At 59.6% G+C, this 52,957-nt stretch carries 49 protein-coding genes, 3 pseudogenes and 1 riboswitch; of the genes and pseudogenes, 20 read left to right on the top strand and 32 right to left on the bottom strand.

All coding sequences use genetic code 11. The annotated features are described in order from the left end of the window. Window positions 1-803: 803 nt before the first annotated feature. Complete coding sequence (locus tag EH240_RS29145; protein WP_125005056.1) at window positions 804-1,031, bottom strand: hypothetical protein; 228 nt, start codon at window positions 1,029-1,031, stop codon at window positions 804-806. 1,038 nt (window positions 1,032-2,069) lie between these two features. Here EH240_RS29145 and EH240_RS29140 point away from each other — a divergent pair. After that, window positions 2,070-2,351: a helix-turn-helix transcriptional regulator gene (locus tag EH240_RS29140; protein ID WP_245436465.1), complete on the top strand. Its 282-nt coding sequence runs from the start codon at window positions 2,070-2,072 to the stop codon at window positions 2,349-2,351. Window positions 2,352-2,731: 380 nt separating this feature from the next. Here the strand turns inward: EH240_RS29140 and EH240_RS29135 are convergent, their stop codons facing one another. From EH240_RS29135 to EH240_RS29115, 5 genes are all read right to left on the bottom strand, one after another. Further along, window positions 2,732-3,694 carry an alpha/beta fold hydrolase gene (locus EH240_RS29135; RefSeq protein ID WP_125005054.1) on the bottom strand — a complete coding sequence of 321 codons (963 nt, stop codon included), beginning with the start codon at window positions 3,692-3,694 and terminating at the stop codon, window positions 2,732-2,734. Between the two features lie 390 nt (window positions 3,695-4,084). After that, window positions 4,085-4,657 (bottom strand): hypothetical protein, encoded by a 573-nt coding sequence (locus EH240_RS29130; RefSeq protein WP_125005053.1) that lies wholly within the window; start codon window positions 4,655-4,657, stop codon window positions 4,085-4,087. 37 nt (window positions 4,658-4,694) lie between these two features. Further along, a riboswitch (SAM-I-IV-variant riboswitch) is annotated at window positions 4,695-4,793 on the bottom strand. Window positions 4,794-4,880: 87 nt separating this feature from the next. Further along, entirely contained in the window at window positions 4,881-5,756 is an 876-nt protein-coding gene (locus EH240_RS29125) for a hypothetical protein (RefSeq protein WP_125005051.1), read from the bottom strand. 42 nt (window positions 5,757-5,798) lie between these two features. Beyond that, entirely contained in the window at window positions 5,799-6,071 is a 273-nt protein-coding gene (locus EH240_RS29120; protein WP_125005049.1) for a hypothetical protein, read from the bottom strand. 101 nt (window positions 6,072-6,172) lie between these two features. Continuing rightward, window positions 6,173-6,694, bottom strand: a complete 522-nt coding sequence (locus tag EH240_RS29115) for a hypothetical protein (protein ID WP_125005047.1) — start codon at window positions 6,692-6,694, stop codon at window positions 6,173-6,175. Window positions 6,695-7,185: 491 nt separating this feature from the next. Here EH240_RS29115 and EH240_RS29110 point away from each other — a divergent pair, with 491 nt between their 5' ends. After that, a complete protein-coding gene (locus tag EH240_RS29110; protein ID WP_125005045.1) occupies window positions 7,186-8,136 on the top strand; it encodes a 2-hydroxyacid dehydrogenase in 951 nt (316 codons plus the stop codon). A 77-nt stretch (window positions 8,137-8,213) separates the two neighbouring features. On the opposite strand, the gene EH240_RS38210 is transcribed toward EH240_RS29110, so the two are convergent. The 9 genes and pseudogenes from EH240_RS38210 to EH240_RS29070 all read right to left on the bottom strand — a co-directional run bounded on the left by EH240_RS38210 (window position 8,214) and on the right by EH240_RS29070 (window position 16,259). Beyond that, the gene (locus EH240_RS38210; RefSeq protein WP_167484205.1) at window positions 8,214-8,366 is read right to left on the bottom strand and encodes a hypothetical protein; all 153 of its coding nucleotides are present in this window, start codon (window positions 8,364-8,366) and stop codon (window positions 8,214-8,216) included. A 128-nt stretch (window positions 8,367-8,494) separates the two neighbouring features. Beyond that, window positions 8,495-8,635 carry a hypothetical protein gene (locus tag EH240_RS38205; protein ID WP_167484204.1) on the bottom strand — a complete coding sequence of 47 codons (141 nt, stop codon included), beginning with the start codon at window positions 8,633-8,635 and terminating at the stop codon, window positions 8,495-8,497. Between the two features lie 413 nt (window positions 8,636-9,048). Then, window positions 9,049-9,579 carry a UPF0149 family protein gene (locus tag EH240_RS29100; protein WP_245436463.1) on the bottom strand — a complete coding sequence of 177 codons (531 nt, stop codon included), beginning with the start codon at window positions 9,577-9,579 and terminating at the stop codon, window positions 9,049-9,051. A gap of 71 nt (window positions 9,580-9,650) precedes the next feature. Then, window positions 9,651-11,226: pseudogene (gene tnpC, locus EH240_RS29095) on the bottom strand (IS66 family transposase). Between the two features lie 48 nt (window positions 11,227-11,274). Next, a complete protein-coding gene (gene tnpB, locus EH240_RS29090; RefSeq protein ID WP_125005041.1) occupies window positions 11,275-11,628 on the bottom strand; it encodes an IS66 family insertion sequence element accessory protein TnpB in 354 nt (117 codons plus the stop codon). Beyond that, the gene (gene tnpA, locus EH240_RS29085) at window positions 11,625-12,092 is read right to left on the bottom strand and encodes an IS66-like element accessory protein TnpA (RefSeq protein WP_125005039.1); all 468 of its coding nucleotides are present in this window, start codon (window positions 12,090-12,092) and stop codon (window positions 11,625-11,627) included. Before tnpA ends, tnpB begins: the two co-directional genes overlap by 4 nt. Window positions 12,093-12,592: 500 nt before the next feature. Then, on the bottom strand, window positions 12,593-14,344 hold the full coding sequence (locus EH240_RS29080) for a TRAP transporter large permease (RefSeq protein ID WP_125005037.1): 1,752 nt from the start codon (window positions 14,342-14,344) through the stop codon (window positions 12,593-12,595). Continuing rightward, window positions 14,341-15,009 carry a TRAP transporter small permease subunit gene (locus tag EH240_RS29075; protein WP_125005035.1) on the bottom strand — a complete coding sequence of 223 codons (669 nt, stop codon included), beginning with the start codon at window positions 15,007-15,009 and terminating at the stop codon, window positions 14,341-14,343. The genes EH240_RS29080 and EH240_RS29075 overlap by 4 nt, the downstream gene beginning before the upstream one ends. 107 nt (window positions 15,010-15,116) lie before the next feature. Beyond that, complete coding sequence (locus EH240_RS29070; protein WP_125005033.1) at window positions 15,117-16,259, bottom strand: TRAP transporter substrate-binding protein; 1,143 nt, start codon at window positions 16,257-16,259, stop codon at window positions 15,117-15,119. A gap of 494 nt (window positions 16,260-16,753) precedes the next feature. On the opposite strand from EH240_RS29070, the gene EH240_RS29065 reads away from it, so the two are divergent. Together EH240_RS29065 and EH240_RS29060 are read left to right on the top strand one after the other, a co-directional pair. Further along, window positions 16,754-19,816 carry an MFS transporter gene (locus EH240_RS29065; protein WP_125005031.1) on the top strand — a complete coding sequence of 1,021 codons (3,063 nt, stop codon included), beginning with the start codon at window positions 16,754-16,756 and terminating at the stop codon, window positions 19,814-19,816. Between the two features lie 208 nt (window positions 19,817-20,024). Further along, window positions 20,025-20,489, top strand: a complete 465-nt coding sequence (locus tag EH240_RS29060; protein ID WP_125005029.1) for an SET domain-containing protein-lysine N-methyltransferase — start codon at window positions 20,025-20,027, stop codon at window positions 20,487-20,489. Between the two features lie 296 nt (window positions 20,490-20,785). On the opposite strand, the gene EH240_RS29055 is transcribed toward EH240_RS29060, so the two are convergent. From EH240_RS29055 to EH240_RS29005, 11 genes are all read right to left on the bottom strand, one after another. After that, complete coding sequence (locus EH240_RS29055) at window positions 20,786-21,847, bottom strand: ABC transporter ATP-binding protein (protein ID WP_125005027.1); 1,062 nt, start codon at window positions 21,845-21,847, stop codon at window positions 20,786-20,788. A gap of 2 nt (window positions 21,848-21,849) precedes the next feature. Then, window positions 21,850-22,662 carry a carbohydrate ABC transporter permease gene (locus EH240_RS29050; RefSeq protein WP_125005025.1) on the bottom strand — a complete coding sequence of 271 codons (813 nt, stop codon included), beginning with the start codon at window positions 22,660-22,662 and terminating at the stop codon, window positions 21,850-21,852. Next, complete coding sequence (locus EH240_RS29045; RefSeq protein ID WP_125005023.1) at window positions 22,662-23,543, bottom strand: carbohydrate ABC transporter permease; 882 nt, start codon at window positions 23,541-23,543, stop codon at window positions 22,662-22,664. Before EH240_RS29045 ends, EH240_RS29050 begins: the two co-directional genes overlap by 1 nt. A 68-nt stretch (window positions 23,544-23,611) precedes the next feature. Beyond that, window positions 23,612-24,904, bottom strand: coding sequence for an ABC transporter substrate-binding protein (locus tag EH240_RS29040; RefSeq protein WP_125005021.1), 1,293 nt, complete (start codon window positions 24,902-24,904; stop codon window positions 23,612-23,614). Between the two features lie 48 nt (window positions 24,905-24,952). Further along, a complete protein-coding gene (locus tag EH240_RS29035) occupies window positions 24,953-25,969 on the bottom strand; it encodes a Gfo/Idh/MocA family protein (protein ID WP_125005019.1) in 1,017 nt (338 codons plus the stop codon). Next, window positions 25,966-26,691: an N-acetylmannosamine-6-phosphate 2-epimerase gene (locus tag EH240_RS29030; RefSeq protein WP_125005062.1), complete on the bottom strand. Its 726-nt coding sequence runs from the start codon at window positions 26,689-26,691 to the stop codon at window positions 25,966-25,968. The genes EH240_RS29035 and EH240_RS29030 overlap by 4 nt, the downstream gene beginning before the upstream one ends. Window positions 26,692-26,770: 79 nt before the next feature. Next, complete coding sequence (locus tag EH240_RS29025; RefSeq protein ID WP_125005017.1) at window positions 26,771-27,658, bottom strand: N-acetylmannosamine kinase; 888 nt, start codon at window positions 27,656-27,658, stop codon at window positions 26,771-26,773. Further along, on the bottom strand, window positions 27,642-28,469 hold the full coding sequence (locus EH240_RS29020) for a MurR/RpiR family transcriptional regulator (RefSeq protein ID WP_125005015.1): 828 nt from the start codon (window positions 28,467-28,469) through the stop codon (window positions 27,642-27,644). Before EH240_RS29020 ends, EH240_RS29025 begins: the two co-directional genes overlap by 17 nt. A 27-nt stretch (window positions 28,470-28,496) precedes the next feature. Beyond that, window positions 28,497-29,630, bottom strand: coding sequence for a GNAT family N-acetyltransferase (locus tag EH240_RS29015; protein ID WP_125005013.1), 1,134 nt, complete (start codon window positions 29,628-29,630; stop codon window positions 28,497-28,499). A gap of 730 nt (window positions 29,631-30,360) precedes the next feature. Then, complete coding sequence (locus tag EH240_RS29010) at window positions 30,361-31,860, bottom strand: nuclear transport factor 2 family protein (RefSeq protein ID WP_125005011.1); 1,500 nt, start codon at window positions 31,858-31,860, stop codon at window positions 30,361-30,363. A gap of 44 nt (window positions 31,861-31,904) precedes the next feature. After that, window positions 31,905-32,381: a hypothetical protein gene (locus tag EH240_RS29005; RefSeq protein WP_125005009.1), complete on the bottom strand. Its 477-nt coding sequence runs from the start codon at window positions 32,379-32,381 to the stop codon at window positions 31,905-31,907. A gap of 114 nt (window positions 32,382-32,495) precedes the next feature. Here EH240_RS29005 and EH240_RS29000 point away from each other — a divergent pair, with 114 nt between their 5' ends. Further along, window positions 32,496-33,431, top strand: a complete 936-nt coding sequence (locus EH240_RS29000; protein WP_008878302.1) for a LysR substrate-binding domain-containing protein — start codon at window positions 32,496-32,498, stop codon at window positions 33,429-33,431. 438 nt (window positions 33,432-33,869) lie between these two features. On the opposite strand, the pseudogene EH240_RS28995 reads toward EH240_RS29000, so the two are convergent. Continuing rightward, a pseudogene (locus EH240_RS28995) lies at window positions 33,870-34,080 on the bottom strand (transposase); the annotation flags it as partial. A 398-nt stretch (window positions 34,081-34,478) separates the two neighbouring features. Here EH240_RS28995 and EH240_RS28990 point away from each other — a divergent pair. The 5 genes from EH240_RS28990 to EH240_RS39930 all read left to right on the top strand — a co-directional run bounded on the left by EH240_RS28990 (window position 34,479) and on the right by EH240_RS39930 (window position 40,696). After that, window positions 34,479-35,396, top strand: a complete 918-nt coding sequence (locus EH240_RS28990; protein WP_245436462.1) for an ABC transporter substrate-binding protein — start codon at window positions 34,479-34,481, stop codon at window positions 35,394-35,396. Between the two features lie 92 nt (window positions 35,397-35,488). Further along, on the top strand, window positions 35,489-36,568 hold the full coding sequence (locus EH240_RS28985) for a quaternary amine ABC transporter ATP-binding protein (protein WP_245436456.1): 1,080 nt from the start codon (window positions 35,489-35,491) through the stop codon (window positions 36,566-36,568). A 197-nt stretch (window positions 36,569-36,765) separates the two neighbouring features. Further along, window positions 36,766-38,688, top strand: coding sequence for an ABC transporter permease (locus EH240_RS28980; RefSeq protein ID WP_245436454.1), 1,923 nt, complete (start codon window positions 36,766-36,768; stop codon window positions 38,686-38,688). Between the two features lie 41 nt (window positions 38,689-38,729). Further along, complete coding sequence (locus EH240_RS28975; protein WP_125005001.1) at window positions 38,730-39,749, top strand: PDR/VanB family oxidoreductase; 1,020 nt, start codon at window positions 38,730-38,732, stop codon at window positions 39,747-39,749. A 416-nt stretch (window positions 39,750-40,165) separates the two neighbouring features. After that, window positions 40,166-40,696: a TRAP transporter small permease subunit gene (locus EH240_RS39930; RefSeq protein ID WP_206075342.1), complete on the top strand. Its 531-nt coding sequence runs from the start codon at window positions 40,166-40,168 to the stop codon at window positions 40,694-40,696. Between the two features lie 216 nt (window positions 40,697-40,912). Here the strand turns inward: EH240_RS39930 and EH240_RS28965 are convergent, their stop codons facing one another. Together EH240_RS28965 and EH240_RS28960 are read right to left on the bottom strand one after the other, a co-directional pair. Next, window positions 40,913-41,833: a DMT family transporter gene (locus tag EH240_RS28965; protein ID WP_245436453.1), complete on the bottom strand. Its 921-nt coding sequence runs from the start codon at window positions 41,831-41,833 to the stop codon at window positions 40,913-40,915. A gap of 376 nt (window positions 41,834-42,209) precedes the next feature. Then, complete coding sequence (locus EH240_RS28960; RefSeq protein ID WP_008878291.1) at window positions 42,210-43,358, bottom strand: aromatic ring-hydroxylating oxygenase subunit alpha; 1,149 nt, start codon at window positions 43,356-43,358, stop codon at window positions 42,210-42,212. A gap of 202 nt (window positions 43,359-43,560) precedes the next feature. On the opposite strand from EH240_RS28960, the pseudogene EH240_RS28955 reads away from it, so the two are divergent. The 3 genes and pseudogenes from EH240_RS28955 to EH240_RS28945 form a co-directional block, all read left to right on the top strand. Continuing rightward, a pseudogene (locus EH240_RS28955) lies at window positions 43,561-43,732 on the top strand (Tn3 family transposase); the annotation flags it as partial. Further along, entirely contained in the window at window positions 43,666-43,821 is a 156-nt protein-coding gene (locus tag EH240_RS40200) for a DAK2 domain-containing protein (RefSeq protein WP_125005058.1), read from the top strand. The pseudogene EH240_RS28955 and the gene EH240_RS40200, both read left to right, overlap by 67 nt. A 346-nt stretch (window positions 43,822-44,167) precedes the next feature. Next, on the top strand, window positions 44,168-45,220 hold the full coding sequence (locus EH240_RS28945) for a flavin reductase family protein (RefSeq protein WP_125004997.1): 1,053 nt from the start codon (window positions 44,168-44,170) through the stop codon (window positions 45,218-45,220). Between the two features lie 3 nt (window positions 45,221-45,223). Here EH240_RS28945 and EH240_RS28940 read toward each other — a convergent pair whose 3' ends face one another. Continuing rightward, window positions 45,224-46,069, bottom strand: coding sequence for a LysR family transcriptional regulator (locus tag EH240_RS28940; protein WP_006339682.1), 846 nt, complete (start codon window positions 46,067-46,069; stop codon window positions 45,224-45,226). Window positions 46,070-46,240: 171 nt separating this feature from the next. On the opposite strand from EH240_RS28940, the gene EH240_RS28935 reads away from it, so the two are divergent. The 4 genes from EH240_RS28935 to EH240_RS28920 all read left to right on the top strand — a co-directional run bounded on the left by EH240_RS28935 (window position 46,241) and on the right by EH240_RS28920 (window position 48,738). Beyond that, the gene (locus EH240_RS28935) at window positions 46,241-47,326 is read left to right on the top strand and encodes an amidohydrolase family protein (protein ID WP_125004995.1); all 1,086 of its coding nucleotides are present in this window, start codon (window positions 46,241-46,243) and stop codon (window positions 47,324-47,326) included. Continuing rightward, window positions 47,326-47,703 (top strand): Rieske (2Fe-2S) protein, encoded by a 378-nt coding sequence (locus tag EH240_RS28930; protein ID WP_006339675.1) that lies wholly within the window; start codon window positions 47,326-47,328, stop codon window positions 47,701-47,703. Before EH240_RS28935 ends, EH240_RS28930 begins: the two co-directional genes overlap by 1 nt. A gap of 26 nt (window positions 47,704-47,729) precedes the next feature. Beyond that, complete coding sequence (locus EH240_RS28925; RefSeq protein ID WP_125004994.1) at window positions 47,730-48,407, top strand: HD domain-containing protein; 678 nt, start codon at window positions 47,730-47,732, stop codon at window positions 48,405-48,407. A 124-nt stretch (window positions 48,408-48,531) separates the two neighbouring features. Next, the gene (locus EH240_RS28920; RefSeq protein ID WP_125004992.1) at window positions 48,532-48,738 is read left to right on the top strand and encodes a hypothetical protein; all 207 of its coding nucleotides are present in this window, start codon (window positions 48,532-48,534) and stop codon (window positions 48,736-48,738) included. Window positions 48,739-49,227: 489 nt separating this feature from the next. Here EH240_RS28920 and EH240_RS28915 read toward each other — a convergent pair whose 3' ends face one another. Both EH240_RS28915 and EH240_RS38200 read right to left on the bottom strand, forming a co-directional pair. Beyond that, the gene (locus EH240_RS28915; RefSeq protein ID WP_167484203.1) at window positions 49,228-50,385 is read right to left on the bottom strand and encodes an ImmA/IrrE family metallo-endopeptidase; all 1,158 of its coding nucleotides are present in this window, start codon (window positions 50,383-50,385) and stop codon (window positions 49,228-49,230) included. Then, on the bottom strand, window positions 50,382-50,678 hold the full coding sequence (locus tag EH240_RS38200; RefSeq protein WP_167484202.1) for a hypothetical protein: 297 nt from the start codon (window positions 50,676-50,678) through the stop codon (window positions 50,382-50,384). Before EH240_RS38200 ends, EH240_RS28915 begins: the two co-directional genes overlap by 4 nt. A gap of 177 nt (window positions 50,679-50,855) precedes the next feature. Here EH240_RS38200 and EH240_RS28910 point away from each other — a divergent pair, with 177 nt between their 5' ends. The 3 genes from EH240_RS28910 to EH240_RS28900 are packed head-to-tail and all read left to right on the top strand — an operon-like array spanning window position 50,856 to window position 52,676. Further along, window positions 50,856-51,107, top strand: coding sequence for a multiubiquitin domain-containing protein (locus EH240_RS28910; protein ID WP_125004988.1), 252 nt, complete (start codon window positions 50,856-50,858; stop codon window positions 51,105-51,107). After that, window positions 51,067-52,272, top strand: a complete 1,206-nt coding sequence (locus EH240_RS28905; RefSeq protein WP_125004986.1) for a ThiF family adenylyltransferase — start codon at window positions 51,067-51,069, stop codon at window positions 52,270-52,272. The genes EH240_RS28910 and EH240_RS28905 overlap by 41 nt, the downstream gene beginning before the upstream one ends. Continuing rightward, the gene (locus tag EH240_RS28900) at window positions 52,269-52,676 is read left to right on the top strand and encodes a ubiquitination-like system serine protease family protein (RefSeq protein WP_125004984.1); all 408 of its coding nucleotides are present in this window, start codon (window positions 52,269-52,271) and stop codon (window positions 52,674-52,676) included. Before EH240_RS28905 ends, EH240_RS28900 begins: the two co-directional genes overlap by 4 nt. Window positions 52,677-52,957: the final 281 nt, after the last annotated feature.

Raw genomic sequence — 52,957 nt, 5'->3', positions numbered from 1 at the left:
GTTCGGGTCTCCACCTCACTCAACGACGCGCCGCTTAGGTTACGTGGGCGACGGCCTCCCTGCCCGGTTTCTAGGGCTCGGCGCGATAAGCTTCGACGCTGACAGTCGACTTCTGCCGTTTGCATCGTCGTCCTGCAGCAGGGATGGCGTGACTTCGTCACCTGACCTACGGCAGCGGCGCACCCAGCCGAGCCCGGGCCACGCTGGCCAACAGCACAGGCCGATGCTCGGCGCTGTGAGTTCGCACAGCCAAAGTCCATTTACCCCTATCCATTGGTTGATGATCCCGCGAGCACGAACGGACATGCCGTGGCGGTCCCCGTTGCCTGGTTCGATGGCGTTCGGATCGATGAATCGCTGGAACAAAACACCGGATCGGACCGGGCTGCGGTATGAAGTCCCCAGACGACGAGCAAGAGATGAGCCGCCCATAGAGCCGGCGCAAGCAACGATGACAGAACCGTTGCGAACCGCATAGTTAATCCCTCTCGTATGAACTTAGGGCGACAGCGCCTTTCTAAATTAGGCATCAGCCGCCTTTGACGTGAGGCGAAGCCCCGATGGTCTAGGAATAGCTCGATCTCGTAACCGACAAACGCCACCGGCCGCCGGAGCCTGTTTCCAGCTTGTTTCAATCGCGGCGCCACGCTGACGGAAGTCTTGCCCAGCACGTAAAGCGCATGCTTTGCAGGGTCTCCACAAGGCGCCCCCGCCCCCCGCCTTTGCGCCAAATCCGGATTCACCATCAACAGTCGAACGTGCGCCTTGAACCTCGCGTCAGATACTCCGCTGCCACCGCGCCTCTAACGACTCCTGATGTGAATGTTGAATTTGCCTAAGGGAAGCAGGCGGTGGGTGCAGTCCAGCTCACCGATGTCATGGCGCAGGTGTGGCGGAAGTTTCGCAATGACACCCTCGTATCGGGCAGCCGCGCGACTGTCGCTGACGCGCTTGATCACGTGCCGCAGCGAGTTTGAGATCGCCTCCAGCAGTGGCCTTAACGGATCGACAAGTTGGGGGTCACGCTCCATTTGAACTCTCCAAAAACGCAGCCGATCATGCTGCGACTGGCGTCCTAAAACTCGGTCATCTGTTACTTGCGTCACAGCCGAACAATACTGGCAGCTGGCCGCCACTAGCGCGTCGGACGTTTGTCCTATATTTTTCTCAGCTGCGTCCAATCGGGACCGCGCGGGGTTTGGTCCGTGGCAAACTTAGATGTGATTCTGGCCGCAGTGCAGCGCATTCACAGTGCGCCGATCACCGCCGACGGATGGACATCGGCGCTGTCATCTGTTGCCACTGCTACCTGCAGCGAAAACACTTTCCTGGTCAGCGGCCGCCCCTCCAAGGCGGACGCAGCCGTAATTGGCTTCGGAACCGAACCTGAGAATCTAGCCCGCTTTGCAGCGGTTGTCCGCGAGGGGAGATTGCCTCGCTGGATGAACCGCGTGCCAACCCTTGTGCCTCAAACCAGTTCGGCAATAGTGCCGGACCGCGAGTTCGCTCGGTCGGATTTCTATAATCTGGTGCCTCGGCCTGGAGCGCGCCCCTGAGGGTGGATTCTATGGCGTGGTGACGCCCCTCCAACGCTCCAGCCGTCTGCAGGTTTTCTTTGTAGCAGGGCGCAGATTAGGTCGGGAGGACTACGAAGAAACGGACATTTCAGTCGTCCGCATTCTTTCCCAGCATCTCACAGCTGCGTTGCAGGTGGCCGAACGGATTGCCGACGCTGAACTGCTTGTCTCAGGGATATGCTCGGCACTGGACCGACCCAACGCCGGGGTCATTCTGGTCGATGCCACCGGCAAAATTCTCTTCGCGAACCGCAGGGCGGACGCCACATTGACGGCATGTGACGGATTGCTGTGCGAAGGACCCGTGCTTGCCCATCCAATCCGCGCGCTTCAGGTGACTTGCGACGCCGGATCGCCGCGTGCGCCGATAGTGCACATATGGCCCGTGACTGGGGCGGAAGCTTGGAGGTCCCGCGGAAAGAAGGCCGCGGATCGCTTCGCGTGTACGTTGCACCTCTTCGGTTCGAGGAAATCCATCGGGACATCGACCCGTTGGCCAATGTCTACCCAAGGGTAATCGTCATTGCGTTTGACCCCGATGATGAGGTGCAAGCCAGGCGGGACAATTTCCGTCGTAAGTTCGGCTTCACCCGACCAGAAGCCGCTGTGGCCATGGAAATTCTCAAAGGCGACGGCCGCGAGGCAGCAGCGGAACGGCTTGGCGTAACGGCCGTGACCGTGCGGACACATCTCACGCACATTTTCGAAAAGGCTGGGGTTCACCGCCAAGCCGAACTTGTTCGCCGACTGCTGGAGTGCGCGAGCGCTGACTAAAGTAGTGTCGTCTTGCCATGCTTCAGATTTCTCGAGGGTTCGGCACGGTCGCGCGCCCAGCCTGCCGCACCACGCTCGACGGCCGGCCATGAGGAGGTCCCGACCTGTGAACTAGGTTGTCGGTCGGGCGCGCCCGAAACGGGTCCCACAAAGCCACCCCCACCCCCGCTACCGACAAACGCCGGGGGCGTGCCCGGGGGGCCACGATGGCAGATTGCCAATGCGCTCCTATCGGCGCTTCTCTGAACCGGACACTCGCACCACGGCCGGATGGCCTTCAGGTGGCCCTGACAACAACTGAACAGCCGCGGAATGCGACCTTTCCTTTTTGGCGGACGCGAGGGCTCTCAGGAGCGTACGCGACGTCGCATGGCATCGGTTCACGGGATCAGGCCCGCGCCAGCTAGAAAGGTGCGGACTGCTATGCGAATCTCCTTCACCCGTCCGACCAAAAGATGTCCGCCTGTGTCGTAGACGACCAGCTTGGCACCGGGGATCCTGGCCGCTGCGAACTCAGCTGCCGGCAGCGTGTTGAACAGGTCGTCACGCGCGGAGATGAATATTGTCGGCGCAGTTATTTGTTCCAGCGGCAGCTCATGTAGCTCGGGAGCGCTGTCGATATTGACACCGGGCAAGCGCAGCGACAGCGGTTCAACGCCCCTGACGAAGCTCATGACGCGGCTCCTCTCGGCCTGGGGCGCAGCCGCTACCAGCGCCGGTCGAACGCCTAGAAAGCGAATGAGTATCGACGGTGCGATATTCTCGGCGGCCCACCAAGCGAAATCGCCTCCAGCACTGACGGCCCAGAATGCGAACTTGTTGCCGCGGCTCACATCGATCGCAACCGGACTGGTGGGCGAATAAAGAGCTGGGACGATCAGAATGAGGGCGGCGACCTTGTCAGGGTGCCGGAGTGTCAGCTCGACCGCTGAACGGGCGCCGGCCGAAACACCGACAACCACCGCTTTGGGAACATTCAGTTTAGAAAGCAATGCCGCGTGCGCGTCGCCCTGCGCGGCTGGAGAGGAGTCTCGCGGAATGGGTGTGCGCAGATAGCCGAAGCGCGACGGCGCGATGACCCGAAAACCCCCACCCACAAGATCGGCAGCAAGGGCAAGGCCTTGGTCAAAGCCGCCGCCGGCGCCGTGGATCGACAGCAGCGGAATGCCCGCACCGCTGTCGGCGTATTCGATCGGGCCGATGTCGAGGGTGGCGACCAGACTGCCTCGGCTGACGGCGTCACGGAGCCGACCAAGCTCGTTCGTGTAAAGGAAGAAAGCCAAACCGATCGTGGTCGCTATGGCGATGAACATGACCAGCAGGAAACCGCCAATTCGGGCCATTGCGAAAGCTCCTCCAAGGGATGAGCGAATATTGACCTGCCTGACTTGGGGCCGCCCCCCTTCCCCGCGCTTGGGTAAACCGCCCACGGGCGATCAGCTTACGCTCTGCAGAATACAGGATCCCCCGCCTCAGTCCCATTTCTTGATCGTGCCCATGATGCGGGCATTGTGTGCCCCAATCCGCGCTGCGGTCATTGCCGGATGCACATCACCCTCGAAACGTTCACACCGTATGCAGAGACGTGCCTCGGCCTCGCCCGGCACCGTGTCACCCAGCCGCAACAGCGGCAAGCGTAAGGCTCGATTGGCCCGCCCGGGCTATGCCTTGTCATCTCGGGGCTCGGCCGCCGGCGGTCGGCGTCATACCATTTTCCGTCATGTCGGGAACCCTCAAACCCCCTGTGCGATCCGGATGGGGAGCTTCAGATCTATCAGCCGGGCCTGCACGAGGGAGAGCGTGAGTTGATCTCTTGCATCGACCCACCGGCTGTCGTCGTTGGCGACGTCACCCTCGCAGAATACCAGATGGGGCTCATCGCTCCCGCACCTGAGTTTTGGGCCAAGATCCAACTTCTGCAGCAGGCGGTAGGCTCTGGCGCACGGACCGGTCTCGAGATCGAAGCGGGTTTCCCAGAACCATCCTCCGACCGGATCGTCGTAGTTTTCCGGGCCGATCCCGTGCTCTTCCCAGATGGCGTGAATTTCGGGTTCGGTGCGGTGTCCGACGTCCTCGCTGGTGAAGAACTCGCGCCAGGTTGGCGGCGGTGGACAGAAGGCCCAAGGGCCGATTGTGAGAAGGTAGCCCTGGTCTCCCCCTTCATACCAGTACATGGTCTGCGCCACCTCCGCAGGTGAGGCAAGCAGGCGCTGCCCAGTCCTGCGAATGAAGGATTGCGCATCCTTTGTGAATGCCGCCGTGAGCAGACCGCCCGCGCCGATCAGAAAACCTCGTCTTGTCAGCATGAAAATGCCCTCCGTCGTTTCGCACACATCTGGAGGGCTGCCGACCTACTGTTGCCCATTGAGGGCCACATCGTCTTCACCACCGTTGCCGGTCAAGGCTGGTTGGCGGGGCCGGAGCCCTCTCTGGATGCAGCGCGGTATCTAGCAGTGCGGCTGCCGTCCGGCAAGGTAGAACAGCACGCCAGTAGGGCCGCTGAAATCGAGGAGATCGGCCTTCACGTTTCTAATGTGTATGCGAGGTGTCAGTCGGCGGCGTCCTTGGTTTCAGGCCGAAAGCTCGGATTACGTGCGGCATGACTTTGGGAGCCCGTTCTCGCCGCTCCAGATCGTACAGCCTGCCAGAGATCGAACTCGCGAATTCTTCCGGTTCGATCCTCGTCATGCTGGACCAACCTCCGGTAATTTCGTCGCTGGGAACCGGAAACGGGCGTAGGCCGTCATTTATGAACGGCGTTGCTCGATGCACAGCCGCGAGGCGATAGAGACCCGCAGCCACGTGGCCGAATACGCTCAAGCCTTCATCGTCTTGCCGGTCGATAAGTTCCCTGAGCCAGTCGAGATAGAACTCCACAGCACTCTTGGTGGTGAAGCCAGAGTGGCAATTTGAGACGATCTCAGCGTCATTGGCATCGAATCCGTGACGCAGTGGCATGATGAGCAAGCAAACTCTTGGATCGCCGAGCGCGAGCAGCCCGCCAAACAACGCCGCCGGATTGCGCGGAATGGCTTTCGTGATCATGGTCACCACATCTTTGGGCCGGCTCATCGGGTCGCCATCGATTAACGGCGCAAGGCTGACGTAGTCTATGGTCGCGGTCGAAACGATCCCGATATCATCGTCGAGGATCATGAACGGCGTGAACGCCGCCGCAGTCCAGCCGCCAAGTCCCGTCACTATTACCTTGACGTGCTCAAAAACTTCCTTTCGTCTGGATGTTGGTGCAGGCAAGAAGAATTCATTGTAGAGGCGCGTGAGGCTTGGCAATTCTGAGCCATCACTAAAGATGCCGTGGCGCATGATTTCGCATGTCACGATATCGTCAAAAGTTTGCAGGCTCTTGAACCGCGTTTCGGCGTCATGGTTTTTGATAATCTCCATGAACGCTTGAGGGTCTTCTTGGAGAAGCATTGAGCGGTGGGCTTAGTAGGTGAAGGTCTTGCCGGCCCGCTGCATTGCAGTGACCGTGTTCCAGTAAGCCTGCTGGGATGCAATTTGCCGTTGCGCTGAAGCCTGCTCCTTCATGACCCGCGTCTGGTCCTGCCCAACCCGGCAATTGACAAAGGCGTCTGTGCCGGGCCGAGCGCCGTAGCTGCGGCAGGTTTGATCATCGCGAGCGGCGAGTTCTTCCGTTGACATGCAGCCGGTGATTGCAAGGCTTGCGGCAAGTCCGGCGATAGTCAGGCGAAATTTCATTTAGATTGTCCCGGTTTTTTGAGCAGCCATCGTCCGGAATTGGGAGGCCCTACAATCTACTCCGCCCCCTTTAATTCATTGAAAATAACTGCCGATGAAACTCAGTATGAGACGGATTGATCGGCTGAGCCAATACGAGCCTCGTCCATGCTCTGCTGGCAGGCAATTAGCGAGCCGACGGCCCGTTTAGTGTAAGCAAGACTGTACCGTCCCATTGAGTTTCCATAGAATGAAATTCCGAAAGCATCCTTAAGGGCGAAGTCGACAATGAATGCTTGAGTTAAGCTGAAGAAAAGAGACCCATCGTCTGTGGCATAGCCAGTCAAGGTCGCTGCACGTCCATCAAGCTCTAGGGTGACGGCGTACTTCCCGCCTTTGAAGAAGTCATCCTTCCAGAGGTTATTGCTAACTAATAGCCCGGCGGTGCCATCATTCTTGGCCGAAATGCCGATAAAAGTACCACCATCGAAGTCTGCCCCTGCAACGCACACACCTGAGTTCTTACTGACCGTGATAGCCCAGTTTCCGATATTTTCCCATTTTATTTGCTGGTCCGGGTCGGCACCAGCATTTGCGGTTGCCGGGATAAGTATCGCCAGTGCGGCGATCAGGATGTTTCTCATTTTGTTTGTCCCTTCGGTCCCCGCGATTCATGGATAACTTGTAGCGGCCTCAGCCCGCGAGACCGCCGGCAAGCACGTGCTATAGCGGACGGGCTCAGGTCCGTCGTTAGCGCCGAGTTCGGGAATTTGTCTCGCCGTCCATTTCTCGTTGGCCTGTCAATCGGGGCGTGTGGCGCTTGGCTGATGTCCTTGTGCCAGCAAAGCCTTCAAATTGTCCGACGGACTCATGTCGGCCTACACTAGATTGCCCGTGGCGGGTGCGCTCTATCCGCAACCTCGGCGCTGAAGAAAACTGCGTAACGGTCTGGACCCACATATCGCCGACCTCAGACGTCCAAGCCAGCAACGGGCAGACATCACGGCTTTGGCGGATCACCAACGCCATTTTGCCGGGGTCTGGTCTTGCTACTGGTGCCAATTTGCGCAAACCTCAGACCGGTTATCCGGTGGATGTCTAATTAGCCTAATTACCTGAAACTGGGAGGAGCGAAGTGTTAGGCGGGCCCATCACGGTTCTGATGGTCAATGAGTATCCTGACTACATTGATGCACAAGTATGGGCTGCTGAGCTGAAAACCCGTGTGCCGCAGTTGGAGTTCAGGCTTTGGCCAGACGCCGGGAACAAAAGTGACATAGATATTGTGCTGATCGACAAGGGCGCCAGTCCTGGCTTTTTTGAACCCATGACGGGGCTAAACGCTGTCGTCTATTTGGGAGCCGGTGTCGAGGGTATTGATCTTCAGAGTTTTCCCAAGAGTGTTCCGCTCATCAGGCTCGCAACTCGTGAGCAGGCTTCGGAAGTGGTGCAGTACATCGTCCTTCGCGTTCTCTGCCAGCAACGGCATGTTGCAGATTACATGAGTCTGCAAGCCCGAAAGTTTTGGAATCCGATCGCGCCGCGGAAGATCTCCGGGACAAGAATTGTTGTGCTGGGCGCGGGCCGTATCGGTGGCTGGGCCGCAAAGCTGTTTGCAGACTTGGGGTACGACACGGCAGTCTGGTCTCGTCGTCAAAAGACGCTTCCTGGTATACATAGTTACTTTTGCCGTGCCCAGCTTGCGGACGCACTCACAAGTCGGGACTACGTTATCTGTTCACTTCCCCTGACTGGTGACACTCGTGGGATACTGAACTCCAGTGCCTTTGGAAAAATGAAGCGAGGTGCCTACCTTGTGAATGTCGGCAGGGGCGCGCATGTCAACGAAGCCGACCTGATCCGCGCTCTCGACGAAGGTCAGCTTTCTGGTGCCTGTCTTGACGTGTTTGAGCGTGAACCGCTGGAGGCTTCATCGCCGTTGTGGACTCATCCCAGGGTGACCATCACACCTCATGTCGCGAGCTTCTGGGTGGATTCTGGAATCGACCAGGTCGCCGATCTCTGCGGTCAAGTCGCAAGAGGAGAGCCTCTGTCCAACAAGATCGACCTCGAACGGGGTTATTGAATCGAAGTAGTGTCTTTACCCACTTTAGCAGGTTCCGATCTTCATGAAGCGCGGACATTAGCGCGTGCGTCACCCAGCTAATGCATCATCAGCGTGCGCATGCTTTCAAAGAGCGCCAAGCGAGAACCTTTCCGTCCACCACGGCGAGCGCGGCAACGGAAATTCATAGCCAGTCCACGCGCCGGCACGTTGGCGACGCGGACGGCGGTGACCTGCTGACGCATCGACATGCCTGCCTCCTCGGAGGCCTGCCGCTGTGAGGGCCGATCAAAAGTGTCGCCACCGACACTTTTGGTGTCACCGCCCCGGCCATCGAACTCCTTCAGCAGTTCACCGGCCCGCTTGATCGCCCGCGCCTTCAGCCCCGCATCGAGAGCAGGATGGCCTGCATGTGCTCTTCCAGGTCGAGTTCGCCCCGTGCCTCAACGGTCAACAGGTATTCGACCTTGGCCCGGCGGTCGCCTCGGCTGATCGCAGGAAAGGAGCAGACGGCCAGCAACGCCTCCTCTTCAATCTGGTCTGCCTCTTTCGGTCGTGGCTGCTGCTCCCCGCTCGATGAACAACCCTGTGGAGCGCGTCATAGGCGGTCCCGTGGGTTGCGATCAGGGCCTGCAATTCGCGTGAACTTCCTTCACCTTCAGCAAACGTCGGTTCAACGACAGACGCAACGGCGGTGAACGCCAGAAATGTACGGCGGGTGACTCCGGGCATGCCTCATATCCTTGCCGATTGATGAGTGCCGGCCACCATAGCACCGGCGCAGTGGTTCGGAGAGATGCTCTGCAACGTGACCCAATTGTATGCTGACAAAACGTTTCCGCTCCCGCGGCTGCTCCTCCTGGCAATGGCTGGCAGGTTCAGTCGTAAGCGTCACGAGCACCGCACGGCTGTCCTTGGTTGACAGAGGCAGGGTCAGATGCGGGCCGCTTTGACTCGCTTGGGCATGAAGTACGAGCGGATGGCGACGACCGCTTTTGCAACGGCGGCGACCCCCGCGTCGTCGAGACGGGAGTTCAGCCCCGTTGTATCCCGGATCGGGGCGATGATGTCGCCGGTCTTGGCATGGCCGTGGAGAACGGGGCGCCAGAGCCTTGTGGCGTAGCCGGTGGCAAGCAGGAAGGCGGTCGACCATTCGAAGGCGTCGAATGTGCCGTCCTCCTGTCGCGCAAGGCGCGGACGCCAGGTCTCCGGCGTTTCGCCGAGCCCGACCGAGATGCGATTGTAGTTGGCAACCAGCGTCTGAACGGCGAGCGCCTCGGTCGTGCCTTCGAGCGCCATCAACGCTTGCTCGCCTGCAAACAAAGGAATCCATTGGCGCGGGTCGATAAAGCGCGGACCGATGATGAGCGCCGTCAGATAGCCGTCGAGCCCATCCATGCCGAAGACCGGCGGATGCGGCCGCTGCTTGTGCAAGAACGTCTCGAAGGCCGCATCGTCCAGCATCGGGCGCGAAGGCACAACCGAGGAAGCCGCGGCGGGCCGAGCGGCGACGGGCCCTTTTGACCGACGAGCGATCATGCCGCCACACGCTCCAGTTGGCCCCGTGCTTCCCGGTCTGCCTTCCAATTCCACGGCAAGAGCTCGTCGAGCCGATTGACCGGAATGGCACCCGAGACGATCTGCTCGAGCACGTCGGCGAGCCAGGTTTCGGGATCGAGACCATTGAGCCGTGCCGAGTTGACCAGTGATGCCAGCACCGCCCAAGTCTCGCCACCGCGGGCGGATCCAACAAAAAGGCTATTCTTCCTCGTCAGGCAAACCGGCTTGAGCGAACGCTCGACGACGTTGCTATCGACTTCGATCCGTCCGTCCGTGAGGAAGGCTGTCAGCCCATGCCAATGCGCCAGCGTGTAGGCGACGGCCTTGCCGAGCGACGACTTGGCCGAGACCTCATCGATCAGCGTCTCCAGCCGCTCCTTCAGTGCCGCCATCAGCGGAGCACTCTCGGCCTTGCGCACCGACAGGCGCTGCTCGGCGCTCCTGCCGCGGATGCATTGCTCGATCCGGTAGATCTCGGCAATAGCGGCGACCACCGCCAGCGCCTCGCTCGAGCCCGTCGTCTTGACCACCTCGACGAACTTGCGCCGAGCGTGGGCCAGACAAAAGGCAAGCTGCAAGGGTGCGATATTGCTCTTGCGCCGCCGCTTCGCCAGGCTCTTGTAGGCCGCATAGCCATCAACCTGGAGAATGCCGCCGAACGTTGAAAGCTGCGTCTCGATCTCTCCGGTTCCCCGGCTTTCTGCAAACACATAGCCGACTGCCGGCGGTGCCGGTCCCTGCCAGGGACGATCATCGACGGCCTGCGCCCACAATTGGCAGACTTTCGTCCGCTTGCGTCCCGGATCAAGTCGCGGCAGAGGCGTTTCGTCACAGAACACCCGCGGCTGCGAGCGGATGAAGGCAAGCAGGCGATCGTAAAGCGGCCTCAGCCACCAGGCGGCCCGTCCGACCCAGCCGCCGAGCGTGCCCCGGTCGAGATGGATGCCGTAACCCGAGAAGATCTGCGACTGGCGATAGAGCGGAAGATGCCAGGCGAACTTGGAGACAACCACATGCGCCACCAGCGCCGTCGTTGCCATGCCCCCGTCCATTACTCGCGCTCGCGCCGGCGCCTGGACGACATGGGCCTCGCAGGCCCGGCAGGCGTATTTGGGCCGGATCGTGCGGATCACGCGCAGCAGTGCCGGAACGATATCGAGGGCCCTCGCTGATATCCTCGCCGATGCGATGGAGGGAAAGTCCGCAACAGGAGCAGACTGTGCTCTGCGGCTCGATCACTTCCTCGCAGCGCGGCAGATGCTTCGGCAGGGCACCCATGTTGCGCGATGCCGACCGGTGCTTGCGTCGCGGACGATCCTTGTCTTCGGCGGCATCGTCATTGGCCGCGGCCGGCACCTCGCAGAGGTCGCCGAGATCGAGCGCGATCTGCGTCGGATCGAGGACGGCCAGCTTCTCCGATTTTGCCCCGAAGATCATCTGCCGAAGCAGATCGGCATAGACGCGCAGCTCCGCGTTCTCGGCTTCAAGAGCCAGAACGATTCTCTGCAGCTCGGCAGGATCCGATGGCAACGAATCAGGGCGGGGCGACATGATCAACCCTACCAAGCAGCCCCGAATCTTCAAGCAAATCCAGTCACTTCACGCCGCTCTGACCGGTCTTTTGACGTGTTTCTTCGCCACCCTCGTCCAGTCGAGGCCGGCCACCAGAAGGGCGAACTCCTCGCGCGTCAGCCGGATCGAGCCGCCGCGGATCGGCGGCCAGGTGAAGCGCCCGGATTCGAGCCATTTCGAGACCAGAACCATGCCGCTTCCGTCCCAAAAAAGAAGGCGCAATCTGTCGCCGCGCTTGGGGCGGAAGACAAAGACGTCGCCGCAGAACGGATCGGCCGCAAGAGCCGAGGCGACCAGTGCAACAAGGCCATTGATGCCGCGGCGGAAGTCGACCGGCTGCGTCGCCACCACCACCTTCACGTCGCCGGCTAGCGCAATCACCGCGGCACACGCAAGGCACCCACGATGGCGGCCGCCAGGGCCGGATCGACCGAGCCCGTCAGGACGAGGCGACTTTCACCGATCTCGAGCTCGATCCGACCGGTCGACCTGGGCGCCTCCTTCTTCCGTGCGTCACTATGCGCGAGCTGCCGCTCCTCGCCCGCGATTGTAATTGGCACAAACTGCAGAGCTGGCGTCGTCTCCGCAGCCGCTTTCGCCTGCACCAGCCCCACGTGCCGTCGCCAGACCGAAAGAAGACCTCGATTGATCCCCCAACGCCGCGCGACAGCCGAGATGTTGGCGCCCGGCTCCGCGCTTTCCGCAACAATCCGCGCCTTCTCCGCCGGCGTCCAGTTGCGCCGTTTCCGCCGGCCTGTGATCACCTCGACCCGGCGATAGTGACCCTCTTCATGCCTGCCTTGATGACTGTCTTGATGACTGGCATCAGGGTCGTCCCACTCCATGCGCCTGCGCTCCTCGCAAATCAGGCGGCCAATCTCCCCAGTGCATAGCCCTCAGGCAAGATGGGATGCTCGTCACGCTCACGTTCAGTCTCCTGAAAACTAGCCAGGTCGGTAGGGCCCAAAAGCCACCCCGCCGCGACGGCACCGATCTCACACGCTGGCGTATTCCAATGGCCGAGATGGATGGATCGTTGCCGTTCGGCTCAACAGCCTGAGCGGGCACGTTGCTACGGACATCGCCAAGCCACTACTCGGACGTCGCGTTTGGTGCCGAAAGCGGACTTGCGGCTTCGAGGCTCGGAAGGCCAGAAGCGGACCTTCATGCCCTGCGTGCGTCGACGTGAACTGTGACCCGTCATTCGCTCGCGCCGATTCCCGAAAGTAGACCTTCCGATCACCTGTATCTCCGAGATCCTGCTTTGGCGTTCAAAAGGACATCCCGTGGGTCAAAGCGGCCGAAAACGCGCTGTCGCGGAAGGCGTCCGAGAACCGAGTCTTTCTCAGCCGCCGTAAAGATAGTTCGGAAGCCAGAGCGCCATGCCGGGCCAGATATACATGAGGATCATGCAGAGGATGACGATCAGCATGTAAGGCATCATGCCTGCGAATATCTGGTTGAGGGTGACGTGCGGTGGGGAAACGCCCTTGAGATAGAACGCCGACATCGCTACCGGCGGTGACAAGAACGCCGCTTGCAAATTCACGAAGACGAGAACCCCCCAGAGGATCGGGTCGATGTTGAAGTGCTTCAACATCGGCAGGAAGATCGGCACGAAGATGATGATGATTTCGGTCCATTCGAGCGGCCAACCGAGAATGAATATGATCGCTTGAGACAGGATCATGAACTGCACGGGCGACAAGTCGAGCGACAGCACCCATTGCTCGAGAAGTGCCTGGCCGCCGAGGATCGCAAAAACGGCGGAGAACAGCGCCGAGCCGACAAAGAGCCAGCAAACCATGGCTGTGGTCTTCGCCGTCAGGAACACTGCTTCCTTGATGCGCTTCCAGTCGAGCGTTCGGGCCTGGAACGCCAGCAGAAAGGCACCAGCGGCGCCGACTGCCGCGGACTCGGTCGCCGTCGTGATTCCGAACAGGATGACGCCGAGCACGACGACGGTAAGTATGCCCAGCGGCATGACCGACGAGACCAGGAGCTTCAGGATCTCGAGCCGTTCGGCGGTCATGTTCCGGTAGTAGCGGACGAGCACCACCGCGGCGAGTGCCGCGATGATGCCGAAGGTGATGTAGAAGCTGGTTGCCGGCCCTGCATCCACCGCGGGTGCGCCGAGTTCCTCCACCGCCGGAGCACCGAGCTGCTCCAATCCGGCTGGAGCTTCGACGTCGGCCGATGCTTGCGGATAGATGACGACATACCACCACACCAGCAAGAGGGTGAGTACTATCAAGGCGAAGGGCACCAGCGCAGCGCAGAAATTCTTGAACAGCTTCCAATATGTGAGGCGTCCGCTCTCCGTCTCGAGCGCCGTCGCCTTGGACGGCGAGAACAATGCGGAAAGAAGTCCAACAAGCATGTTGCGCGAGTAAACTGTCTGAAAGCTTCGCATCCACGCCGGCACCGGAACCCTTGTTTGATCCTCCGGCAAAGGCGGGGCGATCTTCGGATTGATTATCGCCCAGCCAAGAATGTAGACGAGATAAAGGAAAGCGAGGAAAAAACCGGGGAACATCGCCGCGGCATAGAGCTTCACGATGGACTGGCCTGCAACCGCCGCATAGACGATGATCATGACCGAGGGCGGGATCAGGATGCCCAGCGTGCCGCCCGCGGTGATCACGCCGGAAGCGAGCTTCACATCGTATCCGGCGCGCAGCATCGGATTGAAGGCAATCACCCCCATCAGGACCACAACGGCGCCGACGAGGCCACTGGCGATGCCCCAGAAGGTGCAGACGATAAGCGTAGCAATGGCCAGCGACGCCGGTACCCGTCGGAACGAAAGCTGGATGCTGTAGAACATCTTGTCGACCAGCGCCCCGCGTTCCATCACATATCCCATGAGCACGAAAAGCGGGATGGAGATCAGGACGTCATTGGTCATTGCCCCATAAGTGCGCTCGACCATCAGATCGAAGACGCGGTTGTCGATCCAGTGCTCCGCCGGGTTGTAGAACGCATAGAACCCGAAAAACATGCCAAGGCCCATCAGCGTGAAGGCTGTCGGGAAACCCATTACGATGACGACCACGATGAGCATGAGCATCGTGAGTCCGAGGGCTGGATCGCTCAACTCTGCAGGTCTCCACCCATTCCGCGCTGGCGTGCTTCCTCGTCTATCTTTTGTGCGCGCGCGATGGCGGTCTTGCGCGTCCCTTCATCCACATATTCGCTGAGCGCGAGCTGTCCCTCCACGACGTCGATCTCTGCAACGTCCTTGCGCCGGCTGGGCCATTGCCCAGTCCTGAGACAGACGATGCAGCGCACGATCTCGGCCACGCCCTGGAGCATCACCAGGGCGCCGGCCAGCGGAATGACCGATTTGAATTGGTAGATCGGCGGACCCTCCGCTGTCACGGTCGAATGCTCCCCGATCCGCCATGAAATCGCGGCATAGTCGTAGCCTGCATAGACGAGGGCCGCGATCCCCGGCAGGAAGAAAACCACGTACAGCAAAAGATCGAGCGCGGCTTGGATCCGGGGTCGCATCGAGCTGTAGAGAAAGTCGCCGCGCACATGGGCATTCTGCGCCAGCGCATAGGCTCCGGCGAGCATGAACAGCGAGCCGTACAACATGTTGCTGGCGTCGAATATCCACGCCGTGGGCATGTTCAGGATGTAGCGCTTGAAGACCTCGGCGCAGACCAGCGTCATCAGCCCGATGATCAGCCACGCCGCGGCTTTGCCGACCCACGCGCTGATTGCATCGACTGTATTCAGGAACTGCTGGACGTTCATGCGAGGCAGCCGGATGGCCAGAGTGTTGGCCAGAGTGAGTGTCGGTAAGAAGGCAAGGCACCGTTCGGTCATGGCCCCGATGGTGCCTTGCCGGCTCAAACTGTGCTTCAGATATTCTTTGCTGCCCCGCCACGTCCGAAGTAATGATCGAAGGCCAGGCGGCGGCTGACGACTACGTCCTGTTCCCATTGTGTTGTCCGCCGGGCAAAGGCGATCTGCGACTCAAGGACCTCCCTGAACAGCGGGTTTTCAGCCGCCTTCTTCTTCACGACCTCGTCATAGACCTCCAGCTGTCGCTTGAGGATTGCTTCCGGTGTCTTGTAGAATTTGACCTTGTCCTGCGTCTGCATCTCCAAATAGTCTTTCGAATAACGGTCGATCGCCTTCCAGGCCATGTCCTGCGAGGCTGCCTCGACCGCATTGGTGATGATTGCCTTCATCTGATCGGGCAGGGCGTCGTATTTCGCCTTGTTGAACAGGACCTCGAACTGCTCCGCATTCTGGTGATAGCTCTGCAGCATGCAGACCTTGGACACGTCCGGAAAACCAAGCACCCGATCGGACGAGGCGTTGTTGAACTCGGCCGCGTCGAGCAGGCCGCGATCCATTGCCGCAACGATTTCACCGCCAGGTAGCGCGTTGACGGCCGCACCCAGGCCGGTGAAGACGTCAATCGAGATGCCAACGGTACGGAACTTGAGGCCTTGGATGTCTTCGACCTTGGAAACCGGTTTCTTGAACCAGCCGAGCGGCTGTGTCGGCATCGGTCCATAGGGGAAGGAAACCACATTGGCGCCTATGGAATCATAGAGCTTTGCAAGGAGCTCCTTCCCGCCACCGTATTTGTGCCAGGCCAGCAGCATGTTGGCGTCCATGGCAAAGCCCGGGCCGGATCCCCAGAGCGCTAGCGCCGTCTGCTTTCCGTAGTGGTAGACGAGCACGCCGTGGCCGCCATCAAGCGTTCCTTGCGACACCGCGTCAAGCAGGCCGAACGCAGGCACCACGGCGCCCGCCGGCAGCACCTCGATCTTGAGGTCGCCGCCCGTCATGTCGTTGACTTTCTTGGCGAAATCAAGCGCGAATTCGTGAAAGATATCCTTGGAAGGCCATGTGCTCTGCCAGCGCATGCTGACCGGCCCTTGCGCCTTGACGACGCTTGGCGCAGCAACGATCGCCGCAGCTGCCACGGCCGCCTCGCCAAGGAACTTGCGGCGCGACCTCATATTGGTCTGGATACTTGCTTTGGTCATCGGTTCCTCCCGAAGGTGTTGGCTTTTCAAGCCCACGTCCGACAATACTTCTCAACGACGGCCCAGCAAAAATTGCAGCGCGCGTCCCATCGCCTAAACTAGTGCGGTTCTTTCTTAAGGACAGGTGGGGGTATTTTCCCAAGCAATAGGCGAGTAGCAGTTACGCATCGCGCCACTGAATGACCGCTCTTGCGAAGGATACAAAGGTCCGCATTCGGGCGCATTGCCGCCCGGCAGCTTGGGGGCCGGAAGCAGTAGGTCCGCTTGTGGTGTAGGAAGGCTGATAGCGGACGTTCAACTCCCAAGTTCCGATGTCGTGAGTGACCCAAAGGTGACATTTGCCGGTCACCGGTTCCCGTCGTGCGTTCTGGGAGCGCTTCTACCGCAAGGCACTATCCTTCGCGCCAATGAAATGGTCTGGTTCCAAGAGACCCTATTGGCGCAACTTAGCTATTCGTGAATGCGACGTTTGACCAAGGCGGAAAAGATTTCGAGTGGCCAAACCCATGAGTGCCCCCTCGGGAATCGAAATGCTCCTTCGCAGGCTTCGCAGGCTGCCGATTCCCAACGATCGCATCGGGCATCTCGTACTGAGCGCCTTCCTGCTCGCGACCGCAAACACCTTCGGTTCCTCCTTGGCGGCTGCCCGGTTTCTATCGACCCAAGGCGGCGAGGGGATCGCGATTTACTACATGGTGTTCGCTCTCGTCTCGATTCCCGCGTGGGTTGTCTATGCCCGGATGATCGACCGCGGCAGCCGTGTTGTCCTGCTGCAGCGGTTCATGGTCGCCGTCATTGTGATGACAGCATTGTTGATCCTCGCCAGCGGGTTTGGCGGTACGGCAGCGGACTATGCGCTCTACGCAGGAATCAGCGGTTTGGAGTCGCTGCTCTACAGCGTCTTCCAAGTGGTGTTGATCGACTATCTGACTGCGCGCGAAATGACGCGCTATTCGACGCGTGTCGCTGTCGCCTTGTCCGCAGGGGGCATGGTGGGTGGCAGCCTCGCCGGCTTGCTTGCAGGTTTCGTATCGCCCTTCTGGCTGCTCTTCGGCATGCCGCTGATACTGTGCCTCTGCCTCGCGCATCTGGCCTGGCTGTCTCTCCGCTGGAAGCCGGCGGGCGAAAGGGAGGAGCAGGGAGAGTCCGGAATACTTGAAAACCTTCGCAGCATCGGCAGCATGATGCGGGGATTTTTAATAGCAATCCTGCTTTCAACCGCACTTTTCCTGAATATTGTTACGCAATGCATCGCTGAGTATATGGTTTTCAACATCTACACCGACAGTCTTCCGGACGAACAGTCGCTTGCCAAGTTCTTCGGACTGATGAGCGGCGCCCTGAATTTTGTTGGCGTGGCGATCGGGTTATGGCTGACCAGCCCGCTGATGCAACGGCTCGGCATCGCGCGCATGAACCTTGTTTTCCCAGCCGCGTGCGGAGTGAGCTTCATCGCCATGCTTGCCAGTCCGGCGCTGCCGGTCGCGATGTTTGCGCACGTCGTCTATGATGGTCTTTCCAAGAATATCGATGCGCCGGTCACGGCAATAAACTACAACGCAGTTCCAGGGCGGTTTGCAAGCCGGCTGCGCGCCTTCAACGACAGCCTGATCTATCCGATGGCATTGGCCGTATCCGGGCTGCTGGTCTGGGTGGTGGCGCAATTCGCAGGTCTTTTCGGTGTCGGCGTGCTCGGCGTTGTTCTTAGCCTCTGCTTCCTCGCATGCGGATGGAGTATCGGCTGGCGCTATGTCAGCGGGCTTGTAGGGATACTGCGAGAGGGGGCTGTCGATCTCGATCGCGACGAGTTCCTGATACGCGAAGCATCGGCCGTCGCCGCGAGCAACAGTGCGGACCTCGTCGTGATGCTAAGTGGACAGGACAGAACTGCGACCGACCTTGCTCTGCGTATTGTTGCCCATACCTCGATAGGACCATTCCTCGAACCAATCACCGAGAAACTCACGACATCGGGCGACGAAACGGTCATCGCCCTGGCTCGTGGAGGCGACCGGCATGCAGCAGATCTGCTGACACTCTGGCCCAATGCGGAACCGGTGCTCCGCGTCCGCATCGCCCAGTACCTTGTGGCAGTGGGGCGATCCCTGCCCGAGGATCGGGATCAGGCACCGGTGATGATCGCGCTCGATTTGGCTGCACGCCTCGGCAAATCGCCGGAAGCGGCGCAAGCGCTCGTAACGATGGCCCAGTCTCAATTGGAGGTAGCCACGGCACTGCTGCCGATCGCCGCCGCGCGGTGCGACGACGCGTTCACGCCGATGCTCGTCAGCATCATTCGCAATCATGCTTCGCTTGAAGAGGTCATAGTCAAGACGATCGCTGCCCTGCCTTATTCCAAGCCCGGGAGTACTGGTCTGCCCCAGGACCTGCTCGAGGAAGCCGTCCGTTCCAACGACACGGGACGACGAGTGATTGGTTATCAACTGGCGGTGCGAGGAGGCTGGCCGGCGAAGCGTATCGCTGTCGGGCTGACGGATCGGGATGAATCAGTACGCCGCGTCGCAATCGCGGCATTGGTCGCCCGCAAGGATTCCGTGGCAGCGGTATTGCCTATGCTGCGAGACGAGAATCCATCCGTCCGCCTCGCCGTCATCGAGGTGCTCGGCCACGTAGGCGCCACCGAAGCCCTGTTCAGCTATCTGCAGAAAGATGCCTTCCCCCGTATTGACAGGTATCGCCAATGGCGTCAGGCAGTGCCCGACAGCAACCTCGCCTGGGCTGCGATCGCCAGAATTGCAATGGCAGAGGCCAATCAGGCCGCGATCGACGAGGTCCTGGCGACGCTTGCTGCCCTCGGCCACAAACAGACGGTCAGCTATATCCGGCGCTTCCTGAGCGCCCGCGACGAGCGTATGCGTGCTCGCGCGGCAGAGGCAATTACCGCCGTCGACCAGCGGCGGTTGGTGACGCCGCTCATCCCACTGCTTGACGGTGATACGGCCAAGCGTGGCAAGACCCTGCCTATCAAAACCGTGCTCGATGCCATGAGCACCTCCTCGTTGCCCTGGCTACGCCGGGCCGCTGTGGCTGCACGATCATTGGAGTCCGATATGCCGAATGCCGAACACGGTTTGCTCGACCGCCTGCTTTTCCTGCGCAATGTGCCAATTTTCGAAAGCTGCTCGCTCGACGATTTGTATGCAGTGCAACAGGTCATGAAGCGCACCGACTACCTATCCGACGAGGTTATCGTCAAGCAGGGCGCGCATGGCGAGGAGCTTTTTGTCCTCCTTGAAGGCGAAGTCAAAGTGAGACAGCGCGGTCCTTCGGGCTTCACCGACTTTGCAACGCTGAAACCCGGCTCGATGTTCGGAGAGATGGCGCTGTTCGGCGAAGGTGAGCGCTCGGCGGATATAGTTGCGGTCGGGTACGCAAGCTGCCTTGTGCTGGAGCGTTCGCATTTCGAGGACCTTGCCCGGCAGCGGCCGGGTATTCTGCTGCAGATCTGCCGGGTGTTGGGTGGAAGACTGCGTGCCGCGAACCAGAAACTCCATGACCTGCAAACAACGAAGTCAGCAAAGAGTGGGTTGCTGTGAAGCGGAGCGGCCTTTGACAAAGGGCGCTGCACATGATCCTCTGACCCGAGGCGTCGGTTTATCGACGGCATGATCCCGACCGAAGCGACTATACAGTAATGATGCATCACACAAGCCTTCCTTCGGAGCAAGATGCTAATTACGATAGTAGAGCCGCATCGTCGATTTCCCGAGTCCAACGAACCATCCGTTACGCAGGAGTTTGCTGATGCAAAACGAAATTGTTTTTGCCCATAATCCTTTTAGCGAGCTGACGGAAGTTCGCGCTAGCGCCTTGCATGGTTGGGGTGTGTTCGCGAGACGCTTCATCCCTAAGGGGACAGTTTGGTGGCAGGCGCGTTCGCAAGATGTGCTGGTGATAGAGCGAGATCAATACGAAGCTATTGACTCCTTGCCCCGTACCGTTCTTGTCAATGGGCTTCTGGACGCCATTTTGCATTATAGCTACTACCCGAGTGGTCTTAACCGGCTTATTTTGATCCTGGATGGAGCACAATTCACCAACCATTCATTCACCCCCAACTCCGTCGACGACCCAACCAAACTTCAAAGCTTAGCGCTTCATGATATCGGACCGGGAGCCGAAATCCTGGAAGACTATTCCCACTATGGAAAATGTCCGTGGGCCCCTCTGTATGGCGAATTCGCGAAAGCGATTTGGGAACGGAATTGATGCTGCTGTCACGTTTTTCCGTTGATCTCATTACCAAAACTTGCTGATCAGAACCACGGCCCCATTTTCGCATTCCGGCCCGCGCGCAGTGTCGGCCATGTCGCTCAGGGGGCTTTCCGGAGCCCGGAACGCGACCATTTCTCGGATTGCCTCTTGCTCGGCCTCGTGCGGGAGGTGTTCGCCATCGCCTCCGAACGTCCGAAAGTGGGCCGCGAGCAGACAGTCCGGTTTCGGATGGGTCAGACTGTAAGCCCGCCTTTCTAGCGAATCGGCTGTGCGCAAACCACCGCCGTGGCTCAGCGAATGCGACTACCTTCTCCATCGAAGACGCGGGCGCGCCTGGGTTGGAAGCGCAGTGTGATCGTGTCGCCGAAGCGCGGCTGGTCCTCGCGGCGTTCTGCGACCACGGTCTCGCCACTCGGCAGCGCGCCATGCACATAGGAGGTTGAGCCGAGGCGCTCGGTAACGTCGACGGCGAGCGTGAGCGCCACGCCCTCCTTCTCGTCGAGATGCTCCGGCCGGATGCCGAGCTTGACGGTCCTGCCGTTCTCCAGCCTTGTGTTCAAATGCGAGATATCCACCTTGGCCTCGCCGGCGGCAAGCGCCTTGCCGTCATCAACCACCGTCGCCTTCAGGAAATTCATGCGCGGCGTGCCGATGAAGCCGGCAACGAAAGCGTTGTCCGGATCGTCGTAGAGTGAGAGCGGCGTGCCGGTCTGCTCGATCCTGCCGGCTTTCAAGACGACGATCTTGTCGGCGAGCGTGAGCGCCTCGGTCTGGTCATGCGTGACATAGACCATGGTGCGGCGGATCGACTGGTGCAGGCGCTTGATCTCAGCCCTGAGTTCGGTGCGCAGGGCGGCATCCAGATTTGAGAGCGGCTCGTCGAACAGGAACAGGCGAGGATCGCGCACGAGTGCCCGGCCAATGGCGACGCGTTGGCGCTGGCCGCCGGAAAGCTCGCGCGGCAGGCGCGACATCAGCGGCTCGATCTGCAGCAGGCGCGCCACGCCGGTGACCTTCTCGTCGGATGTCCTGCGGTCGAGGCCGCGCATCTTCAGCGGGAAGGCGATGTTCTGCGCCACCGTCATCGTCGGATAGAGCGCGTAGGACTGGAACACCATCGCCACGTCGCGTTCCCGCGCCGGAAGATTGGTGACGTTGCGATCGCCAATGACGATGGTGCCGGAATCAATCGGGTTGAGGCCAGCCACCGCATGGAGCAGCGTCGATTTCCCGCACCCCGACGGCCCGAGCAGCACGACGAAGGAGCCCTCTTCCACCTCGACCGAGATGTCATCAAGCACGCTGACCGCGCCATACGATTTCGATACCGACCTTATCGACAGTTGCGCCATCTTCAGCCCTTCACGCTGCCAAGCGTCATGCCGCGCACGACCTGCCCCTGCACCAGGATGCCGAGCACGATCATCGGCAGCATGATGAGGGTGGCGGCCGCGGTGAGCGCGCCCCACTGGATGCCCTGGAATGTCAGGAAAGAAGTGATCGAGACTGGTAGCGTCTGCGTATCCCGGCCTGTAAGCACCAAGGCGACGAAGAATTCGTTCCAGGTGAACAGCACGCACAGGATCAGCGTGGCGACAATGCCGCCGCACGCGGCCGGCAGATAGACGTGCCAGAAGACCCTAAATTCGCGCGCGCCGTCGACGCGGGCGGCATCGCGCAGCTCCTTCGGGATGTCGTCGAAGAAGGTGATGAGCAGCGAGATGGCGAAGGGCACGTTGACGAAGGCGTAGGCGGCGATCAGCAGCCAGTGCTTGTTCAGTGCGCCGATGCGGGTCGCCAGATAATACATCGGAATGACGAAGAGCAGCGCTGGCGCGATGCGCAGGCTGAGAATGAATTTTTCACGCGCACGACGCAGATCCGCCGGCTGCTGCGCCAGGCCATAGGCGGCGACGGAGCCGACGGCGACGGCCAGCGCGCTGGAAAGGATCGAGACGATGAAAGAATTGGCAAAAGCGCTGAGGAAGACGCGATTGGCAAAGACGGTGCGATAGTTGTCGAGCGTCGGGCTGAACAGCCAGACCGGTGGAATGGCGAAGGCATCGCGCGTCGTCTTGAAGGACGTGACCACGACCCAGTAGAGCGGGAACAGCACCGCCAGCAGAAGCAGGACCAGTCCGACATAGAACAGCGCGCGCCTCGCCATCAGCGGTTTCCCGTCTTCGGGAAGAGCACGCTGTACATGGTCAGCAGCGCGACGTTGGTGAACAGCGTCAGGATGATGGCGATCGCCAACGCGTAGGAGATATCGAAATTGGTGAACGCGACGATGTAGCCATAATAGTTCAGCGTCTCAGTCGACAGCGCCGGGCCGCCCCGCGTCATGATGTAGAACAGGTCGAAGGCCTTGATGCTGTCGATCGCCCTTATCAGCGCGACGATGGCGAGCGCGCGGCGTAGCATGGGAAGAAGCACGTACCAGGTGACCTGCCATTCGCGCGCGCCATCGACGCGGGCCGCATTTAGCGGATCGGTGGGCGCCGATTCAAGCGCGGCCATCACCAGGAGGATGACGAAGGGCGTCCATTGCCAGATGTCGGCGATCAGCACCGAAAACAGCGCGATCTGAGGGCTGCCCAGCCAGTCGACCTGGGCGATGCCCACCAGCGACAGAACATAGTTCGCCATGCCGGTGGCGGGATCGAAGAGAAAGCGCCAGGTGAGCCCGACGACCACAGGCGTCATGATGATGGGCACCAGGAGCAACGTCCTGACCAGCCGCTTCATGACGAAATCGCGGTCCAGGAAGAGCACGACGGCAAGGCCAAGCGCGATCTCGATCACAGTCGCCAAGGTAGTAAAGAGCACCGTGCGCCAAAGTGCGGCCATGGCGCGCGGATCGCCGAGGAAGCGGATGTAGTTGTCGAGCCCGACGAATTTCTCCCGCCCTGCCCGCATCAGCGAGAGATCATGCAACGAGATCCAGATGACGAACAGCGTCAGCGCCACCGACGCCACCGTCAGGCAGACGATGATCGGCTGGAAGAAATGTTTTGTGGGATCAGACGCTGCAGCTATGGATCTCATCGAAATTCTCAAAGGATTTCACCCTGCCGCGCACAGGGAGCGCACGCGACAGGGCACGCCACTCGACCCTAGCGGGCGAGCGCAGCGTTGTTGGCTTCGTCGGCTTCCTTCAAGGCGTCGGCCGCGCTGGCGGTTCCGGCAAGCGCCTTGGAGACGGCGATGCCGGTGTTGTTGATGATCTCGTTCGCCTGCTCGACCGTCGGCAGATATTGCGGATTGCCAGCGTTGATGGCGGCGATCATGCCTTCCTTGAAGGCGCCGTAACGCTTGCCGAAGCTGTCACTATTGAGCGCCGAGAGCGAGGTGACGCCGGAGTTGGGATCGGTCTCGATCGATTTCAGCTGCTGCTCCTTGGCGGTCGCCCAGGCGGCGAAGAGGGCTGCCGCTTCCTGGTTCTTCGACTCGGTCGAGACATACATGGAATGCACCGCGAGCGAGGACGAGCCGCCCTTGGGAGAGGTCGACTTCATCGGCACCGGCACGTAGCCGACCTTGCCGACCACCGTCGAGACGGCGGGGTCTTCATTGTAGGCGCCGTTGACGGTGGCATCCAGCGTGATCGCCGCCTTGCCCTGCTGGAAGAGCAGCCGGTTTTCCTCCCAGCCGAAATTGGCGACGCCGACCGGACCGTAGTCCTTCAGCACTTTGGTGAAGGCGTCGAGCGCGGCGATGCCTTCAGGCGTCGCCAGAGCCGACTTGCCGCTCGCGTCGAAGAAGGAGCCGCCGAAACCCCACAGGTAGGCGGCCCAGACATAGACGCCCTGGATGCCCTGCTGGCCGCGCATGGTGATGCCGGCGATCTGCTTGTTGGTCTTTTCCGAGATGGTTTTCGCCGCGTTCTCGATGTCCTCGAACGACTTGGGCGCCGCCAGCCCGTATTGCTCGAACAGGTCCTTGCGGTACATGACGAAGGTGCTCTCGCCATAGACCGGCAGGCCATAGAGCTTGCCATCGAGCACGTTGGTGTTGAAGTAGCCGGGCACGAAATCGGCCTTGTCGAAATTCTCCTTGTACTTGGCCAGGAAATCGTCGAGCGGCACGATGTAGCCGGACTTCACGAAACCCGGCAGGTAGATGATGTTGTTCTGGACGACATCGTAGCGGCCGGACTTGGACGAAAACTCGAGCAGTTCCTTGGCGGTGATGTCGGCCTCTGGAACGACCTCGACCGCAACGTCGATGCCGGTCTTTTCCTTGAATTCGGGCAGCATCTTCTGGATGGCGTCGGTGGTCGGATGGCCCTCGAGCAGCACCGATATCTGCACGCCGTTGAAGGGCTTGTCCTCAGCGGAAGCCAGCGAGGGCAGTGACAGCGTAGCGGCGGCCGCACCGAGCATCAGTAGATTGCGTCTGTTCAGCATGTTTTCGTCTCCCATTCTTGGGCCGTCTGGCCTCGTTCAGTTTCGCGCCTAACCGAGGCGCACGATTTCGCCGCTCTCCGCCGACTGCATCATGGCAAGGGTGAGTTCGAGCGAACGAAGGGCTTCCCGACCGGTGGCGATCGGCATCGCAGCGCCGTCCAGCCAGTCGATGAGGCCACTGAGCTGGCGCGCGAGGTCGCCGTCGATGCGGCCGTTGAGCAGAGGCCAATGCTGGGTATCGATCTCGCGCGACCCCTCATTGCTGGCGACGTAGAGCCCGCTGTCGCCGCACTGGACCTCGAAGGATCCGTCCGTGCCGAGGAGTTCCATGCGCGCGTCGATCATGTGGCGCGCGCCGGACGGCAGCGACCAGGCGCTTTCGAAATTGACGACCGTGCCGCCGGAAAAGCGCACGATGGCCGCGATGCTGTCCTGCGTGCCGGAAGCGCCAAGCAGCTTGTCTGTCTGCTGCGCATAGACGGAGACCGGCTGCTGACCTTCCAGCATCCACAACACCATGTCGACATCGTGGACGGTGACATGCAAAGCCAGCGGCAGCTTGCCGCCATAGCGCTTCGGACCTTCGGTGCGGGCGCTGTTGCGCCTCGCATAGATGTGGATCGGCTCACCGATCCTTCCCGACGTCATCAGTTCCTTGGCGGCTGCATAGCGCGGATCGAAGCGCAGCAAATAGCCGACGCCGAGCTTGACCTTGGCCGCCTCGCAGGCGGCGATGATCGCCCTGGCGTCCTCGACCTTGGACGAGATCGGCTTTTCGACGAAGACGTTGATGCCAGCTTCGGCGACCGCAACGGCTGGCGCCAGATGCAGATTGTCCGGCGTGCAGATCGAGACGAGGTCGAGATCGCGCTCGGCGGCAAGCAGCGCCGGATGACTGTCATAGACCTTACAGCCTGGCGCCTTGGCCGCCACGGCCTCGGCAAGCGCGCGGTTGGGATCGACGATGCCCACGAGCTCTGAGCCGACCATGGTGGCGAAGATGCCGGCATGCATGGAGCCCATGAAGCCTGCACCAATGACGGCGACGCGGCGGCGCTTGATCATCTCGGGTTCCTTCTCAGTTGCGGACGGGCGCTCCAGGAGGCAACCTCGTCGGCGAAGCGGCGGGTGATGGCATCGGGCCGGGTGATAGCGCCGCCGACGACGATGAAGCGGGCGCCAAGCTCGAAGCAGCGGACGGCCTCCTGCGGTGTCCAGATGCGGCCCTCAGCGACAAAGGGAAGGCCGGCGCGAGCGAATTCCTCCATCAGACCGAAGGCGGGGCCGTGCTGGTCGCTGGAATAGTCCGTGTAGCCGGCCATGGTGGTGCTGATGAGGTCGGCGCCGGCATCCAGCGCGCGCCTACCTTCGTCGAGCGTCGCGACATCGCCCATCGACAGCCGTGCCCTCGCCGCGACGGCTGAAAACATTGCCTTCAGTTCTGCGAGACGCGGGCGGCCGGTGGCGTCGATCGCCACGATGTCGGCGCCGGCCGCTATGACTGAAGTGACGTCGTCCAGCGTCGGCGTAATATAGACCTCGGTGTCGCCGCGCTTTGTTTTGATCAGCCCGATGATGGGGACATCGACCGCCGCGCGGACGGCGGTGAGGTTCGCTGCACCCTCGATGCGCACGCCGGACGCGCCGCCCAGAACGACGGAACGGGCCATGGCGGCGATGTGGCCGGGAGCGTCGAGCGGCAGGCCGGGCTCGGCCTGGCAGGACACGACCATTGTTCCATCGAGTGTGGCGAGCAAATCGCCCTGCTTGGTCTGCACCGGGGGCATCTCCTGGAAGAGCATTACCCCTTTAACCAATCGCAGATGAAAGTTTTTGTCAATAAATTATTTTTGATGAAAATTTCCGTCAGAGGTACTGGCGGGCCAGGAAGGCGGCGCCAAGCAGGCCTGCATCGGCGCCGGCCAGCGCGGCAACGATGGGACGACGATACACGCGCGGCAGGTCGAGCGAGCGCGCTTGCAGCGCCTCGATAAAGCCGTCGGCCAGACCGACGCCGCCGCCGACGGCAAAGCAGTCGACATCGACCGCAGCCGTCAGGTCGGCAAAGGCGTTGGCTAGCGCAACGACTGCGGCGGTGATGATTTCGGCGGCAACGCCGTTGCCTTCCGCAGCGGCCTTGAACAGGTCGGGCGCCGCGACTTTGCGGCCAAGGCGCTGACTGCCCACCCGCGCCAGGGCCGTACCCGAGGCAACCGTCTCCAGGCAGCCGCGCCGGCCGCAACCACACGGGATCCCGCCGGGATCCGACATCGCGTGCCCGACATGGCCGGCGAGCCCGGTGGAGCCGCTTTCCAGCCGGCCGTCGACGACAAGACCGCAACCGATGCCGGTCGAAACGGTGAAGAAGGCGAAGTTGCGAAAACCTCTGCCGGCGCCGAGCCTGAACTCGGCCCAGGCAGCAGCCTGCGCATCATTGACGACGAGCGGCGGCATGCCGAAGGCGCGCTCGATCGCCGAGGCAATCGGATAGCCGTCCTCGATCGGCAGGGTTTCGGGGTTCAGCGCGGTCAGCGCGCCGTCGCGCACGATGCCGGTGGTGGCGACGGCGACCGCGCCAAAACCGTTTTTCGGCGCAAGCTCGGCGATGGCCGCGATCAGATCGTCGCCCCTGCCGGTACGTGGTGTCGGCGCCTGCCACCGTTTGGCGATCCTGTCGCCGGTGACTTCCGCTACCGCTATCTTGGTGCCGCCGATGTCGACGGCGAGCACCGGCAAATCAGAAGCTGCGGTCACTCACAACCTCCGCTGTGCGGCTGAGCTCGACCAGCCGCTTCGGATCCTGCCTGGTCATCTCGGCGACTAGCGCATCGACGATGAGCAGCTGGCTGATCTTTGACGGGAAGGCGCCTCCAGTGAGCGGGGTCTCCGGCCAGGAAGCGATCAGGGCCAGGTCGCAGGCAGCGATCAGCGGGCTCTTCGAGCGGTTGGAGATCCCAATGACGAAGGCGCCCTTCGAGCGGGCGAGATCGGCAACGCGCACGGCATCGATGGTCGAGCCCGAGCTCGAGATCACCACCTGCACGGTGCCGGACTGGGCGGTTCCCGCCGCCATGACCGCCAGATGCGCGTCGCCCAGAGCGCGGGAAAACTTGCCGATGCGGGTCATCTTGTAGGCAAGGTATTGCGCCGTGACGGCGGAAGCGGCGATGCCGAAACACTCGACTACGGAGGCGTCGAGGAGCTTTCGCGAAGCGGTAGCGACATCTTTGCGGACGATCAGCTGCTCGGTCTCGCGTAGCGAGATGATCGCGGTCTCCACCAGCCGCTGGATGTCGTCGGATGGCGAGCCAATGTCCCGCGCCCGCTCGTCGGTCGCCAGTTCCTTGGCCAGCGCCAGCTTGAAATCCTGGAAGCCGGAAAAGCCCTGGTCGCGGCAGAAGCGCATGACGCTTGCCTCCGACGATCCTGACACCTCGGCGAGCTCGGTGATGCTCTGGCGCAGCGTGGCGTCTGGCTGCGCCAACACCGTCTCGGCGACTCGCGCCAGCGCCGGCGTCATGTCTCCGGCCGCCGCTCTCAGCGAGGCTATCAGCGCATGTGTCATAAACCGTTCCTGGTTCGCCCGTTGTGCTCAGAAATGCTCTGCCACCCAGGGCGGCGGTCCGGCGAAGAGCTGATCACAGCGGCGTATGTCAGCTGAGTCGCCGGCAAGAAGGCCATACTGCGCCAGTTTCGAGGCGCTGCGAAAGCCTGTGAAAAGCTGAACGAAAGCTGTTGCCTGCACTGACACCGCCGGGCCGGATGTGCCGGCCTCGCGCACTTCGACTGCGCCGCCACTGACTTCAACCTGGAGAGCCGCCTCGCCGATACGGAACGTGAGCCTCGCGTCGTCGATGTGGTAGCCGCGCTGGCGCAAGGCGGCGGCGGGGTCAAGCACCCGCAACAGCCACTCCTCCTGGTGGGCAAGCCGCCAGCCCTTGTCTGGCATCGCCGCCACCAGATCGTCGTGCGGAGCGCCGTGCCAGCGCACTACCGGATAGACGGAGCGGAAGCGGGCGAGGAAGGAGAGCAGGCCGAGCGCGGCCTCGGGCGAAGCGGCAAACCAGTCGCGGACCACAAGCCGCGCCTTGTTGCTCATGTCGAGGATGAGATAGGCGGCCTCGCCTTCGGCCAGATATGCGGAGAGCGCGTCGTTCGGGGCGCGCCGCAGCTCGTTCCAATGTGCGGCTTCTCTTACAAGCAACCCGGCTTCACGCAACGTCTTTTCGGCGTAGGCGGTAACGAGGCGCGGATCATCAAGTTCGACGCGCTCGAAGGCGAGCCGGCTCGTAGCAGGCAACGCTGCCGTCTCGGCCTCGTAAACGACCTCCTGGCCGGCAAGCTCGAAGCCGGCCTTACGGTAGACTGGGCGCGTCGACGCAAAGAGCGTGGCGATGACCGCACCGTTCTTCGCGGCCTCGTCGCAGAGCGAATCGACGAACGGTACCGCGAGCCCCTGCCCACGCCGCTCCGGCGCGATCGCGACATGCACGATATTAGCTGCCTTCACGGGCTTGCGATGGAAGACATGCGCCGTTTGAAGCAGCCCCGCGCAGACCACCGGACGACCGTCCTCGCCGCGGATGAGCCGCAACGTTTCGAGGCCGATATTGGTGAGGTATTCCTGCGAACGGGCCTTGCTGAAACCGAAGGCGCAACTCAGCAGATGGGCGATGGCGGCGACATCCTCAGTGGTCGCCAGTTCAGTTTTGGAGTTTTTTTTCATATCGTTTCCAAGAATGACGCTTTTTATCATAGCTTGAAAACGGTAATGCGCAATGGGCTTGAGCCAACCTTCCTTCGGCGGCTTGCCCGACCTCGTGACACCGGTGTGGGACAATGCCGGATGGGATTGTATTTGGCGCGCCTTGCAGAGGATATCGCGGCAAGTCCATAGGCGACCAAGGAAAGGCGGGGCTTGGCCGGAAGACGACCGTCTCGTATTGTGGAAGGTCGGCGAATAGCTGCCATTCGGCGATCGTCCGATTGCCGACGTTGCGACTACTGGAGCAGCCATGAAAAGGCACGCCGCAAAAAGGCTTCGCCACCGGTCCTGGAAATCTCACCATGCGCCACGATGACGTGCACGGGATGCTCACGAATCTTTGGGCGCGCGGTTGCGCGGTTGCGGAAACTGATCCGATAGTCGATCGGCGGATAGCCCCATCCTTCGACCCGTGTGCAACGAGGTTCGCGACGATACTTGAACGTCTGGTTTCTGGTGAAAGGATGTTCATCGGAACTCCTAAGAATTGCTATGTGCCATAGATTTTGCGCAGACTGACAGGTCCACGTGGCTGGCGCCGAGATGACGAGTGAACCCGGCTGATACCGCTGCTGCCGTGATCGCGGTCGCTTCGATTGCTGACTGGCTCGAACCGCAAATGGAAAGCCGGCGCGTTCGGTGACTCGCGCGGTGGAGATCCCGTCTATAGGCTGGATCTACTTGACGTTGCTTAGGAGGATTTTGATACGAAAGGGATCGTCGTAACTTCGGCAGCCAGTTTGCCGTAAGGAGTCTCGATCGTCACCCTATCGCCCACTTTGATTTCCGAGTCGACGATGGCGATGCCGAGACTGCGGTTCAGGGCGAAAGAATGTGCCGCCCAACGAACTTCACCCACGCGGCCCTTGTCGTCCCTGAGGCTCCAGAACCACTCCAGGCGCGGAACTTCGGCCTCAATAAAGAGGCCGACGGAGTGCCGTTTGACGCCGGCGGCTTTTATCTTCTTCAAAGCCTCCTTGCCAACGAAGTCCACCGGCTTGTCGAGATGCACGAACTTGGAAGCGACGTCCTCTAGCGGGTTGATGCCTGACCCCATGTAATAGTTGAAGTCAGTGACGCCACGTTCGATTGCGCGCTGCCAGATCGGCCCGGTCACCTTCAGCCCGTAAGGTTCGCCGGCCTTCAATATCTCGTCCCAAATCGCAGGGCCGTCAACGGAGCTCACCAGCGGCAGAACTTCGTAACCGAAACCGCCGCTCCAACCGGTGCGGGAAACGACGGCATCGTATCCAGCGACCTTCGTGACGACGCACTTATAGTTCTTGAGATCATTGAGATTGGCTTCGGTGATTGGATCCAAAACTTCCTGGGCGAGAGGTCCTTGCACCTGCATTGGCGCGATGTCTGGCTCGGAGACGTCCACGTCCCATTTGCTGTTCATCGCGATACCGCGAGCCCAGAAAGTGACATCCGCGTTGCCGTGTGAAAGCCAGATAGTATCGTCAAAGGGTCGAAAACAGACCGGGTCGGCCATGAGTGTGCCATCGTCGTGGCAGATCAGAGCATACATGCAGTCGCCGACAGCCATTTTGGACATGTCACGGCAGGACAAATAGTCAAAGAAGGCGAGAGCGTCCGGTCCTTTGATCTGCGTCTGGCGCTCAAGGCCGACATCCCACAAAGTTACGTCCTCGACTAGAGCCGCATAATCCTCGTAGGGCATACGGCTGTAGATAGTCGGGAAATGCATATTGTTGTAGACGGTCCACTCCTGACATTCTGCGTCAACTGTCTTCTGCCAATATGGCGTGCGACGATTGAACATCCACATGCGCTGCCGCTCCTCGGGATAGAGGGGACGTCGATCGAAATGCTCCGTCAGGCGCAAAATCTGACCGTCTCTCATCTCGACGGCGGCGACCAAATGGAAGTCGGTCCGCACCTGCGCACCGTTGATCTTTCCGCCGGCGCCAACAACGGCCGCTTCAAAAGAGGCCTCGATATAGCCCTTGTCACCGGCGTCGACGGAATTGCGGATTGTTGTCGAGACGTCTTTCTGCGCGTGCGAGAGGATGCGCAACTGTTTGCGTATGGCGTCGCGACCCGCGGCTGGCTTTTCGATATTCGGCGCGTCGAAGACTCCGTCATCGGTAAAAAGCGCGGCCATGGCATCGTAATTTCCTGCGGCGTAGGCATTGCAGAACGCCTGGAATGCAGCGGTAGGTGTCATTTATCAATTCTCCCAGATAGCGCTTAGCTTGCGCAGTGAAAACATCAGAGAATAGCCTTGTCTGACCAGAGCCTGTAGTAACGAGCATCGAAGTACAGACTCAGTCTCCTGAGATTTCCACTATCCGTTTCGGCGACGATGCTCAGAGGATGCGTGTCTCTCTGACCGTTAATGCGCTCGATGGATAGCGTTCCCATTGCGATAGAGATGCTATTGTTGGCGGCCGGCGGTGAAATCTCGAACGCGGCTGTTTTGATCGTGGAGAATGATTGTTCGTGTCCTGCGCGGATCTCGGCCTGGCCGACTAAACGGTTGGGCTTCAACATAGGAATCTCGATAAGAGACCCCGACGCAGTCGTCCTCTCAATGAAGCCCGCGTCTTTCGACTCAAACGCTCCCACATAGGCCAGGAGCGCTTCAGTCGGACTGTGAAAGGGCGCGGAGCCTGACAAGCAGTTTTTCTGTGCCGTGATGTAAGCGGCGTGGGCGTCAGAACTCCGGTTTGGTGCCATCGAGGACATTTTACGCTCCGCGTTTCTCTAGGTGGAAACAGTTGCGGTAATGCGAGCTAGGGTGGTATGGTTGACTTGCTTCGTCAAATGATGATTTTTCATCGCGTAGGATAACTTTTCATTATGCCTAGCCTGCGGCAGCAGCTGCCCCCCCTGGACGCTCTCGTGATGTTCGATGCCGCTGCACGTCACATGAGCTTCACGCTTGCAGCCAATGAACTGAACGTTACGCAGGCAGCTGTCAGCAGACAGATTCGAAACCTTGAGCAAAATCTTGGAATCCGGTTGTTCACCCGCGGGCATCGTAACGTCGAACTTTCCCCGGAAGGTCGGATGTATCAGCACAGCGTACACTTGGCCTTGGCGCATATTTGCGATGCCACGAACGAGATACGCAACGTGCCGCAGGCAACATTCGTGGTCGCGACAGATCAAGCAGTCGCCGGACTCTGGCTTCAGCGAAGACTGCCGACGTTCTTCGGGTTGAATCCGGAGATATCGGTGAGACTTATTGTGTCAGACAAGGAGGATTGTTTGCGCGAGCGTGTCGACGTCGCGATCATACATGGCAATGGACACTGGCCAGGTTTCAAATCGCGGATGCTGTTCCCAGAAGAGATCGTACCGGTCTGCAGCCCTTCGTGTATCGAGAAGTATGGGCCAGTCAGCGGGCCGCAGTCATTGATGAACTTCCCGCTCATTGAGCATGAAGACGAGCGTTGGGATTGGATGAACTGGCGCGTCTGGCTCAGCATGAATAATGTCGAGGTCCCGCGAGAGCACCACAAACTGCTTATAAATAATTATGCTCTAGTAATTCAGGCTGCGGAGGCTGGCGACGGCGTCGCTCTCGGCTGGAGGTATGTCATAGACGACTCCTTGAAAAGCGGGCGGCTGGTCAGTCCTGTCAACCAGTTCGTAAAGACGAAGCTCGGCTATCATGTCGTCATGCATGAGACGGAACATATCAACCCAGCCGTAGAAAAGTTCTGCAACTGGGTGTTCTCGACCTTTGAGGCCGACAGACAGAATGGGGTTCCGACAGCGGGAACTCGTTGACCTGCTCGCATGGAATGCCAACCCGGATAGCTGCTTTACTGCATCCCATGTTTGCTTGTGTGCTTATCGGTCGTGAATTCGGTCTGGGTAGCTCGTGGGCAGCGCTGTCCACCCCAGGGCTGTAGATCCGCGGTGCCGCTCCTTTGGACCGCGTTGGCTGCGATGGCGGATGAGACGCCATCGCGACCCTTTTGATGCCCGACAGCGATTCAGCGACGGCGAAAGGTGTGGGTTTCCTGTTCCACTATCGGGAACTCAAAAATCCGGCATAAGGCCAAAGCTCGTGAAGTCGAGGTCGGGCTCAGCTTCCACAATTTCCACTGGATTCAACATTATCGCGGGAAGCGCCACGTGAGCCCGACCACCGTCGCCGTCTGACTATCAGCTTTTGCTCAAGACCGACACAGCTGCTCTTCCAAGTGAAAGCCTTCCTCGACCGCCGACGAGGCGCACGATGGCATCATCGTTCGGGAAGATTCCGACGGCCTCGGTGCGCCGCTTGATCTTGCCGTTAAGACGTTTGATCGGCTAGTCGAGCTTGGCGCGTGTTCCTTCGGGAGGGCATGTAGGCCAACACGTCGGGCTCGGCATTGTCCGTGATCGTCGCCACCTTTGGCGCCTTCATTTGGATCTGGTCGGCGACGGCGCGTCATTGTAGGGACGCGGCCTAGGGCGCAATCCTGCTCGAAGAGAACGATGAATGGGCAGTGCTGTGGAGCCCGCTAGATGACCTTGGAAGAGTCGGCCAACTGAGCGTAATCCCTCGTCAGCCTGCCAGCCGTGGCGCGCTGATCAGCCTGACCCATGCCGGATAGCACGGCGACCAAAGCAGTCAGCTACACCACGCCGCGGCGTTCGATCGCCACCTCTAACATAACCGGTGGTAATGCTGGGGCCCAAGAAATCCTTGCTTGTAGCCTTCTCACATCACGTTAACTTGTCTGCGGCAGCGAAAGAAGGTCCACTCGAATGAAGGGTCGAAGAATGTTTGGTGCACTGAGACTGTCAGCCGTGACGATCGCTCTGTCCCTTGTGGGAACCTTAGCCATGCCGCCAGCTTATGGGGCGTCTATTCCTGAAACCAAGGAGCCGATTAAGCTCACGCTTAATGAATGGACAGGGCAGCACGTCACTACCAAAATCGCTGGAATTATTCTGGAGCGCATGGGTTACAAGGTTGAGTACGTGACGGCAGGCTATCTGCCTCAGTTTACGGCGCTCAGCGACGGCACAGCTGACGCCGCTCTTGAGATATGGCTAAGCAACATCGGCGAAACGTGGCCAAAGGCAAAGGAATCCGGCAAGGTCGTTGAGGTCGGCGACCTCGGTCTCAAAGCTCGCGAAGGTTGGCTATATCCTTCTTACATGAAGGATATCTGTCCAGGATTGCCGAATTGGGAGGCGCTTAAGAGCAGTGCCTGCGTGCAGGCGATGGCCACCGCGGATACGCTGCCGAAAGGTCGCATCTTGGACTATCCTCCTGACTGGGGCTCGCATAGCGAGGCGATGATCAAAGGTCTCGATCTTCAACTGCAGGCGGTGTCCGCGGGCAGCGAGGGCGCGCTCGTATCGGAATTGAAGGCTGCGGCGCTTAAGAAGACGCCCATTATTGCGATGTTCTGGTCGCCGCACTGGCTCTTCAACGAGCTCGATCTCGAGTGGGTTGAGATGCCTAAGTACGAGCCCGCGTGCATGGATGATCCGAAGTGGGGTCCAAATCCGAATGAGGTAGGTGACTGTGCACTGCCCAATTCAGAAATTATCAAAGTCGCTTGGTCTGGAATGGAGAAGAAATGGCCAGCAGCGTATCGGTTTCTGCAGAATTACCAGATGACCGACGAAGAACAGATCCCGATGATTTCGGCGATTGATGTCCACAATCACACGCTCGATGAGGTAGCTCAAGCCTGGGTGGAGAAGAACAAGGATACTTGGCAGAAATGGGTCGATGCCGCGGTTAAGTAATCCGTTGCGGGTACGTGTCGGCGCGCCGCTCCAACAGCTAACGCCCCAACAGCTGACATCGGCGCTTCGCTCTTCGAATGGAAGGACACGGTATGACTTACTTCCTGGACGATCAAATTGGGTCGGCCAAAGATCGCAAGGTCAAGCTTTCCTGCCGTAACATTTGGAAATGCTATGGCCCTATGGATAGCGGTATCTATCAAATGCGCGACACTCCGGAGCGCGCGAGTGCCGTCGCGGCATTGCGTTCGTCGGGCTGCGTGCCGGCAGCCATCGACGTCTCATTCGACGTGCATGCCGGTGAGATTTTCGTCATTATGGGGCTCTCCGGCTCAGGCAAATCAACAGTTATCCGTTGCCTGTCGCGGCTCGTCGAGCCGAGTTATGGCGAGATCCTTTTCGACGGCGAGGATCTCCTCGAGGCCAGTCCCAAACGGCTCATCGAAATCCGACGTCGCAGAATGGGAATGGTGTTTCAGAGTTTTGGCCTGCTTCCCCATCTGACGGTCCTTGAGAACGTGGCATTTCCCTTGAGGGTGCAAGGCGTCGACCGTCAGAGGCGTGAAAGTCGCGCGTCAGAAATGATCGAGTTGGTAGGGCTAAAGGGCCGCGAGTGCGCTTTCCCTGCGCAATTGTCGGGAGGACAGCAGCAACGTGTCGGCATCGCTCGGTCACTAGCTGTTGAGCCAGAGCTTTGGTTCCTGGATGAACCATTCTCGGCTCTAGACCCGCTAATACGTAGGCAGATGCAGAACGAGTTCTTGCGCCTGCAGACCTTGCTGAAGAAAACGATCGTTTTCATCACTCACGATTTCTTGGAGGCTATACGGCTCGCGGATCGCATCGCGATCATGAAAGACGGGCAGATCATCCAGATCGGAAGTGCGGCGGAGATCGTTCTGAAGCCGGCGAACGACTACGTGCGAGAGTTCACGCGCGATGTTCCGCTCGCTCACGTCCTGACGGTGGCGGATGTGATCGAGCCTTATCGAGGGCACTTGCAGGCGACGCAGTCATGCGGTGCCGACATGTCCTTATTGGATGCAATGCCTTCCTTCGCTGGAAACCTGGAGGGATTCGCCGTCACAAACAGCTCCGGCGCGATCGTCGGAGAAATAACCGCTTCAAAGGTCCTGACGATCTTTGCCGAAAGCCAAGAGCGAACACGCTGAGAGATCGATTCAAAGTGACCCTTACCAATAGCCACGCTCTTCCTCTTCAGTCAAAGCCGCGTAGCGCCACTTTGGTCGCTTGGACCGCTGTAGGCCTGACCAGCATGCCTCTCTTCTATTTCCAACACGATCTGACATGGCTCACCAATACGGCAGTCTGGCTAAAGGGTCCGATAGAACGAGGATTGAACCTCGTTATGGACATGTTTGTCGCCAATTTCTCCTGGGCGTTTGGTGCGATCTCGTGGTTGCTGTCGTGGCCATTGACGGAATTGCAAGGCATGCTGCAATGGCTCCCTTGGTCTGTGACATTGGTGGCCTTCACGCTTGTCGGCTTCGCCGCGGCCGGTTGCAGACTGGCGATATTCACTGCCGCTTCGCTATTCTACATGGTAGCGACAGGATATTGGCAAGAAAGCATGAATACCTTGGCTCTTGTTGGGGTAGCAGCCCCGCTCGCCGCCGGGGTCGGCTTTGGAATGGGTGTTCTAGGTTACCGGTCAGGGGTAGCTCGTCGGGTTCTGATTGTCTGCCTCGATTTGATGCAGACCGTGCCGGCATTTTCTTATCTGGTACCGCTTCTCCTGCTTTTTGGATTTGGCCCTGTCGTAGGGCTGATCGCAAGTGCGATCTACGCCTGTCCCCCGATGGTCCGGAACGTGATGCACGGACTCGCGTCTGTTCCAAGTGCGTTGGTTGAATCCGGAGAGATGTCAGGCGCTACGCGGTGGCAGTCTTTCTGGTGGGTAAGGGTTCCCGCGGCGCTGCCGCAGATTATGGTCGGAGTGAATCAGACGATTATGGCCACTCTTTCGATGGTGATCATCGCCTCAGTAATCGGCGGATTCAACGATATCGGCTGGGAAGTGCTGTCAACAATGCGGAAAGCGCAGTTTGGGCAGAGCCTGATGTCGGGCATGGTCATCGCGCTAATGGCGATGATTTTGGATCGCATCTCGGCAGGCTTCGCGAGCCATGTTCGCAGCACCGTTAACACTCCAACCGTCAGCCGGAGTAACGCGCTAGCTGCCTCCGCACTCCTGCTGCTCGCCCTGTTCGCTGCGTCCATGCTCTTTCCCGCCATGCGACAATGGCCAAGCGAGTGGCGTGTCTATCCGGCCGCCCAGATCAACGACTTTTTGAGCTACACGGTTTCGCGTTACGGCTGGGTCTTCGCTGAGATCAAACAGATTGTGAACTTCTGTATACTTCTGCCGCTCAAGATCGGTTGGCTGCGGCTCTTTGATGCAACAGGATACACTATTTCTCCCGTTAACCAAGCCGCGTACTGGGTTGCTGTGCTGTGCGCGATGCTGCTGGCGAGTTTCGCCTGGAAAGGGCGCGGCGCCGTTCTGGTCGCACTGGTTGCAGCAGCCTGCTTCTTTGGGCTGACCAACATTCCCTGGCCTGTGCTGTTCATGGTGGTCGGCGTCGCAGCCTGGCAAGCCGGGGGGGTCGGTACTGCCGGCTTCTCTCTTGCAGGGATGTCGTTTATCCTTATGACCGGTCTTTGGGGGCCGGCGATGCTGTCCCTTTACCTGTGCGCTGCCGCCGTCGCGTTATCATTTGTCGTCGGCGGCGCGCTCGGAGCTTTGGCCGCCTCCAACGATCGATTTTCCGCTTTTATACGTCCTGTAAACGACACTCTACAGACCATTCCCCAGTTTGTTTACCTCATCCCTGTCATCTTCCTGTTCCAAGTCGGCGACTTTTCGGCTCTTATTGCAATTGTCGCTTTTTCGATCGTGCCGATGATCAGATATACTGAGCACGGCATTAGGAGCATCGATCACGAAATCTCGGAGGCTGCCATCGGAATGGGTTGTAGCACCCTACAGAAACGATTTCAGATTGATCTGCCGATCGCATCGCCCGCGATCATGCTTGGCCTCAACCAGACAATTATGTACGCGCTGTCGATGCTCGTGATTGCGGCGCTCGTGGGTACCCGCGATCTTGGCCAGTCCGTGTATATAGCATTGACGAATGCCGACACAGGCGCCGCGCTCACCACCGGATTTAGCATAGCAATCATCGGCATGGTTGCGGACCGCATCATTCAGGCTTGGGCCAAAAAAAGACAACGACAGCTCGGTCTTCAAGAGATCAGATCAGCATGACACGATAGATCGATGGTCTTAGCGTCCTTGAGAATGCAGCGTTGGATGAAGACATCATCGCAAAAGTCGAGGGCGCATCCGAAGCGACTGAGGAGCCGATTGTCATGTATTTGAAGATCTCGAATGTATCTGACGAAACGGCGTCGATTCGAAGCTATTCCTTGGTGAATGCATCGGCAGGAGTGCCGCTGCCGGAGTTCTCAGCTGGGTCACACATTATCGTGCGGGTGACCGGGTCGATATGGAGGCAATACTCGCTAGTAAATACCCCAGGCTTATCGGATCATTACTTGATCTCTGTACTCAGGGAGCAGGAGGGACGAGGTGGGTCGCAATGGATACATGAAAACTGGAAGGTGGGGGATATTATAGAGACAGATGGGCCCGCCAACAATTTCAAACTCGACGAATCGGCTGGTCGAGTGATACTTATCGCCGGTGGCATCGGTATCACGCCGATTCTGTCGATGGCGAGACGGCTGCAACAGATCGGAACCGAGTATCACTTGTACTACTGCGCGCGTTCGGTCGAGGAGACCGCGCACTATGCAGCGATCGTAAATTCGACTCTAGGCAGGAATGTAACGTTTATTCATAACAAGGGAACAAAAGGCGGGCGTTTGGATGTGAGCGGACTGTTGAGTGATCGCAAGGAAGACTGCCACGTGTACGTGTGCGGTCCACACGGGCTTGTGGAGGCCGTCAAGGGCGCGACGCGAGGCTGGCCTCCGGAAACGGTGCATTACGAGCTGTTCGGGGCGGATCCGAGTGCAATACGGTGTCGCGAAGGTGACTCGGAATTTACGGTGACAATCGGAAGCACCGGAGAATCGTTTGCCGTGCCCGCGGGCCGATCGATATTGCGGGTACTGGCCGACAACGGTGTGAAGGTATCAAAGCTGTGTGAGGAGGGGTATTGCGGGTCTTGTCTGACCCCGGTGGTGAGCGGCAAGCCGGACCACCGGGACAGTGTGCTGACGCAGGCGGAACGAAACTCTGGAGAGCTAATTGCCTTGTGCTGCTCGCGTGCAGAGTCCGAAAATCTGATTCTGGACCTGTAACCCATAGGGCGATCCCGGTTCAGCTCTCAGGCGCCGACGGGCCGGAGAACACAAGGCTCGCGTAGTCTCCGGCATCAGACTGTCGATGGTGGCTGCCGGTCTTCACCTATGCCCGTCTGTATCTGGTCGCGCTACGCGCCACCGACGAGCTCGTCTCGGTGTCGTCGAATGCGGTCCGCCACACTGACGGTCCGCGGGCGAAATAAGGCCGACGGCCCACCGCCCGCGTCCTGACGCCGGCGGTAACGACTGACCGTTCGGCCGAGTGTTCGTCCAGGGGGCGCACGGCGTCCTGCGCTGCCTGCTCGCAGGTATCCCGAGCCCCAACGGGCTCGCGCTCGACGCGAAACGCGAGAACCTGCTTCTAGCGGTGACTAGGGACAACGCCATCTGGCGGGTCCCGCTCAGGCCGTCCCATCGAGTGGGCCGCGTCGGACGGTTCATCCAGCTTTCGGGCGGTATCGGACGGGACGGTCTCGCTCCGCCTCCGGAACCTGGCGGTCTGCCATCCCGGGCTTGGATGCGTATGGCTATTCAGCCCGGCAGGCGAACCGCTGCTTCCACGTGATCATGACGGGAATGATACGCTGCGTAGCCAGCACGTCTCCGATGAAGCCACCCTGGACATCGCGCTCAGGAACCTTTTCAACCATCCGCTGTTCTTCACCAACGAATTTTCGGGCTATCTCCTGGTGCTGATCGCGTTCCTTGGCCTCCCTGCAGGCCTGCGCAGCGGCTCCCTACTTCGAATCGAGCTTTTGCTTGCCCTGATGCCGGGCGGCGTCCGCTGGTGGCTGGCGATCGCGTACAACCTGGTGGCCCTCGCCATGAGCCTGGTCCTGCTGTGGCAGGTCTGCATCGAACTCTCTGTCAATTACGGACGCAGCACGCTCGCTCCGGCGCTGCATCAGACGCCCATCTGGCTGCCGCAGCTGGTCATGGGGTGACAGCTTCCAACGCTACCAGCGCGCCGAGATGGCCGAGGCGATCCGGGTGCATCAGTCCCATGCGCCTGCAGGGGCCGCGCACACACAACGACGCTGGCCGGCGCGAATACTTGCTGTAGCAGTGGTCACTGTTTCTCGAAGAGCGTGCGTGACCGGCTTCACGCACTCATGCACCAAAGGAGGCAAGCCCATCGACGATGTCGTGCAATGGTCTATTCAATACCTGCAATTATCCGCGGCAAGCGGGGTCGACGGCGAAGCGGCCGCCATCAGACCGGCAACAATGACGAGGACGGTGCCCACCAGCATCAGGACACCATAGGGTTCGCCCGCAAACAATGCTGCCGAAACGGCGCCAGCGGCCACCTCCGTCATCATAAAAATCCCGAGCCGTGTGGGCTCCAGGAGGCGCGCAGCCCACAGGAACCCGGTGAGCGCGACCGCCCACCACCCGACCCCAATAATGATGATGGCCGGAATACCGGTGCCGTAGTCGATTGAATGCCCGGTCTCCAAGCTGGGGGCCGCCATCACGCATGCCAACAGTACGGCTGACAGAAATGCGCCGACGCTGAAGACGAAGTTGCTGCTGTAAGAGTCGAGACGTGAGTGTATGTAAATGCCCGTGCTTGCGATCGACCACAGAATGCCACCACCGAGGCCGAGCCAATCGCCGACCTCTTGCGGCAACGGGATACCGGTGTTGTTACCCTTGAGAACCAGGAATATTCCGACCATCCCGATTACGATCGCCGCGTAACGTGTCAGCGAAGTCTCCTGTTTGAGCCATAGACGTGCGATCAGAACGCTCCAGACCGGCGTAAGGTAGTACAGGACCACGACCACAGCGACACTTCCATACAACAGGCCGGCTGCATACAGCGCGAAGGACGCCCCGCCGAGACCGGTAGATATGAGCGCGTAACAGTTGGATGAGTAAAGCGATGTCCGGTAGCGCCAAGCGGCGGGCGCCAGAACCACGCAGGCCACAATCACGACGTAGACGGTTCCCCAAACGCCAGTGCCAGTAGATGCTTCCACATAGCGGGCCGGTATCCAGTACAAGCCCCACATGACGGGGACGAGGAGCGCAACCGAGTGCGCTGTAATCAAATTTCGCGTGGCTAGTACGCTCATTCGCAACGCTCCATAGGCGTTATTGCAGCCAAAGGTGTCTACTGGCCCCGCACTCGTTCGTCGGTGCGCGCCTGCCCCGGCAACGTCCTTCCAGGTCGGAGATCACGGCTGCGCCGATGATCGAATTCATTCCTGACGGTTATCGAGTGAAAAATGAAATGCCGCTACTGGGCATACACAGGAAGGTTCTCGACAGTATAAATTCTATTCCTACGGGGCCGCGCCAACGGCAGAGCCTTCAAGACACCCGATCAGCGCTCTCATGACTGAGGCAGGGTGAAGGGTTCGTGATCAGCACCGGCCGCTATGGCCGGTGCAGGATCGCGCTCACCGAGATCACATGGCAATAACCGGTTGCTTGACCAAGCTAGCCCAGCTATTCGACTCCGATTTTGAGTCCGAGAGCATTGACCACCAGCTTCTGGAAGTGGTGGACCGGCGCCTCGGTAACCTGGACCCGATCGCCTCCAACGACGAAACGCCCTTGGTTGTATCCCATGGACTTCAGTCCCTTCTGCACGCTCTCGCAAATAGGGATATCTTCCGCAAATTGGAGTGTATCGCGCTGGAACTTGATGGTGCCACTCAACTCCTCGCTGACGGTTCCGTCCTTCGTAAACCAGTCATGACGCTCGTACGAAGTCGTGGGAGTAAGTGGATCGACGCGCATCACGGAGAGTTGCTCGTCGCCTGGATAAACCCAGATCGTGAGATTCGGCCACAGGAACCACCCACCGTATCCGTCAATGTCGTTACCGCTAACCTTATAGGCAGCGCTGTCCCGAGTGGTCCGAGTGGAGCAGTGGCTGGTGAAGATTCCATTGGAATACGGGTTGTACGCCCCGTCGCCGAAGTCGACCAACACGGAAAAGTCTTTGTGCGCCACTGCACAGTGGTAGCACTCCTGGAAGTTCTCGACCAATATCTTCCAGTTAGCTTGTGGCTCGTATTCTTGGCTGGTGGCATATACGAGATCATCTGCATGAGGTACGTAGCTACGAATCTCCTTTTCCAGTTCGGGAGCCTGTTCACGCAACGGTACAGCTTTACCGTCTAGGTTTACAAAGAGCATACCGCAGAATTCTTCAATCGCCACCTCCTTCAAAGTGAATTGGCTCTTGTCGAAATCCTTGATTGAGCCGGTCTCGCGTGCGGCTCGCAACGTTCCATCGAGGTTATACGTCCATGCATGGTAAGGGCATACGATCATCTGCGTCTTGCCGCAACCGCGTAGCAACTCGTGTCCGCGATGTTGACACACATTGTGGAATGCCCGAACGCGCTCATCTTGCCCTTTGATGATGATCACATTCTGATCGTGGACCAATTCGGTTACATAGTCGCCAGGATTCCGTACCCTGCTTTTGTGGCAGACATAGACCCAACTTTTGTAGAAAATCGCAGCCTTTTCCTGTTCGAAAACGGCTGAATCATAAAAGTACCTTGCTGGAAGCGTGTATGACACGCTGGCGTCCTCACGAAACGGCTTGTCTTGATCTTTTTTCTCGATCAGGTGTACATTCATGACCTAACCTCTCCCTGTTTCTCATCTGTGACAGTGTGCGTTGGCTTTACGGACGTTAGTACCGATGGGGTAATTCGTGACGTTGCAGTCAGCAAATTCGTCTAGTTACTGCCGCATCGTATAAAAACCATGTTGCCCGTGCGACACACCGGTGACAAGCAATGTTATCAAGGTCTTATGGATAAGCGATCGTTATGCCACGCGCGGTGCGATCCGTGACCGATCGTTCGAGAGCCAGGCTTCCGCACGTCCAGGCCCTCAATCTCGTCGTCAGTGCGATCGTGCACTGGAACACGGTCTATCTTGACTGCGCGGTGACACAGATGAAACGAGCGGGAAGGAACATTCCGGATCCGGCCGCGCCGCGCGTCTCGGCGAGCGCTCGCAGGGTCATCCGGACCCCGGCTCGGTTTCGGCCGCGATGCTGGTCGAAGAAATCTGCAAGGCGATGAAGGCCGCTTAGCCGTCAGGTATCCCGTTGCACGCCGAGCCGAGCAACAGCGATGTCATAGGCGGTCGAACAGGCGTTGGTGCGGCCCTGCCGTCATCCTGCCGCGCAACACCGCCTGTCCGTTCTAAGGCGCCGCGTAGTTATTTGAGGTCCGTTCCGCCACCACCGTATGGCGGCTGAGGAGCAAAGCGTCACCCGACTTGGAGGTGAAGCTCAAGGCATCAAGTGGATCCGAGCTCTTTGCCGCTTACAGCTGGCGAGGGATCTGAACGCCTTTCGCGATCAACGAAACGCGGGGTTGTGCCGCCAACTCTGTTTAAGATGGATCACTTCTCCATCTGTTCCGGGACATGATCGAATGAGCATCGATGCGGTTCTCGCCGAAACAAGGCCACCTTTGGGCACCTTGCACTCATGCGTGTGCACTGATCGCATTCAGGAAACAGGGGATGTCGTCACTCTGGAGTTCCAGAGGACCGATGGTCGGAGATTCGATTTCCTTGCCGGACAGTTCGTTACGATCCGTTTCTCTTGGGACGGCGAGCGTTACGCGCGGGTGTTTACCATAGCGTCGCCGCCGACCCGGCCTCAACGTATCGCCTTGACGATCAAGGCCGCGGCGAATGGCAGGGCCACGCGCATCCTGCACGATCATTTCGCCGCAGGTTGCTCGCTCGAGATCAGCGAACCCGGCGGCGACTTCACGCTGGAGGGCCGCGCCGTCGAGAAGGCGCTGTTCCTGTGCGCTGGAAGCGGTATCACGCCGCTGATGTCGATGGCGCGGGCCCTGTATGATACAGGCAGTGATCTGGACCTCGCGTTCATACAATGCGCGCGCACGCCCGACGATGTGCTCTTTGGCCAGGAACTGCGGATGCTGCGCGAAAGCATGCTGAAGCTGAGGGTCGAGACAATGTGCAGCCAAATGTCTGGATCCGGCCAACCCCAAGGTGGCGGCCGGCTTGACGTGGCCCAGTTGGCGCGTCTTGTCCCGGATGCGGCTTCACGGACGGCCTTTCTGTGCGGCCCGGCCGGATTCATGCAGGCAATGCGCCGTCATCTGATCGAGCTTGCGGTTCCAGCCGAGCGGATCTTCATGGAAAGCTTCGGCCTCGAACCATCGCCAGCAAACAAGGCATTTGGCAGCACGGAAGCCGTTGTCACCTTCGAGCGCTCCGGCGTGCGCTGCGAGAGCAACGAAGGTGAGACAATCCTGCACCTGGCCGAAGCCAAGGGCGTTTACATCGAAACGTCGTGCCGAATGGGCGTGTGCGGCACGTGCAAGGTCAAGCTGCTTCAGGGCGAAGTCGAGATGAACGATATGGGCGGCCTGACAGAAATTGAGCGCCTGGACGGCTTCATCCTGTCCTGCTGCAGCATGCCGAGAGGCGACGTCGTGATCGACCTGTAGATGCTACGCCGTCATCAGTTTGAGTGCCTTGAGCAGGCGAACATGGGTATGGGAATGGTGGTGCCTGACATGCACGGCCGAATAGATGGGATGTGAGATCTTCGGTGCATCTGCAACGGGGTGCGCCACACCCTCCTGCCGCAATCTTGTCGCCATCGTTTCCGTAACGAAGGCGGCACCGCCCCGGCTTCGCAGGAGATAAACAACGGCACCGCCATTTCCCGTCGAAACCGGGCTGTTTTCCAATTCCGGCAACATCTGCTTGTGGGCGCGGTTGAAAAAGGCCGAATAATTGGCGCGGATATAGTCCGCCGGCTTGACCTCGCTCCAGGCAATGCTGCGCGTCGAAACCATGACGAAATTTTCCTCCGCGATCTGCTCGTAATGCATGTCCGGAAAGTACTGCGGAGAATAGAGCACCGCCAGATCGAGGCTGCCCGTGGTGAGATCAAGGATCATCTGGTTCGAGTAGTCGATCTCGACATAGATCGCGAGCTTGGGCATCGTCGCCCGCACCCATTCCAGCCACCCTTCCAACACGCGTTCATAGAGCTCGAACTGGATGCCGATGCGGATGAGGCGATCGAACTTTCCAACCGCCTGGATTTCGCTGCGAGCGTCCAGCCAACGCAGCCTAACCGCGCGCGCGTGCTCTTCGAACCTCAGACCGGCCACGGTCGGCTCAGTCCCGCTTTTGCCGCGGATGAAGAGCTGCTTTTCCAGGAGAGCCTCGAGCGTGCGGATGCGGCTGGAAACGGTCGACTGGGTGATGCCCAGCCGCTCCGCTGTTCTGTTGAAATTGCGGGTTTCGATCAGATCTAGGAACGTATCCAGCAGTTCGATCTGCATGCAGCCATCCCGCGCAAGAATTCCCGCAACTGCTAGCGCTTTTCAGGCTGTTCCGACAACAGGTAATCGGATTCGCCGATTAACATCTTGCTGTTGGCTGCGTTGCCGGAGCTGCCGCTGAGGCGCACGCTTACCCGTCTTCCGCCCACCCTCCATGGCAGGTGCCTACCCATGTTCATCGTCGACACCGACGTCCACAATTACTGGTCCAGCGCCGAGGTGCTGCTCCCCTATCTCGAGCCCTACTGGCGCGATTTCCTGGTTCGCGGCGAGAAGCCTGGGCCGAGGGGAAGCTTTCCGCATGGCCACCGACCATGGCTGCATCCGGAGGGGTTTTCGCGGGCCGACATCCGGCCGGAGACCGAGGAAGACAACTATTTGATCATGAAGGAGAAGCACCTCGATCTCTACGACATCGACGTGGCTATCCTCACCGCCGACGAGCCTTTGGAAGCTTCGACGCTAGCCAACTACCACTATGCCAACGCGCTGGTGAAGGCCTACAATGACTACATGATCGACTGGTGGCTGCCGAAGGACAGCCGCTTGAAGGGATCGATCATCATTTCGCCAACCGACCCGCACGGAGCCGCGGCCGAAATCCGGCGCCTCGGCGGCCACAAGGACATCGTGCAGGTACTGGCCAGCCACGGCTCGCAGCGCCCCTATGGCGATCCCTTCTACCATCCGATCTATGAGGCCTGTGCTGAGGTCGGCCTGCCCTTCGCCATCCATTTCGGCGGCCAGGGCGGCGTCAACCACAATGCGGTCGCCAGCGGTCCGACTGCCTATTACTGGGAAACGCACGCCCTGCTCAGCCAGCCGGCCATGACCCATGTGGTCAGCATGATCTCCAACGGCGTGTTTGAGAAGTATCCCGACCTCTACTTCGTCGTCATCGAATGCGGCGTATCGTGGTTGCCTTCGCTGATGTGGCGGCTTGACGCCAACTTCAAGGCGCTGCGCAAAGAGACGCCGTGGCTGAAGATGCTGCCCTCGGAATATTGCCGCCGCAACATCCGCTTCAGCACCCAGCCGCTCGAGCAACCTCAGAACGTGAGGCATCTGTGGGAAACGCTGGAGCACATGGACGGCCAGAACACACTGCTTTTCGCCTCCGATTATCCGCATTGGGATTTCGACGCGCCGACCAATCTGCACATCCCGCCCGCATGGCGCGACAAGGTCATGGGCCTGAATGCGCTGGAGGTCTACAAGCGCATCGAGGCTCCGGCCGCTACCGCGAGGGTCGCCTGATGACAGCCGCAGCAACCGCCCCCGCGCTGACCTTCGCCTGCAAGACCGCCGACGTCGCTGTCGGCAAGCCGAGGATCGTCACGATCGGCCGCATCGGCGTCGGCATTTTCCAGCTCGAGGATGGCTACGCCGCGCTGCTCAACATCTGCCCGCACCGCGCAGGTCAGCTCTGCGAGGGGCCGATCTCCGGTACCACCAGGCAAACAGACAAGACGGAATTCGTTTACGAACGCGCCGGAGAGCTCATTCGCTGCGCCTGGCATGGATGGGAGTTCGATATCCGGTCCGGCAAATGTCTTGTCGATGACAAGCTAAAGGCTCGCACCTTTCCCGTACATGTCGACGGCGACGACATTTATCTTGAAATGGCCCGCTGACAGAACCAGAATTTGGAGTTTCGCCAATGGAAACCGTGAAGTTTACCCAGATGAAGGATGGCGACCGTGAGGACTATGCCTTCCTGACCGAGCATGAAATCGAATATGCCGCCGGCACGGCCGACCGGCTGCTCGCTGCAATGGTCGACCTCGACAAATCGCTGTCAGGCTATAAGGTCACACGTCTCGGCCATTCGCTGCAGGCCGCCACACGAGCCTGGAACGCAGGTGCCGATATCGACTGGGTTGTGTCGGCCTTACTGCACGACATCGGCGACATCTATGCTCCGTACAATCACGACGAATACGCCGCCGCGATCCTGCGCCCGTTCGTGCGCGACCAGTGTGCCTGGGTCGTCGAAAAACATGGCGATTTCCAGCTGATCTACTACGGGGACTACGTCGGCGCGAATCCACACAAACGGGACGCGTTCAGGGACAACGCGTATTTCGACGACTGTGCGGAATTCTGCGAAAAATGGGACCAGGCGAGCTTCGATCCGGACTACGCCACGCGGCCGCTGGAATTCTTCGCGCCCATGGTGCGGGAAGTCTTCACCCGCAAGAGCTATGATCCGGGAATAATTCGGATCGATCAGCGAGAGCCCCTGTCGAACGTCGCGCTGCAGGTGTCGCGTGCGGCGTTGAGCCATCGTCGGTCAATGAATACAAAACAGCCAGCGACATCATGCACCGGTGGGTGATTGAGATCGAGAACAGGCCCGAGCTTTGGAGATCCGGAACGTTCGATAGAAGTCTGATAGCAACAGCACGCGAATGGGCGGATCACTACGGGTCGATGATCTTTTCCATAGTCGGTGTAAAATAATGCACTTTTTGGACTTCATCGCCGGCTTCGGCGTTTCGGCCGTTGTTGGACTTCTGCTTGGAATTGTCGCTATTACAATCATCGGTCCGAATACGACAGGTGGCGCGGGTTTAATTATCCTGATCGGAATTGCCATCGCGATTGTGATCGGCGCGGTTTATCGCTCATTTCGGCCCGCCAAAGCACCTCCTGAGAAGAGACTTTAGCAACCCCCGAAGCGAGGTGGAAAGCTCGATTTCCGTTGCAGCGGCGCAAACGTCACCAAGCTGTCGTTCTAGAGCGCGATCAGAGAGGCTTCCGCTCTCTTCGGATACGATCGAGCAGAAGGAGTTTCAGTAGTTATCGATGTTGTCCGATCGCACGAACGCTGGTGAGTCCGTTCGCGTCGGCTAATCGATAACGACCTGGGCAACGCCCGCCTGGTCCAATAATCTCCGCAGCCGGCGCTTCAGGTTTTCTTACTTCGGTCCGTCATGGACAGGCGCAGAATTTCGCTTAAGGCGGGGCCAGCGGCGGCGATGCCGACGAAAAGCACAGCTACCGACTTGCCCGCAAGCCAGGCTCGCCCACACAGATCGCGCCCAACGCCCAGATAGCCCTTGTTGGCGCTCGCCATGCGCTCAGCGGCCGCTCTCGGATAGGGCGCATTTGTTTCTGCGGCCGATGTAAGGCGCAACCGACCGCATGGCGGCCGGCTATACCCGCTGCAGTCCGCTTAACACTTTTCGCACTTCGCCTCGCCCAAGCAGCTTGCTGAAGCGGCGGTAGTCGCCATAGCGATACTGCCAGCGTCCTGCAGCAATGGCAGGATGTACGCCTGCCCTGTTTGCTACCAGCTGCAGATCGTCCGCAGTGCTATACTCCGAGATATGCTCGTTCCAGTACTTTTCTGGAATTAGTGCGTTACTTGCAAACGCGTCAGCCTGCGCTTCGATCCCGTCGACAGCGCTGACTTCGAGGTCGTCGAGAATGACTTTTCGGTTTTCGCTCAAATGGCAGCAGACATGGGCGAACTCGTGCAGCAGGGTGAACCAGAAATTGTCGACCCTATCGTGGCGTAGGGTAACTGCAATGACAGGCGTTCCATCGCGGCGACACATAGCGGCTCCGTCAAGATAGGTTCCAGGTAGATGTTCGAGAACGACTAGGGCAACACCCAGACTCGCTAGCTTGCTTCTCACTAGAGACGGCCAGTTGGGCTCGGCGCTCACCTTAGCCAACTGCCGGGCAGCTGCCGCGTCGAGTGTCTTGCGGGGCTTCACCGACACCTTGTCTGCCATAACCAGTACAGCGGCACACCACGCTTCGACCGCCCCAAAATCGGTTTTGGCGTTTGTGCGCTCGGTACGTGTCTTCCGAAGCATAGCAACAGCCGGCCCGAGATTGCCGGCGCGCGAAAGAAAGGCTGAGAGTTCCTCCCTCGCCTTCATCACCCCGAGTTTCCGAAGCTTTTCGACCGCCGCAACCGAGGTAGCGGAAGGTCGAGACTTCGGCTCATGGCGTGTCGGCCCGATCAGTGACTCCACTGGAATCGACAGATGCTGGCTCAATGCCCGTATCTGGTCGACGGTCAGTTGCCTCTGGCCGTTCAGGACCTCGGAGACACGCGATTTTGTCCCCAGATAGGCAACGAGGTCGCGTGGCTTTAGCCCGGTCTGCCCCATGCGGAAGCGAATGGCATCGGCCGGTGTGACCGCCGCGACGGCATGATGGGTCCGCTCCCAGTTTTCGACGAGCACCTGGAGCACATCGAGCTCGTCGATGGAATCCTGGTCGTCGCGCACCATGAGTACGCGCGCGCGCGCCATAGCCTTGTCGTAGTCGCCCTTTGTCCTGATCGGTCGTATCGTCATGCCGCTCGTCTCCCTGTTGTGCCGGTCTTGCGCCCAGCCGTCGCCCCCGCAAAGGCAACCAGAACCATACCGGTGTCGTATTTGATGATGAGCTCGACACAGTGAGTCTCCCCCATAGGAATGCGCACCCCATCCGTGCCGCAGCTCGCGAAAGGAAACCGGGCTGCGAACTCCGCTTCGGTTCGCCACTGCGTGACAGCAAGCTCCGAAAGCAGCGCCGAGACGGCGCCGGCCATGCCGTCGACCCCGCATTTGGCGAGGCCCTCCAGCTTCGTGATACCCATCAGCCGCATTTGATGATCCAGATAGTTCCCAAATATGGAACGATCACTTGCGCCGAGCGTGCAGCTGTGGCATACCCAGACTCATCGTTCCCAGTAGTGGAACGAGTAACACCTACTGGGACGCGAGCCAAGCAGGTTCGCGCGCCAAGCTCACAAGGCCTAACATTCTCTGCGAGGTAACCAGTTATGGCCGAAAAGCCCGAGAAGACTGTCACCATCACCGTCAATCAAGACGATCATGAGGTGGCGATGGAGAAGATCTCGTACGACGAGGTCGTCGCACTCTATCTTTCGGATGGAGGGGCTGGCTCCAACGAATACCTGATCAAGTACTCGCGGGGCCACTCCAACAATGTGAGCGGGACGCTCGCGCCAGGCAACGAGGTGATGGTAAAAGATGGCATGCGGTTCAGAGTTTCGGGAACTGGCGAATCATAATCGGTTCGTCCAAGACCTTGAAGAGCAAGGCTACCTACTCGATTTCGTGGGCGGCTACTTTCTCATCTACGGCCTGCCCTATTTGAATGAGCGGGGCGAGCTTGCGTATGGAGATTTGGCAAGTCCTGTCGATCTGTCGGCGGAAGGAGTTCTCGATCCACCAAGCAATCACCAGGCTTGGTTCCGAGGGGCGCGCCCGCACGATCAGAACGGTCGCCAACTTCGCCTTGGTGGAGGGGCACACAAGGTCAAAGTTGCCGAGGGCTTTGAGACGGACAGTTCGTTCTCATACAAGCTCCTCGACTCGGCGGGTCAGATGCGTTCCTACATCTCGTTCGAAGAGAAGGTGCACACATATGTCGATACGATCACGGGCCCCGCATTGGCAGTTTTTCCGGATGCGACGCCGCTGCGAGCCATCGAGGTCAAGGCGGCGGAGCAGGGCACACCTCTGCGTTTCCCTGATACGCTGTCTTCAAGGTATCATATGAACGACGTGTCGAGGCTGCTTGAGGGCAAGAGAGTCGCCATCGTCGGGCTCGGCGGTACGGGTTCGTACATTTTGGACTTTATCGCCCGCACGCATCTGGCCGAGATTGCCTTGTTCGACGATGACAAGGTGCACGTGCATACCATCTTCCGCTTTCCAGGGTTTATTCCGCGAGCGATCGGGTCGCAAAAGGTCGAGGCCCTTGGGCAGCAATACGGACAATGGCACGCCAACATCACAGCTGTCCCGGAGAGGGTGACCGAGGCAAACATAGATCGGCTTCGAGGCTTTGATTTCGTGTTCCTAGCAATCGACCACGGTCCCTCCCGCATCTTCATCGCTGATTGGCTGAGCGCCAATGGCATTCCCTTCGTAGACTGCGGGATGGGGCTTAACCGGGCACCGGTCGGTTTGAACGGCGTCGTCAGGGTCACAGGTGTAGATCGGGCGGCTTATGAAGCAACCGCGCGAACGGTCTTCCTGCCTGGTGGCGATCCAGAGGGAGGCGAATATCGCCGGCAGGGCCAGATTGCAGAATTGAACGCGCTCAACGCTGCTTTGGCGGTGGTTCGGTTCAAGCAGCACTTTGCGATCTATGACCGTCTGGATGAGGCTGCTTCGATCATTTTCGAGACATCATCCTTCGAGATCGACCGGCCGGTGATTGCGAAATGAGCTATCGCTATCAGCTGGTGGACCGCATCCCCCCTGATATGGGGGAGGCCGTCGTCTACCACACCGAGGAGTTTGAACTCGCCGGGCTGCTGTGCGCCTGCGGCTGCGGCCATCGCATCACCCTCCTGGTGCCCGATAGTCATGAAATATGGGACGAAGGGGGTTACGCAACAATTCGGCCGTCCATTGGCGTCTTCGATGCGCCGTGCAAGTCGCACTACGTTATCAGCGCTGGCCACGTTCATTGGCTCCCCGCCTTTACCGGCGCCCAGGCGGCCAAGATCATGCATTCGCAGATTGCTCGGCATGTTGCGCGCGACGCTAAGCCAGCCTCACGGTGGCAAAGGGCCAAAACGGCGGTGCTCCGCCTGCTCAGCAAGATGAGGACCTACATCACAAGGTGATGCTCGCAACGTGATGCTCGCAACGATTTGGTCGCTTGGGAGTGACGCTGAGCGGCCCCCGATCAAGGGGTGGGTTCGGTCGAAACCGGTGGTTTCACTATGAGGCGACGTTGATCAGCTTGCGCAAACGAAGGGCTGCTTTCGGGCACATTCAGCATCCAGCTATACGTCTCGAATGGGCGCAAAGCTGCTGTCCGGCCGGCGCCACGTTTTGAACCAGCAGACAGTCGACGACTCTGAGGGATAACCGATAGTGTGAAATTAGTCTTTTACACTAAGTC

The organism is Mesorhizobium tamadayense, assembly GCF_003863365.1.
In the GTDB taxonomy this organism is placed as follows: Bacteria; Pseudomonadota; Alphaproteobacteria; order Rhizobiales; family Rhizobiaceae; genus Mesorhizobium; species Mesorhizobium tamadayense.
This window is presented reverse-complemented; position numbering and strand designations above follow the sequence as displayed.

Bases quoted from the DNA above. Each gene is read 5' to 3' on its own strand.
- EH240_RS29030 (WP_125005062.1), bottom strand. From the start codon at position 26,691: ATGCCCCCGGTGCAGACCAAGCAGGGCGATTTGCTCGCCACACTCGAT.
- EH240_RS28945 (WP_125004997.1), top strand. From the start codon at position 44,168: ATGAGCATCGATGCGGTTCTCGCCGAAACAAGGCCACCTTTGGGCACC.
- EH240_RS29050 (WP_125005025.1), bottom strand. From the start codon at position 22,662: ATGGCGAGGCGCGCGCTGTTCTATGTCGGACTGGTCCTGCTTCTGCTG.
- EH240_RS29125 (WP_125005051.1), bottom strand. From the start codon at position 5,756: ATGGAGATTATCAAAAACCATGACGCCGAAACGCGGTTCAAGAGCCTG.
- EH240_RS28910 (WP_125004988.1), top strand. From the start codon at position 50,856: ATGGCCGAAAAGCCCGAGAAGACTGTCACCATCACCGTCAATCAAGAC.
- EH240_RS29015 (WP_125005013.1), bottom strand. From the start codon at position 29,630: ATGAAAAAAAACTCCAAAACTGAACTGGCGACCACTGAGGATGTCGCC.
- EH240_RS29020 (WP_125005015.1), bottom strand. From the start codon at position 28,469: ATGACACATGCGCTGATAGCCTCGCTGAGAGCGGCGGCCGGAGACATG.
- EH240_RS28900 (WP_125004984.1), top strand. From the start codon at position 52,269: ATGAGCTATCGCTATCAGCTGGTGGACCGCATCCCCCCTGATATGGGG.
- EH240_RS29040 (WP_125005021.1), bottom strand. From the start codon at position 24,904: ATGCTGAACAGACGCAATCTACTGATGCTCGGTGCGGCCGCCGCTACG.
- EH240_RS28990 (WP_245436462.1), top strand. From the start codon at position 34,479: ATGCCGCCAGCTTATGGGGCGTCTATTCCTGAAACCAAGGAGCCGATT.
- EH240_RS29135 (WP_125005054.1), bottom strand. From the start codon at position 3,694: ATGGCCCGAATTGGCGGTTTCCTGCTGGTCATGTTCATCGCCATAGCG.
- EH240_RS29070 (WP_125005033.1), bottom strand. From the start codon at position 16,259: ATGACCAAAGCAAGTATCCAGACCAATATGAGGTCGCGCCGCAAGTTC.
- EH240_RS29010 (WP_125005011.1), bottom strand. From the start codon at position 31,860: ATGACACCTACCGCTGCATTCCAGGCGTTCTGCAATGCCTACGCCGCA.
- EH240_RS28925 (WP_125004994.1), top strand. From the start codon at position 47,730: ATGGAAACCGTGAAGTTTACCCAGATGAAGGATGGCGACCGTGAGGAC.
- EH240_RS28965 (WP_245436453.1), bottom strand. From the start codon at position 41,833: ATGAGCGTACTAGCCACGCGAAATTTGATTACAGCGCACTCGGTTGCG.
- EH240_RS29115 (WP_125005047.1), bottom strand. From the start codon at position 6,694: ATGAGAAACATCCTGATCGCCGCACTGGCGATACTTATCCCGGCAACC.
- EH240_RS29120 (WP_125005049.1), bottom strand. From the start codon at position 6,071: ATGAAATTTCGCCTGACTATCGCCGGACTTGCCGCAAGCCTTGCAATC.
- EH240_RS28905 (WP_125004986.1), top strand. From the start codon at position 51,067: ATGGCATGCGGTTCAGAGTTTCGGGAACTGGCGAATCATAATCGGTTC.
- EH240_RS29045 (WP_125005023.1), bottom strand. From the start codon at position 23,543: ATGAGATCCATAGCTGCAGCGTCTGATCCCACAAAACATTTCTTCCAG.
- EH240_RS28985 (WP_245436456.1), top strand. From the start codon at position 35,489: ATGACTTACTTCCTGGACGATCAAATTGGGTCGGCCAAAGATCGCAAG.
- EH240_RS29100 (WP_245436463.1), bottom strand. From the start codon at position 9,579: ATGCTGGACGATGCGGCCTTCGAGACGTTCTTGCACAAGCAGCGGCCG.
- EH240_RS29130 (WP_125005053.1), bottom strand. From the start codon at position 4,657: ATGCTGACAAGACGAGGTTTTCTGATCGGCGCGGGCGGTCTGCTCACG.
- EH240_RS29005 (WP_125005009.1), bottom strand. From the start codon at position 32,381: ATGTCCTCGATGGCACCAAACCGGAGTTCTGACGCCCACGCCGCTTAC.
- EH240_RS28915 (WP_167484203.1), bottom strand. From the start codon at position 50,385: ATGACGATACGACCGATCAGGACAAAGGGCGACTACGACAAGGCTATG.
- EH240_RS28960 (WP_008878291.1), bottom strand. From the start codon at position 43,358: ATGAATGTACACCTGATCGAGAAAAAAGATCAAGACAAGCCGTTTCGT.
- tnpA (WP_125005039.1), bottom strand. From the start codon at position 12,092: ATGGAGTGGGACGACCCTGATGCCAGTCATCAAGACAGTCATCAAGGC.
- EH240_RS29000 (WP_008878302.1), top strand. From the start codon at position 32,496: ATGCCTAGCCTGCGGCAGCAGCTGCCCCCCCTGGACGCTCTCGTGATG.
- EH240_RS38210 (WP_167484205.1), bottom strand. From the start codon at position 8,366: ATGTCGATGCGTCAGCAGGTCACCGCCGTCCGCGTCGCCAACGTGCCG.
- EH240_RS28920 (WP_125004992.1), top strand. From the start codon at position 48,532: ATGCACTTTTTGGACTTCATCGCCGGCTTCGGCGTTTCGGCCGTTGTT.
- EH240_RS28980 (WP_245436454.1), top strand. From the start codon at position 36,766: ATGGACATGTTTGTCGCCAATTTCTCCTGGGCGTTTGGTGCGATCTCG.
- EH240_RS28940 (WP_006339682.1), bottom strand. From the start codon at position 46,069: ATGCAGATCGAACTGCTGGATACGTTCCTAGATCTGATCGAAACCCGC.
- EH240_RS29060 (WP_125005029.1), top strand. From the start codon at position 20,025: ATGCAAAACGAAATTGTTTTTGCCCATAATCCTTTTAGCGAGCTGACG.
- EH240_RS28930 (WP_006339675.1), top strand. From the start codon at position 47,326: ATGACAGCCGCAGCAACCGCCCCCGCGCTGACCTTCGCCTGCAAGACC.
- EH240_RS29075 (WP_125005035.1), bottom strand. From the start codon at position 15,009: ATGAACGTCCAGCAGTTCCTGAATACAGTCGATGCAATCAGCGCGTGG.
- EH240_RS29035 (WP_125005019.1), bottom strand. From the start codon at position 25,969: ATGATCAAGCGCCGCCGCGTCGCCGTCATTGGTGCAGGCTTCATGGGC.
- EH240_RS38200 (WP_167484202.1), bottom strand. From the start codon at position 50,678: ATGCGGCTGATGGGTATCACGAAGCTGGAGGGCCTCGCCAAATGCGGG.
- EH240_RS29145 (WP_125005056.1), bottom strand. From the start codon at position 1,031: ATGGAGCGTGACCCCCAACTTGTCGATCCGTTAAGGCCACTGCTGGAG.
- EH240_RS28935 (WP_125004995.1), top strand. From the start codon at position 46,241: ATGTTCATCGTCGACACCGACGTCCACAATTACTGGTCCAGCGCCGAG.
- EH240_RS29055 (WP_125005027.1), bottom strand. From the start codon at position 21,847: ATGGCGCAACTGTCGATAAGGTCGGTATCGAAATCGTATGGCGCGGTC.